Genomic DNA, 57,671 nt, shown 5'->3' with positions numbered 1-57,671 from the left:
GATTGAAAGTTAATCGGACAGCAGAGGGGCAGTATAACCTCTTTTCCTCCTCTGCTGCCCCTGGCTTGACGCTGCCGGCAAAGGCGGTAGAGTTAGACTTTTATTATGGGTGGGCGAGGCTTATGGCGATTAATGCAGAAGAGGTACCCGGCTTAGTCGAGCGCATGCCCGCTTTTCCTCAGGGGGTGACCAAGGTGCTGGACCTGGCTTCTCGACCCGAGTGTGCCCCCAAAGCCTTGGTTCAGGTCATTGAGCATGACCCGGTAATGACCATGAAGGTGCTGAAACTGGTCAATTCAGCCTATTTTGGTCTATCACGCCCCATCAACTCCATCAAACATGGCGTTGTTTACGTGGGGATCAACACCATCAAAAATCTGGCCCTCTCTATTGCTGCCATTGGCATGTTACCCAAGAGCAATAAGGCAGGCTTCGACATGAATCAGTTTTTGACCCATTCACTGGGTGTGGCTTCGGTGGCCAAGTTGCTGGCAACACACTTGGGTGTGGCGGATAAAGATGCCACAGATTTCTTTGTTGCTGGATTACTACACGATTTTGGTAAAGTGGTGCTGGCTCAGTTCAAACCAGAGGAGTTCCGCCTCTGTCTGGATCATGCCGCTGAGCAAGAACGCAGCTTACATGAGGTAGAGAGGGAGACCCAAGGGATCAGTCACGATGAGATTGGTGGACGCTTGGCTGAGGCCTGGAAATTACCCCCCGCTTTGGCACATGCTATTCATCACCACCATCACCCAGAACTTGGGGCTGAAGAAGCCAACGACGGTATGTGCGAAGCAGTGTTTGCCGCCAACCAGATCGTGCGATCCCTTGGCTTTGGTGATGCAGGCAATCATCTGATTGCGGATTTTCCACCCTCGGTATCTGAACGGTTTGGCAGTGATTTATCTGGCCTGATGTCTGCTCTGGGAGATCTCAGTGGAGAAATGGAAAAGGCCCGTTTGTTCACACAACTTTAATTGATGGTTTATGGTGTTTACATGATGCTTGGTTTTGAATGGGTGCAAGGCCCCTGTTTTTCATCACTGGAAAAGGATATACCGCGTGCGTTTTAAATTTTGGGGTGTAAGGGGTTCCATCCCATCACCCGGACCCAAGACCGTTCATTATGGGGGCAATACCACCTGTATTGAGGTGCGTGGAGACGATAATGAACTGCTGATTCTGGATAGCGGAACGGGCATTTTCCCTCTGGGTCAGGTGCTGATTCCCGAGTTCCCCCTCAAGGCCCATATCTTTATCACCCATACCCACTGGGATCACATTCAGGGCTTGCCCCTGTTTTTACCCATTTTCGTAGCGGGTAACGAAGTCACTATCCACGGCGCTGCCGACCCCATCACCCAGCGGGGCATTGGTGAGGTGCTGTCCCGACAAATGGAATATGCTTATTTTCCGGTGCGTGAGGCCGAACTCAACGCCCGCATGGCCTACCTGGATATGCAAGAGGGTCAGGATGTGCTGGTCGGCGGGGTCAATGTGCGTTGCATGCTGTTAAACCACCCGGTGCTGAACTTCGGCTATCGCATGGAATGCGGCGGCAAGGTATTTATCTTTACCGGTGACCACGAATGGCCATACAACATTTATAATCCGGATGACGCGGAGTATGCCGATTACCAACAGATGGTAGATGAGCAACGGAGCCGCGTGCTGGATTTTTTCCGCGGTGCCGATGTTCTGGTGATTGATACTGCCTATACCGATGCCGAGTATCCCAAACGCAAAGGCTGGGGTCACGGCACCTTTGCCTCCAGTATCGAGGCAGCACGCGAAGCTGGAGTGAAACGGGTATTTCTCACCCATCACGAACCTACTCGTAGCGATACCGATCTGGACGCGGTATTCAACGAAGCCAAGAAGACCCATGGCGTGGGCAGGGATGGAGACCCCCAGTTCGAATTGGCACAAGAGGGGTTAATGCTAGAGATCTGAGCGGTTTTCTTCATCTCCGGTGCCGGAGTCGAAGCAAGAACGGACTGGTCTGCTAGAGAAATACACTTGTGTTGTTTCGAGATGACTCACGCTATGGTAGCTCTCGACTCCGACCCCTTCAGGTGAAGGAAATATCTCAACCCCTCCCCCCGAGCAAAAGTCCCGCGATCAAACGTTCAACCGGAGCATAGTCATCGGTAATCACTGGTAACTCATCAAGCGGTTTTCCCAACGCCATCAAATTTTCCGTAACGCGATACCAGGTTCGCTCAAAGCCGAATCGTGCCCGGACGATCTCAGCCGGTCGCTCACTATTGGTTGCACTCAACACGAAGGTTACCCGTTCGGCTTCGGGAACACCCTCCATCCATAGGTCTACATGGGTGAACACCTCTCTCAGGGTTTTGGTGATGGCACGGACAAGACGAGGGTCGGGAAACGCATCAACGATATTCATCATATAGATGCCGTCGGGTTTTAGTCGCTGACGCACGATCTTGGCAAACTCAAACGTCACCATATGCTCGGGGATAGCAACATCGTGAAAGACATCACCGACTATGACATCAAACTTGCTGGATTCAGCAGTAAGTGCACGACGTCCATCTTCATGCAGGATGCGCATTGCCTCCGGCTCCAGGTATAGCTTCTCCACCGCAGTCAGAGTCACCATCGGATCGAGCTCTGCTACAGTTATGGAAGATCCCGGACTCAGCGCCTGTACAGCACGGGGGTGAGTATAGCTACCACCGCCAAGGAAGAACCAATCGAGTCCATCCTCATAACCTTGATTGAAGTGTTGATAGACAATCTCATCAATGGCATGGACATAGGGGGCGATGATGACTCTCGGATCGCTTTCATGATTGATGCCGTGAAGCAGGTGATCAAGCACCACCCCGCGGGCCTGACCAAATGGAGCATCACTACTGCGATCGACCACGCGGATACAGAAATACTGGCTCTCCCGACCACATGCCCTGCCCTGGGATCTATATCGAGAGCACGGGTTGTAAGCAGTGGTGTCACAACACCAATAGCCACAGCGGGTGGCGCAAACAGGGCGAAGGCAAAAACAAAACTTGATCCGAGCAGACCTACCTGTTGCGAGTTCAGTAAACTGCCTAGGATATCCATGAATGGCAGAGCGAGCATGGCATAGATACCCGCCATCGCCATGGCGACACCTGCCACCCGACCGTCGGCACCCCGGTCAGCCCAAACCCCACCAAGCCAGTTACCGAGCGACAAACCTGCGAGGATAACCCCAATGATTGATGTCCAGGTGTAGAGTGACACTCCGATATGCGGTGCCAACAACCGGCCGGCCAGTATCTCAAGCACCAGAAGTGCGGCAGAGGATAGAAACACGGTCAGGGAAAAACCTAAAAGTCTCAGACGATTGGAAACAGTTACTGCAGGTTGATCACTCATAAAATTCTCTCAATCAGGGGTGGCATCCGAAAAACACCTTCAGATACAGGAAGAAATTTGAAAACTCAGTTATAGAATCATCACAGCAAGGATTAATAACCGCAGCAGAGCTAACCATCAAAACAGTGCGAGTCATAACTAAAGCTTGCTATGTTTTTATTGTTCGACTGAAAAAAACAATTATAAATCCTGTATCAAAGTATATCGCTTTCAGTCGAAAATTGACTGCTTACAACTTCTGTTTTTATCAGATAATCTCATAAGAAAATGATGGTTGTTGAGATAACCCATTACAATCAAACAGTATAGAGATATGGCACATACTTACCTCATTAGGCATTTAACCGTATAGGAGAGTGAAAAGCGGCAGGAGTATCGCAGCAAGGTGCTAGCGACACTGGAACCCAGACAGGGCCTATGGTTTTCCGGGGCAGATTGTCAGCTGTTTATTCGCTACCCATCAGCATAGCGTTAAGGCTGTAATCCTTTTACCTGATATGCAGGCTCTAACCGATTGCTAGACCTCTCCTCAGTATCAATTCCTCTTCGCCAGGTGGCAGCGGATGTAGAGTTGCTGATCTATGAAAGGTAAATACAAATCATCGGACACTCGTCAGAATATTCTCATAAAGATTTTGTAGGGTGAAATATCACTACGCTATCTATGAGTATAGAATCCAGTTGCTTTGAAGTTGGGGCTGGACTCATACCGGTCTATACATTTTTGATGTAAATTTGGGAGATACCCCCGGCATAGAACTCGTAGATCAATTCGTGGTAAATCAAAACAGCGATAGCAATCGTTCGACAGGTGTTTGGAATGACAGATCTGTCATCCTGGGGGATAGCGTCCACTATCTACATAATCAGGTTCTCTACTCATCGGGTCTCCCTGCGAGAGAGTAACAGATTCTATTAACCCGGCTCCTTAAATAATCAGTGACTCTATTACAACCAAACGCAGCTGTTAACGATATACATACAGTTAAATTCTTTGCAAATCCGGATAGTCTAGAATAGGTAGATGGACGATACATTTCTGCATTCTGGTGTTTCAATAATATATCCGTATTATCTATGCAGGTGGTTTTAGTATCAGCATTCATCTGTTTAAATAGTATGCATTGTGCACTTACTGAAATAATGCTGCTGAATCTGCGATTTATTAATTTTAACATGTCCCGATTATATGAACGGACTTGAAATATCGCACGACTAACATCAGTTTCTTGATGACGTCGCACAGACTCAATGATCAGCAAAATACCTGTAGCTAGAGTTCTGTGTTCTTGAGCTACAAATAGTGATGTATATTGTATGACATCTTCTGCTACCCTATGAGTGATCAACCAGCCAACAACTTCATCATAGAAGCGTAATCCGAGACTGTTTGACCACTCTATGGACGACTCTTGCTGAAATGGTGCCAGCTCTTTTGGGAACCACTCTTTGGAATTTTGTCTTTTCAGTATCTGCTCTTTATCAATTGGCAGTAACTTGTTCCAGGAAAATATAGAGTAACCCTTTCGAGCCTTCACCTGTGCAAACCATGCGAGCTCGATAAAACTGTTTCTTGTTACTTTATAATATCGCAATGTTTCATTAGCAGACCAACCACCTCTAGTCAGTATATTTTCCACTACAAGATATGAAGGCAAATCAGTGCGAATAGAGTGGCTAAGGACTTGTGTACCCTTCGCAAACAGGAACTGTTCCAATCGTAAAAGCAAAGCAGTGCCTATGCCCTTATTTCGATACTGAGGCAGAACATTCCAGCAGATTATTCTTGCATTAACAACTCAGGTGGAAATCTATGTATAGACATAGGAGGTAGAGAGGAACACATCCCTAAGCAGAATGAGTACATCTAAGATTTGGAAACTATGATTTGGAGTTGAACTGAGAAACAAATTTATTTATATACAACGGCATAGGCCTGTTTACTGCTATAGACATTTTACACTATCGGCAAACGAGGGTACCCAATGTCATGATACTTTGATTCGCACAACCCTCATAACATCCATATCTATTCCAGCGACACTCTCCTTATCGGAGTAGTAAGTCAGGTTGACTCGTTGACCTGCTAGACTTTTATACAGTTTCTTCCTTTTATATTTGAAAGGCACGTCAGTGCCCTCAATCAACAAAGTATTGAGCATCCACTCCCCACTCTCACGTTGAACATGCGAAACAACTTTCTTCATTTCTGAGTGGGTTAAATCCCGATGCGCTTTAAGTAGATTATCCACAGGTGACTTCATAATAATTCCAGCCTATTCTCAGGGTGCAATTATAGAGTAAATCAACAACATGATGAACCAAAACAGAGTAATATTGAAAATGATACTACTACCTATAGGGATGCCCCACTAGGTCTCTGACAAAGCCTTCTGAACCAGATCCCGCACCACACTGGCTTCGAAGGGTTTATCGCAGATTGCAGAGACACCCGCCTGCTGAACCGCAGCCAAGCGACTTTCATTCTCTTCGCTGGTTACCATCAATACCGGGATAGAGGCCTGGTTGCTGGCAGTTCGGATGTGGTCAACCAACTCCTTGCCATCCATGTTCGGCATATTGTAATCCGTTACCACCAGATCCAAGTAGTTATTAGCGATTATCTCTACCGCCTCCTGACCATCTCTCGCCTCAGTGATTTGCTCAATTCCCAGAGCATTGAGTATCCGGCTGATGTGCTTACGTGCCATACTGCTGTCATCCACTACAAGAACCTTGAGATCCTCAGGACAGAAGTTATCCAAATCAAGTTGTGTGGGATCAATAAATTCCACTACTGAGTTCATCGCAATACGAAGTTCGGCCAACTGGAACGGTTTCGGCAAAATAGCTACTGCACCCGCCTGCCGAATCGGGTCTAGATAACGAAAACGGGTCTCACTTGATATGAGCATGAAAGCCATTTCTACCAGCTCGGAATCATTACGCATGGCGTGCACCAGATCGGTGCCTGTCATATCAGAAAGATAGAGTGTGCTGATGGCAAGGTCTGGGTGTTCAATTCGCATAGCCTGCAGCGCTTCCTCCCCAGTGTTTACCGTTATTATATGCTCTATACCCAGTTCAGAGAGTTGTCGCCGTATAACCCGTTGCTGGGTGATTGATGGCTCGACGAGCAGTACCAATAGTTCTTCCAGATGCACTTTGCCACCTATTATTTTTTTGGCTATCTAGTCTGTAGTCGGTCACTGACCAAGGAACTTTAATCCTAACTTCATAATCCACACCCCTGGGTGGGTGTGGCATACAGAAACCTGAACATAACAGCACAAACATCTTATCAAAACCTCAATCTGCTACTGTGCGCTTAACCAGCTCAACCCGACGGTTTTTTGCTCGACCAGTCTCAGCTGCATGACTGCTGACCGGTGCAACCGGCCCAACACCTATTGCTGTGAGTCGATTTTGATTAATACCAGCAGCAACCAGTGCTTTGACAACACTATTGGCACGTTTCAAGGAGAGATTCTGGTTGTAACTCAGGCTACCGACATCATCGGTGTGACCGACTACATATAGTTGCAGAGAAGAATCAGATTCAAGTGCTTTAACTATCTCCGCCAAGGTCTCCTTTGACTCAGGTCGTAAAGTTGCTTTGTCATGGTCAAATTGGATGCCATATAAGGCAATATGCCCGGACTCCTGAAATTGTTGCTGCATAGCAGAAGCATCCACAAACTCCAATGTCGCTTCGAAGTTGCCGGCCTCCAGTATTTCAACCAGTATCACAGTACGTTTTCTATATTTCTTATTTGCATTGTTCTCAGCGAGAACAGCAGTAAACACACCAACATGATATCGTGAATTTTCCGTCACCACTTCACTGTAACGATAGGCTGGAGAATTATAATTATGTGAGAACGCCAACAAGTAAAACGGTTGTTTAACCCCCTCAGTTGGAATCATACTATCCCGCGACCATAGCGTTGTCGAAAGTATATGCTTGTTGCACTTCTTTTTTTTACAACTATATATTTCTTTGGCTTTTCCCAAATCAGATAGGGCAGTATTATAATTTTTCTGCACCATCAACGGTGTATCTCCAGCCTTTGCCAAATAGAGGATACGGGTTCGTTTTCCTTCCGGATTCTCTACTGCTATTTTTTTCTTACCTTCAGCTTTCAGAAAGTTTGCGGAGTCGTATTCGCTGTAACTGAAACCAAGTATCTCAGCACCAGCCACACGTGGTAATTCAGGATGATCCCGCCCTCCCGACATATCAGCTGCAAACAGATTTGTGGCAGATATAACAAATGACAATAAAATGAATATAGAGTAGTTCATGATTGAGCCTCCTTTTCCGAGCGAGTATAGATCAGCCCCATCGAATAATCGCGGCGATGGTATTAATACCCCCGTAAAACTATTAACCCGGCGACTAAGTATGTTGTCTTCAGGGTTTCAAGCCTGCCCTTGATCAAGGCGCGGCTCGCGCCCCGCAGGAAGTGCCCTTGGAGTGCAGGCAATGGTTGTTCCCTTGTCAAGAGCCGCAACACCGAGCAAGGGCAGGCTTGAAACCCTAACAATATGATTTTTAAAAGAGAGGCCGAAGTGTGCCTGCCTGCACATATCGACTGATCCATTTATGAACTGTTGGTCGACTGACGCCGTAATATCTCGCTAGCTCTGACTTGCTGAAATCACCACTCAGCCAATCGCCTATTAACATCATTTTTTTATCCATTGGGGTCTCGCGTTTCCAGCGCATAGGTCTTTCCTCCTTACCTATGCATTATCTACCTGTAAACGATCTACCCAGTCTAATCTGTAAACGATGTTACCGGTTTGTACCGCCCCCCCTCTCCCCTCGCGGGAGAGGGGTCGGGGGAGAGGGGGAGAATGAACACCCTATTTTCTCCAACAATCAGCAAGATAAATATGAACGATCAATGCGGTTTTATCTTTCAACCAGATGAAACGCTTCGCGTACACCCTCTCCCCAACCCCTCTCCCGTAAAGGGAGAGGGGCTTTCAGAGTTGTTCTGAGGAGATTAAAAGTTAATGGGACTGCAGTGAGTGAAAATGTTTAATATTGACGCCACTCTTATGATGGTCCATTATCAAAAGTTATGACTCTGCAAAGACACAGAATCAGCGTACTGCTCTTAGCGCTACTACTGCTGCAGGCCCCCATAGTGATGGCCTGGTCTCATGGTTGTGGTACAACTAATGATCAAGTGATGAACCAGATGAGCGAGCAGATACATACACATTGTCATGAAGTTGAATCTGCAATTGAGTTGGCTGACTGCGAAAACATGAACTGTGTCTTCTGTGGATTTACCGTGCAGTTCGATCTTCCTGCAGTCACACTTACTGTCTCCCACGTCCTTTATATTGCTGAGCCGAGCTTCCCTGCGCCTCCACGGTCAGAACAGCCAGTTGAGCTACGCCCCCCTATAGTCTCCTACTTCGTATAAGCCCTACTCGTTTTTTTTCGGTCTTTACCTGACCGAATCTTTCTATATGGGAGACGTTCCATGTTGTCTCTGTTTCCATGGAGATGTAACCGCATGCTGGATTTGCAGTTACTGATGGTTGCGCTATTCGCAGTTACTCATCTCTATGCAGATGAAAATGCTCAGCATGCTGCATTTACAGATCTACTGACTCGATTGCAGCACCACCCAGCCCTGTTTGTTTCTTCATCAGAACAACAGCAATGGCTGGCCAGTGCCGATGCTGCATTGTCTCTGCCAAACCCTAATTTCACATTTGGATTCAATAATTTACCTGTTAATGAGCCGACCAGCTTTGATCGCTATTTACCCAGTAGCCGTAGCCTGGAGTTCAAACAGTCAATTCCCAGTCTTAAAGGCAGAGAGGCGCTTCGCAGCACTCATCTCGCTCGTAGCACTCTGGCTCAAATAGAGCGTCAGATGGTGATGGCAGAGCTTCGTAAACGGCTGATCACGGCGCTTGCACAACAACGCAGGATCAGCCACTCAAAAGCAGCCCTGGATCAGCAGCTGTCACTATTGTCCGAGCTTGAGCGGTGGCTGAAAGGAGAGATGGCGGGTGGTGGGGCGGTCTACAGCCGCTTCGATGAACTGGATGTTCAGAAGAGCAAGATCGAAGAGAAAAAACTGACTCTGATCGGTGAGGCTGGACGATGGGGATCAGAACTTCGATCACTGGTGGATAGAGTGCCATCGACAGTAACCCTACCGCAGATCCAGCCAGGCAGGTGGTCAGGTAATCCAGATGATCTGATCAAAGTCAGGATTGCGATAGCCAAGCTGGCTGTCGCTCAGTCACAGGTAGAGGAGCGTCGTTCTGCATTCAACCCCGACTACGCCTTCAGTGCTGCCTGGCAACAAAGAGAATCGGGAGAGAGCTTCGACGGAGATGACTGGTTCACCCTGAAGTTCACTGCCAGCCTACCACTTTGGTCATCGACCAATCAGACACCAAAACTGAAAGCAGCAGAAGCCAGAGTCACCATGGTATTGGCCCAACAGGATCGACAGTTACGCCTTGCCAGGAGTGACTACGAAACTGCACTAGCAGACTACAACACTGCAGTGGAACTGAGACACGCTATGCGGGAGAGGCAGAGTCGACTGCAAGCGTTGGAGGCTGCAAACCGACGTCGCTATGAAGCGGGAGATATCGACCTGGAATCGGTGATACGTCCGGCAATGCAGCTTGCAGAACTCGATCTGGATCTAGCCGGCGCAGAGACCAAACAGACCATAGCTGCCGCACGGATCAATGCCTTGCTTGTGGAGGAGATGTTATGAAATCAAGTCTATCGGTCAAGCAGATCGCTACGATTTTTCTATTGCTGTTTTTTACTCTGGCTCAGTCGCAGGAGAAGTCACAGCAATATACCTGCCCTATGCATCCACACTATATCGCTGAAGAGATGGGTAGCTGTCCAATCTGCGGTATGGATCTTGTGCAGCTGCAGAGTGGCCCGGTTCTGGATGAGGGTGGGGATCAGCCCAACGGACGGGCTGTGGTCACCATTTCACCGGAGACGATCCAGAATATGGGGGTACGCTATAGCCACGCAGAGATGACCAGGTTTGGTAGCCGCATAAGAGCCTATGGGGTGGTGGCGGAGAATGAACGTCTACGCAGTGAGGTCTCCAGCCGGGTACCCGGTTGGGTTGAGACCCTCGGCGTTACAGCAGTGGGTGATAAGGTAAAGCGAGGCGATCTTCTATATCGTCTTTTCAGTCCAGATCTGGTTACTGCACAACAAGACTATCTCAGTGCTCTGGAGAGAAACAGTGAGCAACGCATAACTTCCGCTGCTATCCGACTGGAGGCACTTGGTGTCTCCCAGAGCTTTATACAAAGGCTGCGCAAGCAACGAAAGTTGGTGGAACGGGTTCCTTTTTACGCTTCAACCGGTGGCACCCTGAGTGATCTCAATGTCAGAGAGGGAGCCTATGTACGGCCCGGAGACACACTCGCAGTTGTGCAGGACTACTCAACGGTCTGGATTAATGCTGCGATAGCGGAGAAAGACCTGGCAAAAGTGACATTCGATACACCGGTAGAGGTGATTCTTCCCAATCTTCCAGGCAGGGTGATCGAGAGTCGTATTGACTATATCCACCCTACAGTAGACTCCAATAGCCGTACCGGCACAGTCAGGTTGGCGATGTCCAACGAAGATGGTCAACTTCGGCCTGGTGCTTATGCCGATGTGCTGTTCGAGGTTGGCATGGATCAGCGGCTAGCCATAGCCGATAGTGCTCTGCTGATCGGAGAGGATGGATCCTATCTGGTGGTGTCTCTTGGGGAGGGCAGGTTTCAGCCGCGCAGAGTCAGTACAGGATTGAGCAACGGGGGCTTCACAGAGCTGGTGGAGGGGGTCGACAGCAGTGACCTGATCGTGGTTTCCGGTCAGTTTCTCATCGACTCCGAGAGCGCCTTGCGTGAATCCTTCCAGAAGCTTCAACGCCTGAAACTCACTTTGGATGGATTACCTTTGAGCCAGAATCAGTTGGCAATGGTGGACCATCTTATCGATGCGGCCCTCTATCTCCACGAGGCGCAGGTGGATGGTTACGATGTAACTGCAGATCAACTGCAACCAGCACGGGAGATTCGTGACCTGCTATGGGCCGAATTTGGTGATACCCGACTGGGACCGATCCTGGATGGTGCATCCAGAGCAATTGAAGAGGCACAGCAATCTCGCTCTGAGAGCGCTCTACTTGAAGCACTGAATAGACTGGTCAGCGAACTACAACCCTGGGTGGTAAGCGGGCGAAAAGAGCACTATCAGAAGCTGGGGGTTCAACTCTATCGCAATGAATCGGATGATCGACTCTGGTTGCAGATGGCTGGGCAGCCGTTAAATCCCTATGGTCAGTCTGCGGGAGAACTACTGCAGTGATGCCGCGCAACCTATTACAGGCTATTCCTCATGCATGACCACAAAGATATCGCAGGAAAGGATCCATCACGATCCTTCGTCGCCCACGTGATCGGCTGGTCGGTACAAAATCAACTGATCGTTCTTATTTTTACCGCTGCCCTGGCTGTTGCAGGCCTACTGGCACTGGAACGAACCCCGCTGGATGCAATACCCGACCTGTCAGACACCCAGGTGATTATCCGTACAGATTTTGCCGGTCAAGCACCGCAAATCGTCGAGGATCTGGTGACCTACCCACTCTCCGCCACACTGCTGGGGTTACCGAAAACTGAAGCGGTACGGGGCTTTTCCATGTTTGGCACCAGTTTTGTGTATGTCATTTTTAAGGATGGCGTAGATGACTACTGGGCCAGAAGCCGGGTTGCTGAAGCCTTGGCGACGGTACAGAAAGATCTACCACAAAGCGCCACGCCACGACTTGGCCCTGATGCTACAGGGGTGGGGTGGGTCTACCAATATGCATTGCTCGATCGTAGTGGCAAACACGATCTGGCTGACCTCAGGGCAATGCAGGATTGGTTTCTACGCTTCGAACTTGCCACCGTACCGGGGGTTTCAGAGGTGGCTTCAGTTGGGGGATTTGTGCGGGAGTACCAAGTGCTGATCGACCCGAATCGCTTGCGTGCCTTTGATATTCCTCTGATACGGGTACGGGAGGCAGTAAAAGCAGCCAGTATGGAAGTGGGTGGCCGGGTGCTGGAACGGGCCGAGACCGAACTGATGATTCGATCCCGTGGCTACATTACCTCTTTGCAGGATCTACAGCAGGTTGTAGTGCAGGCAAGAAACGGCACTCCGGTTCTGCTGACCGATGTGGCGCGGGTGATCGAGGGGCCGGAGTTACGCCGCGGCGTCGTCGAGCTGAATGGTGAAGGTGAAGTAGTCGGCGGTATCGTGGTGATGCGTTCTGGTGAGAACGCTTTGAATGTCATCGAGGCCGTGGAGAAGAGACTCGAGACCCTGCAACAAGGCCTGCCCGAAGGGGTGGAGATCCGCACTGTCTATGATCGGGCTCCCCTGATCCGGGGAGCGGTGAATTATCTCAACCACAAGCTCTTGGAAGAGGGCCTTGTGGTAGCCCTGGTCTGCCTCATTTTCCTGCTTCATGTACGCTCCGCATTTGTCGCCATCGTCACCCTGCCTCTGGGTGTTCTGGGTGCTTTTACAATCATGGCAGCGCAGGGAATCACAGCCAACATTATGTCCCTGGGAGGCATTGCCATCGCAATCGGTGCAATGGTGGACGCCTCCATAGTAATGGTCGAGAACGCCCATCGTAAACTGAGCGACATGCCTGATTCAGTAGGGAGCAAGGCCCGGAATGCAGCACTGCTTCAGTCTGCAAAAGAGGTAGGTCCCGGACTCTTTTTCAGTCTGTTGATCATTACTGTCTCTTTCCTGCCTGTGTTTGCGCTTACCGGTGAGAGTTATCGACTCTTCTCACCCTTGGCCTATACAAAAACCTACGCCATGGCCTTCGCCTCCATTCTCTCGGTAACCCTTGTGCCTATCCTGATGCTTTGGTTGATTCGGGGTAGAATACACCGGGAAGAGGTAAATCCGCTCAACCGTTTTTTCGTCGCATTCTATAAGCCTATTCTGCGCTTCTCCATGAAGCAGCGCTGGATCACCCTGCTGATGGCAGCTATTGGTATCGGTAGTCTCTGGTATCCATACACTAAGCTGGGTACCGAGTTCATGCCTGCTCTATACGAGGGTGAGTTGCTCTATATGCCCACTACCCTCCCCGGCGTCTCCATCAGCAAGGCAAAAGAGATTCTGGCTCAGACCAACCGACTGATCCTCACAATACCTGAAGTGGATCAGGTGTTTGGCAAAGTTGGTCGCGCAGATACTGCAACCGACCCTGCGCCAATCTCAATGATCGAAAGCTGGATACGACTTAAACCCAGAGAGCAGTGGCGACAAGGTATGAACATTGACGACCTGACAGATACGCTGGATGAACGGGTGAAGTTCCCTGGGCTGGTCAATAGTTGGGGTTATCCCATCAAGATACGTATGGACATGATCTCAACCGGTATACGTACACCAGTGGGGATAAAAATTTCAGGCCCTAATCTGGATGAAATCGGTCGAATCGCCCTCGATGTGGAGGGGGTAGTGAAGGAGGTAGAGGGTACCCGCAGCGCCTTTGCCGACCGGGTGACTGGTGGCAAATATCTGGAGATCATCCCCAATCGGAATGAACTCGCCAGGCGCAATATCGACCTTGGCGTATTTCAATCGATCATACAGACCGCACTGGGCGGGATGAAGGTTGCAGAGAGTGTTCAGGGACGTGAGCGTTATAACATCATGCTTCGATATGACCGACCCTTCCGGGAATCGATGCACCAACTTACCGATATTCTGGTGCCAACACCAGGCGGCATGCATATCCCCCTGGGTGAAGTGGCAACAGTTGAATACGCACCCGGACCACCAATGATTAAATCAGAAGATGCACGGCTGACCGGTTGGGTATTTGTCGATATCGACGGCCGGGACATTGGTGGGTATGTGGACGAAGCGCGCCTGCGTGTTGCTGATCAAGTAGCACTTCCACCCGGTTATGCTACTACCTGGTCCGGCCAATATGAGCAGATACTGGAGGCTCGGACGCGACTTAAAATCGCCATTCCTGCTGCTGCAGCAATTATCCTGGTACTGCTGATGATTCACTTCGGACGTAGTGATCGCACGGTAATGGTGATGACTGCACTGCCCTTCGGATTGGTTGGTGGTCTCTGGGCTGTCTATTTTGCCGGTTACAACCTCTCTGTTGCAGTTGCAGTGGGCTTTATCGCATTAGGTGGTATTGCTGTTGAGACTGCAGTTGTGATGTTGATCTATATCGATCAGCAGGTAAGGAACCTGCCACCGGTCGATCACAAAACCCTATTTTCAGCCATCATGGCTGGGGCAGTACTGCGTGTACGTCCAAAACTGATGACTGTTTCGGTAATCATTGCAGGCCTTCTTCCAATCTTCTTTACTGAAGGCCCCGGATCAGATGTCATGCGGCGCATTGCCCTGCCTATGGTGGGCGGAATGTTAAGTACAACAGTAATGACCCTGATTGTGATTCCAGTCATCTATCTGATCTGGGAGTCTCGCCACCTACCAGCTACAGCCCCCACTTCCAAAGCGGATGCTATTGCATCGAAACAAACCTAAGAGGTATTAATATGAAAAAGCCAATTGGACTCTATTTTTTCCTGATCACAACAACTCTGATCAACACAACTCTAATTGCAGCCAACCATGAGGGTCATGCTGCGCATGACCATTCAATGATGAGCAGCGATGCCAGTCAGGTCATGGGTATGGGTGTCATTCATCAGGTTAATGTTGAGAAAAAAACAGTAAATCTTACCCATCAACCAATACCGTCTCTCAACTGGCCAGCAATGACCATGGATCTAGCGGTGACCAAGCGTGTCGATCTATCTGCATTCAAGGCAGGGGATCAAGTGCACTTCACATTGAAAAAAGGTCGGGACAAACAGTTCAGGATCTCTACAATGAAAGTCGCTGAGTAGTTTCAGTATAACTTAATCAGTGGTCTATAACGGCCACTTAAGCTCACCGAATCCGTATGGACAAGGATGTAGATAATGATAGTTATTAAATCACTGCTACCCCATTACTTTAACTATTACGGTTGTAACTGATTAAATGCTGTTGGTTTCTATTGTTGATTGAGAATAGAGACATGAAAAAGCAGAGGGTGACGGCTAGAAAAAACTTAGAAGTCATCAGTATCTTAAATAGGTAGAGAGAGAAACTCCCCTCTCCCGTAAAGGGAGAGGGGCTTTCAGAGTCGTTCTGAGAAGATTGAAAGCACCTTTCCGAGCTCCTCATAAGAGCTCTCTATAGTCACACCTTTGCGCTCAAACTCTTCCTTATAGTCTGCACTTCTTGATATCCGATGCCCACTCAATAGAACATTTGGATTACATCACTCAGTGTTTTCATAGCTGTCTTGACGTAAAGAAGAAATTAGGTATTTTTATTCTTTAAGCCTTTCAACCAGATTCCACTCAATAGCCAACCATACGCCCAGGTGCCGATTAAAATAAGCACAAATACTATTATTATATCCCGCGGTGAACCGTTGAGTGAAAACTCTGGAACATAACCAAAAAGAAACGGCCCCAAGTAGAGAAACTTTGCGAATTTGAATGAAGCAAAAGCGGTTCGCCACATATTGGCTTTGGCAATTGTAGCACCAGCAAAAGCAGCTATACAGACTGGAGGTGTGATATTTGAATCCTGTGAAAGCCAATAGACGATCATGTGGGCTGCGATCTCGTTCACACCAAGATGTGTCAACGCCGGCACTGCAACAACCGCGGTTATCAGATAGGCCGCCGTTACTGGCACCCCCATACCAAGCACCAAAGAGGCCAGCGCAATTAACAGGATAGTCAGAAAGAGTCGCCCATCAGCCAACTCAATCACGATATCGGCAAAGGTCAATACCAGCCCGCTGTATGTGAGCACACCAATAATGATTCCAATTACACCCACAGTAGCACCGATTTTCAAACTGTTCTCGGCACCCTTGCGCGAGGCTTCAATAAAGCCTTTTACATCGATCCGCGTTTCCTTACGGAACCAGCTGACGATGATGCAGGTACCAATGCCAACAATGGCCGAATACCCTGGTGAGTAACCCCTCAACATCAATATAGTAATCAACACCAGCGGCAGAATATAGAACCACTCCCGCTTGAGGATCTCTGTCGCCCTAACCTCAGACCGTTGACCAACAATATGATATCGCTTGGCTTCATAGTGCACCATTACAAACACACTGAAGAAGTACATCACAGCGGGAAACAGTGCAACCAGCATGATATGGGAATAGGCCACTCCGGTCAGCTCTGCCATAATAAAGCCACCTGCCCCCATGATCGGTGGCATAAACATGCCACCGATGGAGGCTGCCGGTTCTATCCCTCCCGCCACGTGGGGCCTGAAACCCGCCTTCTTCATCATCGGAATAGTAAACGAGCCCGTCGATACCGTGTTGGCGATGGCGCTGCCTGATATAGACCCGAACAGACCACTGGCAATTACAGCAACCTTTGCCGGACCACCAATCTTGTGGCCCACTGCTGCCAGGGGAAAGTCGATGAAGAAACGTTGCGCCCCACTACGCTCTAGAAAGGCGCCAAACAGAACAAACAACAAGATATAGGTGGCAAGGACATTCGCCATGATACCGAAGACACCATCACTCTTGTAGAAAATGCTGGTGCATAGGTCAGGGAAAGTATCGCCAGCATGTGAGATAAGTTCCGGTGCGTAATCACCATACACACCGTAGAGCAACATAACACAACCGATGATGACAAAAACAACACCAACCACCCGGCGGGCTAATTCAATCCCTAGCAAAACCCCAACCATGGCAAATACTTTATCTATTTCGGTCTCAGCACCAGCCCGATAGTTGATATCCTGAAAGTTCAGCATCCAGTAACCGATTGAGGCGACTGACGCAAGAATCAGAACGTAATCCATTACACGTCCGAAGGTGTTTTTTGAGCGGTAGATCAAGAATACCAATACATAGGTTATGATGATGTAGATGCCGCGGTGATACTGGGTTGCAGCCGGCTCCACCACTGCGGAATATGAATAGAAGAGAACCAACACCAGTGCCAACAGATCGAAAAGCCACTTCTCTATTCTGTGTAATTTCTCGTAGAGCATGTTTCGAGTCCAGCTGGCGGAGGCTACGGGAGAATAACAATCTATCCTCCCGCACCGTTGACGCTATAGCACGCCCTTCTCTTTCCAGAACTTGACCGCACCAGGATGCATTGGTGTAACTATTCCCTTCGGGCCATCCTCGATTTTCATCTCTTTGAATGTCTTCTTCTGGGATCGCATATGAGCCAGTCCCTGCTCGGTGTAGATCATAGATAGTAGATCGTAGACTACTTCGTCAGATAGATTGGCATTGGCAACCCATAGAGCGGAATCTTGAAATGAAGGTGTATCATAATCGACACCTCGATAGGTTTCCGAGGGGATTGTCAGTGTTGAAAAGTAGGGATATTTTTCATAAAAGCCGCTTGTCAGCGCATCCTGCCCTACATTTACCAGATCTATGTCATTGGTTTGGGCTGCCATGATTACAGCACCACTCGGGAAGGCGGTAAAAAGCCAGAAGGCATCAAGCTGATTATTGCCGAATGCTGCAGCTGCATCGTTATAACCAAGAGCATTCTGCTCAATCTTGTCCCAAACCCCCATATGAGTAAAGAATAGTTCGCAGTTTGCATATGCACCCGAACCAGCATTACCAACACCCACCTTCCTGCCAACAAGATCACTGACGCTTTTTATGCCGGAGCCCTTGCGGATTACCAATTGTGCAGGTGCACCATACAGATAGGCGACTGCCAGTACGTTCTCATACTTTTTGGTATCTTTTTTAAGCTGACCATTCCGACCCAGATAGACATGACCTGAATAGACAACACCAAAGTCTGCCTTACCCCTGTCGACTTTACGCAGATTCTCTATAGAGCCGGCTGAAGATTGCGCTTTGACCTTGAACGCCTTGTTTTTCTTCACCGGCCCGTAGACCTGAATTGCATTGGCAACCACCTGGAAGGTGCCACCAGCTGGTCCACCACTGAAGACAATTCTCTTTGCTGCGAACGATGATATTGGAAAAAACAGGGCCACGCTGAGCACAGCCGCTGTACTGATAAGAAATGATCTCCGGTGCATTCTCATTACTATCTCTCCTATAACTGCTATGACCGATAGTTTTTATACGCTCCGATAAGTGAATCTCCTGTTTTTCTCAACGAGCACTGCTCGATTTCGGAATTGAATTTTTCCTGGCATTAAATAACGAAATACCGGGGCCTTATCCTTAGATTTAGATCAGTAATGATTGAAATAGAAGAACTTTTAGATCTGAGAGGCGTTTTTCAATGATGTATGTCAAGCAAATGTATTGATTGTTTAAACTCAATCACCACATATGGTACAGATTCTATATTTAGCACATGGTCCACTAGCCCCTCACCAGCCATTCGAGTAGCATAGTCCATGCTGTCGGGAAAACGGTCCACTATACAAAAGCACTGAACCACGATTCCAGCTGAACCCGGCAGGCTAACAAAGTGAAGCTATAATTTCGTCTTTCCTCTAGAATTGCCACATGAAATTTACGACTATTTATTACATTATTCTGGCCATTGCGCTCTTTTTTCCCATGCTTACCTATGCCGAAGAGAAGCCACTTTGGGAGGCTGGGATAGGCGTAGGCGCAATGAGCTTCCCTGCCTACCGTGGTTCAGACAAGGTACACAACTTCCTGCTTCCTGTACCCTACTTTGTCTATCATGGTGACTTTTTTAAAGCTGACCGCCATGGCATTCGAGGCAGTCTGTTTGAATCAGAGGTAGTGGACTTGACCCTTAGTTTCTCGGCCTCTCCCCCTACCAACAGTGATGATATAGATGCACGGGAGGGTATGCCGGACCTCAAGACAACTTTCGAGTTCGGTCCTCAGGTCGACATCAAGCTCTGGCAGAATGAGGCTAGCACACGCAGTCTCAAACTACGTTTGCCTGCCCGCGCTGCACTCACTGTCGAACGCTCTCCAGAATCGGTTGGTTGGGTATTCTCCCCGAAATTGAACCTCGACATCACAGACCTACCCGCCATGCCAGGCTGGAATTTTGGTGTGATCGCAGGCCCTATCTATGGATCTGAAAGACAGCACGATTACTTTTATGGTGTTGCACCTGAGTATGCCACAAGCAGTCGACCTGCCTATGAGGTAGATGGCGGCTACAGCGGAAGCCAGTTTCTGATGTCACTATCCAAACGATATGACAGATTTTGGGTTGGTGCTTTCCTACGTTACGACACTCTGAGCAATGCCGTCTTCGAGGATAGCCCGCTGATAACTGATGACAGCTTTTTAGCTGCTGGTATTGCAATCAGCTGGATTATTAGTGAATCCAAAACAAGGGTTAATGTTATTGATTAGTCTATAACCACCCATGATTCTGCTTTTGAGGTATTAAGAGAAGTTTCTATTTCGCAAGTTAACTCGATCAAATACCACAAGATATACCGAGTTGAAAAGAATCCCGGTCAGATCAATATTTGTAATACAAATGACCATGATCGGTGAATGCCATGAATCCAACTATTCCGCTAGCGCTCGTAGCAGCAATTGCATCCTGGACATTTCTGGGAATGACATTTTCAAATCTACTATCAGGATACTTTGAAACGCGTACATGCCTATCCGAGTGCGTTAGGAACTACTACTTCGCTGCACTAGCACTTGGTCTTGTAGGTTTAAGTTTATCAACTCTTGCTATTATACGGTCAGATTTCTCAGTTTTTCTAATACTTATTTTGTTGCTTAGCGCAATACCCTTTGCTATTACTAGCTCTATCTTTATTATTGGTAATTTAGAAGTTATTTTACACTAAGTATAGTCTTTTTATTTTGTAGGACAGAGAGGACACACCACCTAAGGATAAAAGGGAATTCAATAACTTAGGAGAAATATTGATAGTGCAAACTCACACAAAACCTACTCCAGCAGGATTGAACTTCATACTATTTTTAATAATACTGCTTATCACAGTATCAGCAAAAGCAGACAAACATAGTGAGCAGGATTATCCGTGGAATGAGTACAAGAGGGAGAATGGGTTAGTCGGATATGAACGAAATGTTTTCAACTCAAAGTATATAGAATCACGTGCTGAAGTAGTTATTGAAAGCCCAGTGGAAGTGATATATCAAGTATTGAAGGATGTTGATTCATATCCAAAATGGATGCATGAATGTAAACAAGCCACTCTATTGAACGAGCAAGGCTCATCCATGGTTTTATACCTTGCTCAAGGCGCACCCTTTAACAGTAGTGATCGTGATGTAGTATTAGAAGCTACAACAAAAGAAAATTTGAGTAACAGAGAATATACCATTAAATTTCAAAAAGTTGCCTCTAACTCACTCCATCACCCGCTGGATATTAAGAGAGATAATCGTCTATGGATGAATAAATTCAGAGGTAGCTGGAATCTACGTATGGTTGATCGCGATAATACAAAAGTAACCTTTACTCTCTTTTCAGACCCTGGGGGCTTTGCTCCCGGTTTCATCACAAATAGTGTGACAAGAAAAGCCTCTTTTCTATCCCTGAAAGGTATGATAGCCATGGTTCGAGAGGACAAGTACTCTATTGAGGCAACGAGAAGTGAAATGAAGAAGAGGATTGAGGCTGCTTTAGAACAAGAGAACCTTCTATTTTATAATTCAGATTAAATAACTCAGCTAGAAGAGTAATCACTAAATGAATCATTCAGATAACCCTATCCGCCTATAATATTCATTTATAATAGATCTAATCTATTTTTAGACACAAATATCCCGAGCAGCTCGGGATATTTGTTTATCTTAACATTAGTCGTAACACTCATAGTTACGATATTTTCCGAAAGTACGATGTGAATGGTAACAGTGCTTGCGACGCATTTTCTTTCTCATTTTATCTCTCAATGTATCCATACGTCCCTCATCGTAGCCATCATTATAACCATGGCGATCACCTTTTTTGCTTCCTTTACGATAACCATTTTCATAACCTACTTTGTATCCACGAATATAATCTCGTTCTGAAAATGATTGATCTTTGTGCATACTTCGATAGGTGTTCGATCCATCTCTATACCCTTCACGATAACTACGTTTGTATGCTTTGACATAGCCGTCCTCCAAGCCATCACCATATCCAGCTTGATATCCTTGATCATAGGCATTGCTCTTTGCAGAAGCTGAACCGGCAAATAAAAGAAGAACAAATAATACTAAGGTGATAGGGGCAGAATGTTTCATCATAGACTCCGTTTTTCTAGGTTGTATGGCAATAATACTTACACCTAGATGAACGAAACCTGAACCAGAAATGAAGAATATAATTCTCTCATCGTTGAGATTAATAATAAGTAGTAGTAGAGCCCTTATATTTAACCTTATTCAATATGCTTTACACCACCACTCAGAGACACTTGAGGGAAAGGTATTTCCCACCCGTTTTTACTGCAAGCATCAACGCACCAACGCTGAATTGCACGTCTCAGGCGATTGTATAGATCTCCCAACTCTCCACTGAAATCTGCGATTACCACCAGATCAAGTGAGGAGCTGTTAGCGGCCGCAAACTCTACACGCAGGTTTAACAGATGCTCACCATATCCCTCCTCTTCTACACATTTTTGTATATGTTTTTCAAGAGCTTGGGGTATTACTGACGTACTCTGTTGTTGTAAATTGTAACTTATCCCTATAATCTCTTTGAGGCGGAAATTTTTTGACAAATTTCTTGGCGAACCTGACAGAAAATCAGACATTTGATAAGTAACTTGTGCCCCACCCCGTTCAATAAGGCGAACCATTTCGTGGGAAATTCCTGATACCTTACCTCGAACGCCACTACTGAGTAGAACCCAATCATTTTTTCTGCATGGAAACCAAGGTTCATCTGGGTGACCAGGCCTCGACTTCAACCCAACCAGATTATCGATAGGTACGCGCTGCCTGATGCCTGCTGTCGGGTTTATCAATGTCGAATAGACATTGATCTGTTCAACCAGCCAAGGTATGCCCTCCATCTCTATTCGCTCACCCTCTCGAACTGAACCTATATTGAGAAAAAGCTGAACCTGATACCAATATCTCGGAACAGCTTGTCTGAGTGTCCAAGCCAAACCTAATAACAGAAGTATACTTAAACTGAATAATACCCAGTCTTCAACCAGGTAGAAGACAATCATCGGACCAAGGATAACCAGCAGGATAGTCACAAACCGATGCACGAGTTCCAGCATTCGAATTCTAAAGCTACGGTGTTTTTTTCTAAAACCTGGGATATAACGCTGCATGGTATTATAGCTGATACGAGACAGTAACATGATAGCAATTACCGTTAGCAACGCCTCTGTCAAATAGAGACCACGTTTTTGAAAAAAAGATTTAAGGTAACTTTGGGATGCCTCAGTAATCGAGGCCTCTGAAGCCAGCAATTTATCAAGTTGGAATTGTGCCGACTGCAATTCACTTTTCATAAAAGCCTGTTTTTTCTTCCACCTCTCTGCTATTTGTTCAAGTGCAGATTTCAGATTCTTTGATTCGCTTTGTTGTTGCAATTCATTAATATTGTGAAGCGCTGTGTCTACGACTTCCAGCCTCTCAGAATAGTATCCAATTTTCTCTTTCAGATCTGATTTCTGACGAATACGTACTGTCATCTCCTTCATTTCATCAAGCGCTGGTTTCAGTAGTGCAAAAAGCTCCTCCTGTATGTTGAATTTGATATCTTCCTGTTCTCGAAGAGTACTTAGATCAACACCAGCTGCGATATTTTCAAGATTTGCGCCTGTTGTCTTGAGGTCATTTTCTAGTTTTTCCAACTCTTTGAGCAATCGTTTCTTATCTGCATCAGAATTCGATGAGGCATTGGCCTCCTTACTGAGACTTGTAATATCACTCTTGAGATTAGCCTGTAGTTTTACAAGATCCCTAAGTGTCGTAAGAGTAGCCTTCTCTCCACTATCTTCTGTAAGCGGCTCTACAGCACTATCTTCAGCAAATGACTGTGTAGTGAGTAGCATCACGGCAGTCAGCAGATAAGGCAGATGGAATTGTCGTTTCAGTAAGATTATATTTTTCATAGTTAATTCTATTCTAATTGGACATAAATAGTATATGTGTAATACAAAGCGACTTTCCACTGACACATACCCCACCCTGGATGAAGTTATTGCTACACTACCAAAACCAACCACTATAACACTCAATATAGCTAAAACCGACATTCTAGAGTGGCACTTTGCACTATATACAAGTCACTGTATAACAGGCATTTATTAGATCGATTACTTCGTATTTGAGACTGATGATGCTACTATTTCGAACGAACAACTATAGATGCATTTAGCACACGTGAGCAGATGTAGGATTTCACGACACCAGAGCCACTATTAAGCGTTTTGACAAGTCACCATATTTACTTTTTTAGTTGACTCTCTATGGCCATAGTGTCGTCATATTAAATTACGACTCTTTAATATAAACAGATATATGAAAATAGATCTAAAATTCCACATAGTTGACATTGACTGGTAGCCTTGCTCGGCTCTTCTTTGTCTATAAGTTACATTAAGGCATATCAATGAACTGGAAAAATGCTTATCGCTCTTTCTACTACCAGGGCGCTCCTGAACCTGAAGACCTCAACCTTGAATACCATAAAACTGCGCTACTAACGATCGACATACAAAACACATATATTCAACCCTCAAAAGATCCGATTGAATATAAGCGATGGGCACCATTTCAAAAGCGCATGCGTGAGATTGTCATCCCTACTACCCAGGATATACAGAAACGTTTTCGTCAGCATGATATTGACGTAATACATGCACGAATTGCCTGCCAGCTTCCAGACGGCCGTGACCGCTCACTCAGTCAGAAGAAACCTGGCTGGAACTACCTACTGCTACCTAAGGATAGTAATGACTCGCAGATTGTTCCTGAACTAAAACCGATCAAAGATGAAATTGTTGTTACTAAAACCACTGACAGTGCACTAACAGGTACTAATCTTAGACTTATTCTTCAGAATATGGGCATAGAAAATGTTGTTCTATGTGGCATATTTACTGACCAATGCGTCTCTTCAACTGTAAGAAGCCTCGCTGACGAGAGCTTTAATGTTATCGTTGTGGAAGATTGCTGCGCTGCAGGGACTGATGAACTTCATTACAGAGAGCTTGAAATAATTAACATGATATATTGTCATGTAGTGTCAAGTTCAGAATTATTCGAGATCATGAAATTGTAACTATACAATTTCTAATCCGTGTTGCGATTAATCCTTCGAGCCACTTTTAATTTTCCTAGTTCTAATACTAATACATAAATCGAGCTGCTTAGATGTTACAATAGAGTGTCAACGATTTATTCCGCCTTTTTGACTACCAGACCACCAACCCATGACAAATAGATTTTCCACCTTGAGCCTAAACTCTTCTTTATTAAGTAATCTAGAGTCTCTCGGTTATCACCAAATGACCCCCATTCAGGCTGCCAGCTTGCCCCATATTCTTGCCGGTAAGGATCTCATTGCCCGTGCCAAGACAGGTAGTGGAAAAACAGTCGCTTTTGGGCTTGGTTTACTCAATGCGCTTAATCAAAGTACCTACAATGCACAAGGAATTGTTCTCTGCCCAACACGCGAACTAGCCGACCAGGTTGCAAAGGAGTTAAGACGCCTCGCTCGAACGAATGCAAATACAAAAATAATCACACTTTGCGGCGGGAAACCCTTCGGGCCACAGATCAGCTCTCTACAACATGGAGCGCAAATTATTGTCGGTACCCCAGGGCGAATTCTTAAACACCTATCCAAAGGCACACTATCCCTTGGAAGTATTCGATGTGTCGTACTCGATGAAGCGGACAGAATGCTCGACATGGGCTTCAATGATGACATTACAGAGGTCATCAAACATACTCGTTCACAACGACAAACACTATTATTTTCTGCAACTTACCCGGAATCAATAGCGGATATAAGTTCGTCGTTTCAAGTTGATCCTGTTGAGGTCACTATTGATACTCATCATACAGATCTTAAGATTACACAACTCTTCTATGAGGTAGGAAAAGGAAAACGTAATCAAACACTTAGTTCACTGCTAGCACATCACAAACCCGCTTCTACCGTTGTTTTTTGTCAGACTAGGCTCCAATGCCAGGAGGTATCTGAAATATTACAACAGAGCGGGATTCAAGCACTTGCCTTACATGGCGATCTTGATCAAAAAGATCGTGACATGGTTCTTGTAAGGTTCGCTAACGGTAGTGTGCCTGTCCTGGTTGCAACCGATGTCGCTGCCCGAGGACTTGATATCAAGGAACTTGGCGCAGTAATTAACTATGAATTACCACGTGATCCTGAAATCTACGTCCATAGAATCGGCCGAACCGGGCGAGCAGGCAGCAAGGGACTTGCGCTTAGCCTGTTTATCTCTTCTGAAGCAAGTAGGGTTAATGCTATCGAAAACTATTTAGAGAGTGATATTAGACTGGAACAGTCCCCAGCTCTTGAACTACCAGAGGGCTTCAGCTTAAATGCAAAGAATATTACGCTTTGTATTGATGGCGGTCGAAAAGAAAAGTTACGCCCTGGCGATATTCTTGGCGCACTTACAGCAGATAAGACCATCCCGTCAAACAAGGTAGGAAAGATAGATATCTTCGACCATATTGCTTATGTAGCGATTGACCGAAGTATCCGAAAGATTGCCCTTCGAACACTTTCAAAAGACAAAATCAAGGGTAGACGCTTCAAGGTACGTATGATTAGCTAATCCTAAAGTATCACTCTAGAATCAATCTCCAGGTGCTTCCTTTACTTTATACACCGAAACAAAATATGACAATATTTAGGGTAATACCACTCAGTTGGTAGTATAAATACGTACTAAACTGCAAGAATATGGTAGTAAATATACCTATTCTAACAACTGAACTTTACATGATGACGTAGTCTTTAATTCTAAAAACATGAGTCAAACAAGTAATTTTCACATTTCCATTTTAAATACCATTCCTGATCATATTGCCGTGCTTGATCAGAGTGGCGTGATCGTCTATGTAAATTAAAGCTGGATTGATTTTGGAATAAATAATGGCATACCCAGTCAGAAAGAGTGGATTGGTGTTAAATATATTGAGAGTTGTAGTATCGATGGTGGTAATAACATTATCTCTCTGGCTGATATTATTCAAGAAATAATCGATAATAAAAGATCTGAATTTTATTTAGAGTATCCGTGTCACTCTACTACTGAACTATGGATGATATTCGAAAGTTAGAAATACCAAACCCTAATTCACCGATCAGTAATACTATTAGCTTATCTATTGGACTAGTTACTACATACCCCGATCTTGACTCAGATATAGAAGAGTTAATTCATACAAGTGACAAGCTTCTTTATAAAGCCAAAGAAGGTGGCAGGAATTACATTGAGTTCTCATCTATTTAGAGAACCTCTGATAGGGATTCCTGTACGAAGCGGCAGTATTGCACCCAACAAGTTGGGATATTCGTTGCCTGGTAATGATAGCTATCCACAGTTATTATTCTCAGGCAGTGACTCTGACCTTAACCACCCATATGCACAATTCCTGGGATCAAATCCTGTTTCACGATCTATTATATCGAGAAATTCCGAGAAACGAACGGCCTGCCCTCTTTTTGTCATGTAGAGTGTTCGCAGTGATTGATCTAATAACTCTGTCCCGATTACACCTTCCAGATCTTTAAGAAAAAACGCACCTTTCATATATGGAGCTACACCAAATAGCTCATCTTCAAGTATGTCGAGTTTACCGCACCCGTCAGGCCAAGCTATTTTATTATCACTGCTATTTTGAAGGTTCTGCAGTTGTGTGTAGTATTTACTCCAGACAGTATCTGCTTCAGCTTCGCCTACTATCTCTTCAATAGCTCTGGCTGTAAGGTACGAAGCTATACCTTCCGATAAAACCAATTCTTCCCAACACGATATTCTAACGCTATTACCAAACCATCCATGTATCGCTTCATGCACATGAACAGATAGATTCGCGAGGGTTGTATTACTGATATGCCAATATGGGTGATGTTCCATACCTCCGTAACCCCCATCTTTCCAGGCCACAGATACACTGGCCATATGATCACCGAATGCATACGCGCCAACATTCTGCTCAAACCAGTTAATAATCTCTTTAAGATCGAGTGTTCCTTGAACTGCTTCTGAATACTCTTCTGATCGATAGTAGACACCTACTTCAGTGCCATGCTCAGTTATTCCAAGATTCAAGTAACTGTAGTCATCAATAGAAAAACCAAGCATATATGAAGGAGCTTCAGTATTTATTTCGATAGGATAGACTGCCTGTAAACCATCAGGTACTCCACTTATCTTCAATTTATATTTACTGCCACTGGAAGGATTTGTATGACACGGAAAAACATTCCCGCAATAATAAGGCCAGGTAAATGAGTGACCAGCACTACTCACACCATTAAATTTTTCGTGGTATTGAAAAGTATAACTTACAGAAACAACTACGTCTTGGCTTGTTTTAGGTAGTCTAATATCTAAGCGGTCAACACTAATATGGTAATCAGGCTCGCTTCCATTTACTAACACCTCTTCAATCAGAAGATCCCCCACATCCAATGAGATTCCCTGACTCACATATGAACCTGCTACTGTAAGTTGCGCCTCTCCTCGCCGCTGCTGTATATCAAGAGCGATATCATTGAAATGTATATTTCTATACCGGTCAGAGTAATTATCTTTTGATGACGAATCAGAATTACTATTGCATCCAGTTAGTAATACAAATATAAAAAACAGACATCCTATACTAGATTCCGAATAGTAGAGACGGCCTGAAATCATATAAATTCCACTTGATTTAATTAATGATTTATTACCCTTAATAGCACATTCTACAGATTTAAAATATCTATAATGATATTTTAACTATAAATTCCTACCCAATCCTAAACAGGACGTTACAAAAACTCTACTCTACATAGAATATACAGTCTAATTTTATAAAATATAAACTATAAAATATCAGCCAATAACTTCACTTAAACTGTAACTGTCATACCCTTCATTCATATCTTCTGCTATTTTTTTCTCAACACGACTTAAGAGCTCATATCTTTTTTTATACATAGACCTTTTTTTAGCGACAATACTTTCAATTGCTCTTCTCTTTGGGTGAACAGGAATTTCATAAAATCCTTTTTTACAACATTCACCACCTCTTTCAGACCATACCTCATCATAATTTAACTTCAAAAAATCTTCTTTGTCTTTAAGGCTGTAAAAGTAGTGCATCTGTTGACGATATATCTCAGATATTGCATAAATCTTATTGATTCCTGTCGCTCTGCAAATCATTTGAAATAATTCAACCGTAAGATCGCGTGGCCTTATACCGAACATTTTTTTTGTGATGTCATGATATAGTGGGTTAATATCAACCATCCTTCGACCTTGAATTGCACCGACTATAGAAACCAGATTGGATAGCTCATCTTCCATTAATGAAAAAGCAATTGAAAATATTCTTTCATCATATATATTGATACTGAGCGTAATCATCCCCTCCCTCAAAAAGATACCGTTACGGTCTACTACCAGATCCATTCCATCATAAAATTCGCTCAGTGAAGCAATAGTCTTACTACTATATCTTTCAATAATAAATATATCATTTACCAATAACTGCGTTCTGAAATGATTATATAAAGCGTTTAGACGTTTTTTAAGACCCCACTCTGAGTGCTGATATGGCCAAAATACACTTGGAAGCGCTTCTTGATGGTTAATAAATAAATATTCAAGCTGAACCAGATCATCTTTGGACAGACGTGCGATTTCTTTAGCGTTGAGTAACACCATTATATAATATGCGACTCGGCCTTTAATGTAGTCATACTTTATCGGACTCAACTGTGACTTTCTATTTTCCGGGTCAACAGTCATAGCATTAGATATTTTAATAATTAAATTTAACTTATCCAACAACGATATAGCTCCATTTATTTAAGTCCATGCACAAGAAAAAACACTTACTATTTAATTAGGTTAATATTTAAATTACTACCTAATTATTTCTGTCAATCCACATGCGACTTAGATAATCATTTTAAATTAAATCCAAATTACTAAATTATCAGCTACATTACTGTATATCCGAACACATAATATAACTCTAATATTTCTAGAATTTATCGTCGCCACCCCGATAAAACACCTTTCCTCAACAATCAGCCTTAACCCATCCCGCCCTTGATGGGAGAAGGGCTGGGGAGAGGGTGAGTGTCATACATTTGGAGAAATTAAATCTTATATGACACTCTGATGATTTGTATTTTTAGCCCTCTTATTTTCTGCTGTATAGTCCTTTTTATTACTCGTAACTCTTTGGCAAAGGAAAGCAGTTAACACGATAATGATCGAAATTAATGGGGAACGTTGAGAATTTATATTAAATAATAGTAAAGAAGAAGGATTCACGAAAGAAAATGAAATTAACGAAAATAAATCACCTTAGAACTAATATCTTTAAACTATTCCAAAAGAATATTTTTAAATGCCCCTCTCTTGATAGAAGGGGGCACTCTGGAGCTAAACAAGCTTAAAAACGATAGCCAACTTTTCCGAATATACGTGCGTTCTTTAGATCGTCTTTGGTATCGTCAAGATCTTTTGTCCATTGATAACGAGCTTCCGCGCCCAGAAAGATTTGATCACTCATTTTATAGTGAAGACTAATGCCACCCTGTAAAGCCAGCGTACCTTCATTTACATTCCGTCCATCGGCATCTACATAGCCAATACCTGGGCCAAAGCCAATAGAAAATTTGTTGTCGACCTTATATAAGTAGTGAGGATTCATCTCAAAGCTTGTAATTTCCAGACCACCATCATCATAGTGGGAAAAGCTGAATTGTTGACGAATCGTTCCTAGAGGAGGATCGAGTAATAGACAGTTCATCGACAACTCTAATCCAAACACCAAATCGGTGTCCAAACCATGAGTTTGCGGATCCATGATGCCACCAGTGACCGAGAGCGTTAGGTCAGGATTAAAACCATCACTCATTACTGGTAAAAAATTCCAGTCACTATCTGCCCAAGCCTGTGGGGTTGTAGAGATAAATCCAGCGACCGCTATCAATCCTATGATAGATTTTTTCATAATTTCTTCCCGAAATAGTTACTTAATAATCAAACCCGACGATAATATATGAATACGTGCAGATATTTTGTGAATTATTCGTCAATAATTAATTGTCTATATCAAATAGAGGTCTATGGGTAGTGATCACAGCCCCACAAGAGAGGCCGCTACTGTGATCATACACAAGCCAGTAGCGGCGTATTTCTTACTAATAAACTGATTTATCAGCAGTTTAGAGACACCTTATTACAATGCTATCTCTCTATTGCATCACGCACACGCTCCAAGCGTTGCCTCACATCTACGGCCAGGTCACCAATCATAGGTTGTTCAACCAATTTCAATACAGCTACAGGATCCATAAAAGCCACCACCACTGATCCATCCTCCTCCTCCCGGATGACCACATTACAGGGCAAAAGCAAGCCGATATCGGGCTCAGCATCTATCGCTTGATTTGCTAAAGGTGGACTACAGGCCCCCAGAATCTTGTACGGCCTCTTTTCAACACCAAGCTTTGCTTTTAAAGTAGCCTTGACATCAATTTCTGTCAGAACGCCAAAACCTTCAACTTTCAGTGCCTCTACAACACGTTGCTCAATGGCTTCAATGTCACCATCGAGACGTGATTTAAAACTATACATCGGGCAATCTCCTAACTGTTCTTATAGTCACCGACACATATCGGTATTTGTGCCCTATTCTGACACAATATCTATAGGCTTGAGTATCCTGATTATTGACTTAGTCGCCGGGTTAATAGGTAAAATCAGACCAACAGATGCCTCTCAAGTAGAGTAATCATCTCAAGCTTATTGAGCATGACACCAAAAAACTCAATAAAAATGGCTAACTGTCGATAAACTCACTATAAATATCATTATTTACATGGAAATACTTCTATGTTTGGCGTCCACACGTCAGCAGGAGGCTTTAAAACAGGGAGGGCTACTTTAAACAGACCTTTATATATAGTCAGAGGTTTTGGCAGCTCTGAGAGAAAAGGACAATGAAACCGCAATCGAAAAATATTCTACCCTGGATCCCTCTGGTACTACTTTTCACTCTACTGCTGCTGAGTGATCCCCTATTGGCCAATAAATTCGAGACTATTGGAGGAGGCGTGCAGGGATCAAGCAAGGTAAAAATTGAGTATCTTCAAATTATTGCTTATGTAGCCAGCGTTATATTTTTCGTTTCCGGCATTCTAACTATTGCACTGCACAATAAAAATGCCCTGACCCTCAACTACACAATGTGGAAGTCTTCGGCAACAATCTTCTTTATTTTGGGACTATGCTCAGCAGCTGCAGGTTACTATATGGCATGAGATAGAAATCAGGAGGCACCAGACGCAGATGGTACGACGTAGAAAAATACTGAGAAAAAGTGCAAAACGCTCCCTGCCATGACAAACAGATGCCAAACTGCATGGTGGTAGGCCAAACGCCTCCATATGTAGAAGATCACACCTAAGGAGTAACAAAGACCTCCGGCGAGCAACAGCGCTACCCCTCCAGTTTCAACTGAATCAATCAACGGCTTGATCGCGATAACTACCAGCCAGCCCAATCCCAAATAGAGTGTAAGAGAGAGCCACTTTAGCCGGTTGTAGCGAAATATCTCCAGCAGAACACCGACAAGGGCGATTCCCCACACCAGACCGAATAGCGTCCAGCCCCAACTACCACGCAAATTTACGAGCGTGAAGGGAGTATAGGTGCCCGCAATGAGCAGGAAAATGGCAGCATGATCAAAACGCTGTAGCAGGCTTTTGGCCTTTGGATAGGGAATACCGTGATATAGGGTGGAGGCGGTGTATAACAAGATCAGCGTAGCACCGTAAATGCTGCAACTGGTGATATGCCAGACATCTCCATACAGTGAAGCAAATGTCACCAGCAACGCCAACCCTGCAACACTCAACAGAATGCCTATACCATGGGTTACAGCATGAGCTATCTCCTCGCCCAGTGTGTACCGATTTCCTGCAAATTCGGTCTGCATAGCAGGTCTCCTAGAAACTACGCGTATATCTGGCACTCAAATCATACCCCAGCATTCATGCAGAGTTATAGAACACAAATCCCATGCATGTTAAATATTAAGTATATGTATTATATGGATTTAATGAGGATTTTCCGTATAAAGCAGGAATATCATTTAATAACTTTTTAAATCACCGGACACTGAGAATATCATAGAAAACTACTGATCACTATTTAGTAAAACCAAGCTTAATCTTCTGTTTGAATTGGAAAATCCCCTGCATATTTCTCAATCCACTCAAGCGCAGCCTCTTCCCCGGAAAGCATCCGCCCTTCCCTTGTTTTTATTGTCTGCTTGTAGTGTTCGATATAACAGAGCTGCTCAATCATGCGTACTGCATAAGCCGTCTGCTCTTCCACAAACTTTACACCAACCAGAAAACAATTATCTTCCTGTCGACACCAGACAACCACACCTGTCGCATGAAATTGCGGAGGCGTAATAGGGATTGCAATGTGGATTTCTGTACCGGCCTCTATTTCATCATCGGCAAGAAAGCAAAGACCCCCTTCGCTATAATTGGTCAACATTTTTCTGTGAGCCGATGCCCGGCCACCCAACTGAAAATCGATGGGGACGTCGGTAGGATGTCTGATGTATAGACGCATTGATTTATCGGTTACTCAGTAATCTCAGAGCACTTATATCGCTAGAGGTATCAGAACTTACAGGATTAATTTGACTAATATCTTAACATCATAGCATCTATTAACCCGGCGACTAAGTATGTCGTCTTCAGGGTTTCAAGCCTGCCCTTGATCAAGGCGCGGCTCGCGCCCCGCAGGAAGCGCCCTTGGGGTGCAGGCAATGGTTGCTCCCTTGCCAAGAGCCGCAACACCGAGCAAGAGCAGGCTTGCCCCCCTAACAATATGATTTTTAAAAGAGAGGCCGAAGTGTGCCTGCCTGCAGACTGCATTATCAAAACTTGCTGTAGGAGAGCTACAGCGGCGTTTTGATGCCTTGCCGCAGGCAGGCACACTCCGGCTGAAGACAACATACTTAGTCGCCGGGTTAATAAAAGCAGTTGGTGAATCTGCTTATCTGCATAATAGATAGCATTAGTTACTTTCGAAATCTCAGAATAGTTAAATATTAAAAGACGTTCAGCTTGCTTGTTCCAGGCTATAGCCACAAAATCTGATCTATGAAAATTCCAAATTATATAGAAATGTTAACCCGTCTTGTGGGCGCAGCCTCTGTAAGTAGTGTAAATCCCACCTGGGATATGGGTAATGGCGAGGTTATTGAGCTACTGAACAACTGGTTCAGCTCCTTAGGTTTTGACACTGAGATACAACAGATACCAGGTCGTCCAGGAAAGATGAATCTAATTGCCTCCTACGGCCAAGGTAGTGACGGCCTAGTACTCTCAGGACACACAGACACAGTGCCATTTGATGAAGAGAAATGGAGTTCAGATCCTTTGAAACTACAACAAAAGGAGAACCGTCTATACGGTATCGGCACCACTGACATGAAGGGCTTTTTCGCAGTTGTTATCGAAGCGATTCGAGAATTACCTCTAGATCAACTTAAACACCCTCTTGTGATCATCGCAACGGCAGATGAGGAGAGCGACATGTGTGGTGCAAAATCCCTCACAGAACTGCATCGCCAATTAGGCCGCCATGCCATGATCGGTGAACCGACCAGCCTGAAACCAATTCGGATGCATAAGGGAGTTTCAATGGAGTCGGTCAAACTTACCGGTAAATCGGGACACTCCAGTAATCCATCCCTTGGCATCAATGCCCTGGACGGCATGCACCTGGTGATCGGAGAAATACTCAATTGGCGCTCAGACTTACAAAATCGGTATCAGAATCCAGCTTTTGAGATCGATGTACCAACACTTAATTTGGGCCACATCCATGGTGGAGACAACCCCAACCGTATCTGTGGAAAATGTGAACTGCAGTTTGATCTAAGACCATTGCCGGGAATGAGTTTAAAGTCTCTAAGAGACGAACTGCATGAAAGAGTTGCTCGCGCGCTCTCTAAGACCGACCTGAGTTGGGAGAGTGTCCCGGTATTTGACGGTATTCCTGCAATGGAGACAGCAAGAGATGCCAAGATAGTCAGGGCAGTAGAAAAATTTACCGGAGTTGAGGCCGGTGCAGTGGCATTTGGTACAGAAGGCCCCTATTTGAATAGCATGGGCATGCAAACAGTAATATGCGGTCCAGGTAGTATCGATCAAGCTCACCAACCAGATGAGTATATACCCCTAGAGCATATTCAACCTGCGATTAACCTGATACAGTCCGTGGTTAAGGAGTTTTGTTATTAGTGCCTAGAAAGTGGCTTATCCCATGATGAAAAAACACGATCAAAAGCTACCGGACAATTTTGTTGAATGGTTTCGTGGTTCATCACCATATATTCACGCACATCGCGGACGTACTTTTGTCATCACCTTTGGCGGTGAAGCTGTGGCTGACAGCCACTTCGCCAATCTGATTCATGATATTGCGCTGCTACATGGACTTGGAATAAGAGTGGTGCTGGTTCACGGCGCTCGTCCTCAAATAGAGGAACGACTAAAAACAAGAAACGTAGAGACCCAGTTCGTAAAGGGGTTACGGATTACAGATGATGCCGCACTGACATGCGTTAAAGAGGCTGCGGGTGCTGCTCGGGTAGAGATTGAAGCGTTACTCTCCATGGGGCTTGCTAACTCCCCTATGGCTGGAGTACGCATTAGAGCCGCCTCTGGAAATTTTGTTACCGCAAAACCAATCGGCGTCAAAGAGGGAATAGATTATTGCCATACAGGCGTAGTCCGCAGAGTAGATGCTGGGGCCATTGAGCAACGTCTTGAATCGGGTGCAATCGCCATAGTGCCTCCTCTTGGATACTCTCCAACTGGTGAAGTTTTTAATCTCAGTGCTGCAGATGTTGCTGCATCAGTGGCCACCACACTTGGCGCGGACAAATTAATCTGCCTTATTGAGGCTAAAGGTGTAACCGATTCACGTAAGCGGCTGATTACCAGCCTCACACCACGGGAAGTAGACACCTTACTGGAAAAACGCAAACGTCTGCCTGATGAGCTCAAACAAAACCTCAACGCTGCAGTATCTGCTACTCGAAGCGGCGTTAAACGCTGCCATTTAATCAATCGGCAAATGGATGGCGGCCTTCTCAAAGAGCTGTTTACAAGAGATGGTATTGGCACACTTATCTCTGCTGAACCTTACGAAGAGACACGTACCGCATGTATTGATGATGTCGGCGGCCTTCTCAACTTGATCGAACCTCTGGAACAGAATGGCGTACTGGTAAGAAGATCAAGGGAGCTGATCGAGACTGAAATTGAGAGCTTCACCCTTGTGGAAAGAGACGGCATGGTAGTCGCCTGCGCCGCCTTCTATCCCTATCCTGAGGAATCAATGGCGGAACTTGCCTGTGTCGTGGTTCATCCCGAATATCGGGGCGATGACCGGGGTGATCGGCTGCTGAGTCACATGGAAAATGTAGCAAGAGAGCTTGGTATAGAGAGACTCTTCATTCTTACTACCCAGTCTGCACAATGGTTCAAAGAACGGGGATTCACCCTGGCGGATCTAAGAGATATCCCAATGCTGAAGAGAGATCTCTATAACTACCGCAGAAACTCCAAGGTCTTTATCAAACAACTCTGAGCAAACTACATGCTCATACTATGTTGCCTGGCCAATAATAGGGTCAGCTCCGGGGTATAACAGCACACTTCCAATATCCTTACTATTTTACTCTGTTTTTCATCTGGCCTGTCTGCTATTAATGTAACCAGGAGTAACAAAATAGTGAGGAATGGAACATGAACTGTTTACACTTGGATGCTCAACAAATAGCTGGGTACTCCCTATTGGCACTAGGGTTTATTGTGTTAGCGATCAGTCATATCAGTGTATTGTCAGGTAATCCTCTGCTGATACCTGAATTTTTAAGGCTTTACTAAAAGCTCTTTCTTAAGCAAAGCATATGATTCAATCTAAAATAAATATTTTTAGACAGTAGACTGTCTCTGCTGGATACCAATTTGAGCAGACGATGCAACTTCACAGTACCAGCCCCTCAACGATTACTATTAGATCACCGGGATATTAGATGTGTGATCTATGGTGTGGCCCTGCCGCACCATAGGAGCTGATATTAACCGGCTCATCAAGCGGCCCTGTTTCTATTGGGCATGGTACGCCAGGGCCACACCCTACGATTTCGCTTGATTTTATTCCGGACCGCAGGCAGGCACACTTCGGCTGAAGACAACATACTTAGTCCCCGGGTTAATAAGCTGATTGAAATTAAAATAATCATTATCTGCTGTTAACAATTCAATACTATTACTTCTTATCACTACCTAGCTTTTTGAACAAAGTATGATTATTATAAAATTCGCAGGAAAATTTTATCGGAGATTCTCTAAGGGAGGATTCATATGGGACGTTTACTATGGACGGCCGATCTAGAGACAGGAATTAAAGTCATTGATGGTCAACACGAACGCATCGTCGACTATATCAACAAACTCCACGACGCCAGAATCAACAAAGACAAGGCAGCAATCTCGGATATTATTGATGCAACCGTTGACTACACTCTCTCTCATTTCAGTTTTGAAGAAGCGCTCATAGAAGATGCTGGATATGAATTTGTCCGCCCCCATAAAAAAGTCCATGAACTATTCATACGGCGAGTTTCTGAATTTCAGGAACGTTTCAAGAAAGGTGAGGATATTTCTGAAGAGCTGCATGACCTTCTGGCACGTTGGCTTTTCAACCATATACGTAATGATGATGCGGCCTACGTTAAGGCGGTTAAAAACAATATAATCTCAATGACCAGCGATGATAAAAAGAATGGCTGGCTAGCAAAGTCATTTAAGAAATTTTTTAAATGAAGTGAACTAGATAACTCACCAAAATCCGGATGCAGGCTTATCCAATAAAATTTCTGCCCACAGAGAGCTAAAGGTACTATTTGCTACCGTCAGGTTTAGTTCTAACATGTAACATTTCAGGAGACCTGATCCAGAACCTTATCCCCACAAAGCAGGTAGCGATCTTTGCCCTGCTTTTTTGCCCCATCTCTTCGAATATTCACCACTTCCAGCATTCTTGACCACTCTTCGATATTATCAGCTACACGTTCACTTACACTGATACTTGCAGTTACCGGACTGCCATCTGGCAGGGTACCCAAACCATTAGTGTAGATTCGTTTCACTGTAATCTCTGCACCCTTGCAATCGGTGCCAGGCAGTATCAGCAAAAATACCTTTTCACCCCATCTTACCAACATATCATTATGCCGAAGGTCATCTTGCAAAATGTCAGCGGCCTCTTGCACTACATGGTCGTAAGTTGCGTAATCGAATTCAGTAATTATGTTTTCTGTGTTATCAAGATCGATTAAAACAACACTTATATTTTCGTTCAATATATGCGCTTGCTGGAAGGATTTTGCTAGACTTTGCATGCCCGATTTTCTTGTCTGAGCCCCTGTAACAGGATCATGATCTACGCGGGTAATCAAAGTAATCATGTATTGCAGCTGTAGAGTCGATGCAAATATTACCACGCTAACAATAATACAGAGCAACCACAGCATTGGAAGCAGTTGATCCATCGGGATAGCTGAATAGTAACTCCAACCAGTTACTGTCAACATCACCAGTAAAAAGGCTACTGACATGCCCTCTAAAAGCGTCATGGGAAACAAACCAATCAAGCCGATAGCAACATAAGGCAACAAGGTGTAGAGCTGCATAACCAGCGGATCCAGCCCATCTACCGATGCCATTGTTAAAAAATGTGCTGATATAAAAAAGGTAAGTGGCAGGTTGATCAACATCCCACCCAATAAAAATATGCTTTTCCTGAGGTCCTGATCTTCAGTCTGGTGACGTGACAGATAGAAAAAGTGACCTGTAGAAACCAATCGTACAGCAAGAATGGGAAGCAGTGTCTCCATTGGAAGTAGTAAATAATCAACTACAATCCACAGCGGCATCAGAAGCGTAAAAAGTGAAGCTACAAATCTAACTCGATCACCAAGTAAAATCGCTCGGTGCTTGCGCATGTAGTCCGGGTGATCTTCAGCAGAGAGCAGGTCATCCAATTCCTGCATTGAATATATGCGCGAATTGACTCCAAGATGCTTAATATAAGATTGGATTAGAGACATTTATTATAACCATCCAAGGTACTCAGATCAGTATAGTATACACTACTGTACCTCGTCATAGATTCTGTAGTTTTATGGTTTATTTTTTGTGCCAGCCAAGAAATAGTAGTTTTCTCTACCTATCAATAGTTATCTTTGATAATTATAAGTAAGATTTTTTTCAACTCATAGCAGATAGTTCAATACTTCTGACTTACGAGCCATGCATGGTGATACGACGTCACGGCACTGTATGAATACCTCGCCCCACCTATACTCCCAGGACGACGCCCTGAATCACTTTCAATATGCACCACTTGAACAGTGCCACCACGGTTTTCAAGTTCCATTTCCACGAATAAACCCACCGGATCTGGTGGTATGTGCAACACAACCCTGTTGCTCAAAGGATATGGCCCGGCAATTACACCATTCTGCAGAACTAAGGCAACGCCATCACTATCATAAGCAGCTACAGTTCCCATTATTTCGTAATCGTCCTTACCATCAGATTGCAGTTCGATAAGGGAGGCCACAATCTGGTTACCGTCAAAAAACCCGCTGATTTTCAACTCCTGCCCCTCTGCCAATCCTTCATAGCTGGCGCCGTTTTTGTAGACAGTTTTGTCGGTATCTGCCCGAACCGTCATACCCAGGATATTAAATGTAGCACTATGCCTGCCTATCCTAAGACTCCCACCACTGACCGGTCCCTCCAGATCACCGTCATACAGAACATGATCCACATCTGTTGTACTACGATCACCAATAACCCGCCCGCTGGCATGCTCAAAGGTCTCCTCCCCTTGAGAACCACTATCAAGTTTTTGATCTCCAATATGTTGCTGTCGCACCCGATCAGAATTATATTCGACGCCTCCCGCAGTTGCACTTGCCAACCAATTCCCACCCTCATGAGAGGTCAGTGAGGGGCCATAACTCATCTCATCCCCAAATGAACTCACAAATACGGCAAGTACAATACTCAGGCATGAGGTTTTTAGTGTTTGCTTCATCTCTTCACCTATCTGTGAGGTTCCAGATGGTTACTGCTAAGAATTCCGGGATATTCTGGAGTATTTGGGAAATTATGCCCATTTTTTGTAATTATAGCTTCCCTCAGCAATTCTTCAAGCTCAAAATCTCTCAAATAATTAACTACTAAGCTATTGATAACACAGTAAATACAAAGAATCGAGATTAAATCACTGACGGAAGGAGGATTCCTGAATAGTCGATCCATGACAGAAGCGATTAAGCTTAACCAGGGCCTGTTAACAGGCTTAGTGCAGTGTCCTATATTGTTTGACGTTTTTAGAGACCCACAAATGACTCAAGTCAAGGCACAGCCCTTGTCAATGGTTGCCCCATTAACAAGGGCCACACTAGATCTCTATACTCTCTGGCGGTGCAACTTTTAATACCTCTTCGATCGTTGTAAGCCCTTTCATTACCTTTTGTGCACCACTCAGCCGCAGTGGACGCATACCTTCACTTATGGCCTGTCGGCGCAACTGATTAGTATCACAATCAGCGGTTATCAGCCGTTTTATTGCCAGGGAAACAACCATCATCTCGTATATACCCACTCGACCGTAGAACCCTGTCTGGCGACACTCCAAACATCCCACCGGCTGACAAACTGTCTTGGGACTGGTCTTGGCACGCAGAGGTGTAATCATGGTATCCCACAACTCTTCATTGAGGGGTACCCGCTCTTTACAGTGTGGGCACAGGGTTCGAGTAAGCCGCTGCCCCAATACACCGAGCAGCGTTGCTTTGAGCAGGTAGGGCGGAACACCTATCTCCAACAATCGAGTTATTGCAGAGGGTGCGTCATTGGTATGCAGGGTCGAAAAAACCAGGTGACCGGTAAGCGAGGCCTGTACCGCCATATCTGCTGTTTCTCTATCTCGAATCTCGCCGATCATGATGATATCCGGATCCTGCCGCAACAGAGTTCTCACTCCACTGGCAAAATCCAGATTGATGTTATGCTGTACCTGCATCTGGTTGAAGCTTGGTTCCACCAATTCAATGGGATCTTCAACGGTACAAACATTCACTTCCGGTTTAGCCAACTCCTTGAGCGTGGTATAGAGTGTCGTGGTCTTACCGGAACCTGTCGGGCCGGTAACCAATATAATTCCGTTAGGACGACTTATCATATCGCCCCATTGACTTGTCTCAGCCTGAGAAAAGCCTAATGCGCGATAATCTTTGACCAGCACTTCCGGATCAAAAATTCTCATTACCAGTTTTTCACCAAAGGCAGTAGGCATGGTGGAGAGCCGTAACTCAACCTCTGCTCCCATATTGCCTCGGGTCTTTAAGCGACCGTCCTGCGGACGACGTTTTTCAGAAACATCCATACGACCCAGAATCTTTATTCTTGAGGTCACCGCAGTTCCAACTGAGGGAGGAATCTGGTAGACCATCTGCATGACGCCATCAATGCGAAAGCGAATATTGGTTTGAATACGGGTAGGCTCAATATGGATATCACTGGCACGTTGACTGTAGGCATACTGCAGCAACCAATCGACGATATTCACCACATGCTGATCGTCAACATCAAGCTTACCGCTACGCCCCAACTCCATCAGCTGCTCAAGATTCTGAACACCAGAGGGGCCTGCTTCCTGACTGTCGTCATGTGCTGCCCGCACCGACCGGGAAAGGCTATAAAATTCGACCAGATACCGTTCGATTTCTATTGGGTCAGCAATCACTCTGGTGATTGCTTTATTAAGAATAGGTGTGAGTTCCACCTCCCATTCATTGAAAAAAGGCTCTGCTGTTGCGATCACAACTTCATCCGGCTTGACTTCAAGTGCAATGATGTTGAAACGTTTAGCATAGGCGTACGACATTACTGAAGTGATTGCGGGCACATTGATTTTCAGCGGATCGATATGAACCAGAGGCAGGTTAACCCTTTTTGCCAGCCAGGCTGTCAGCAGATCAAGATCCAAAATCGCTTGGGGATTTCGCTGATCCGGCCACTTGTGCTCAGCGATCATCACCAGTGGGTGGGAGGTTCTTTTCGTCCCTTGATTGACAGCCTGTACCGTTTTTGCCAGTTGCTTCTGGATTAATCCATCTTCCACTAGCCAGTCGAGCAGATCACTCAAATCCAACTGCTTGTCATTCATTGCTTGTACAATCATTTTTCCCTACCCATTACTGCCCACATAATCCCTCTACCTTGGTGAGTGATGAGACACCGTTCGATTTTCATATGCCCCTCTAAAACGACATAGTTGAAACTCACACAGTTAATAGTTACCCATATATTAACGGCCAATTTTAGTTTCTTTAAATTATAGGGTAACGTCTAACCCTCTATACAGATCTCCCTCAAAGCCAGTTATACTGAACGCTATGCACGATCTTGACACCGGCAAATTGACCCTCACGATTGAAGATAATCATTATGTCGCAGCGGTTATCTACACCAATGGCGAGCTGGTGAAGGATGACGTAAAACAGATTACCGACTATCTGGCCAGATTCAACGAACCTATCCCGGTATTGATTGAACGTAAAGGCCACTACTCAATATCTGTACTGGTGCAGATCGTCCTGATGCAACAGACAAAAAGCCGCTTGAAGGCAGTGGCATTTGTAGAGCGGAACCATAGGGATGCTCTGATGACCCGCATCGCTTCCAGTACCTATTTCAAGGAGATAGAAGTCAAATCATTCTACGACAAAGATGAAGCTGTAGAGTGGCTGAAACAAAATTACGCAACTTCACCACTTATTGCCGAAGAGTAACCTTGGTTTCATTCACAGGGGCAATGCGGTTTTATCTTCAATACGGCGCAGTACAAAGCTTGAATGAACTCCTGTAACCCCTTCAATTCTCGTGATCTTATTTAAAAGTAGCGCCTGATAGTCATCCATGTCCTTAACAACGACTTTCACCTGATAATCGGCGTCCTGACCCGTTATCAGCAAGCACTCCAGCACCTCAGGCATGGTATGAATCTGCTTCTCAAAGTTATCAAACCTCTCTGGAGTATGACGATCCATCGAAATATGTACCAGAGCCATGAGATTCAATCCGAGCTTTTTTCTGTCCAGATGAGCACGATATCCGGCTATGACACCGGACTCTTCAAGGGCACGCACTCTTCGCAGACAGGGGGACGGCGATAGACCGATGCGTTCCGCCAACTCTTGATTGCTGATACGCCCATCAATTTGCAGCACCTGCAGAATATGTTTGTCATATCTATCTAATGTCACATAAATATCCACTTAATCACTTTAATGGATATATTCTACTAATTTTTTATAATTAATAGCAATATTTTACTAATTATTTAAATTATTAGGATATATTTCGCAAGCATCTGCCAAGCACTTTGTATTACTCTTTCAACATAGGCCACAAGCCTGAAGCTAGCGACCAAACCATAAGCATCCCGACACTCAGCCGTCGTTAAATATTAAAAAAATGTCTGAGGCTACTTATGGTCTGGTCAGTTAACCACGAAACCACAAGTTTCTGTGGCCCATCCACCCCACAAGGGCAGGATGGAGAGCCAGCACAACCAATGACAGCTTATGCCAACATTGAAAGACCAGGAGCAAACAGTGAAGCGTTTTGATCACCGAAAATACCAAGCCAATCCTGCTCACCCTATGCCGGGGCGGCAGTGGCCGGACAACACCATCGAGAATGCCCCAATCTGGGCCAGTGTCGACCTGAGAGATGGTAATCAGGCCCTCCTGGAACCCATGAATGTAGCGCAAAAACGTCGCCTCTGGACACTCCTGGTCAACTTGGGTTTGAAAGAGATTGAAGTCGGCTTTCCTTCTGCCAGTCAACCCGACTATGACTTTGTAAGATCACTGATCGAAGATGACATGATCCCCTCAGATGTCACTGTACAAGTTCTGGTGCAAGCTCGGGAGGAGCTGATCAGCAAAACCTTCCAGGCCTTGAAGGGGGTTCGGCGAGCAATTGTGCATGTCTATAATTCCACCTCAACTATACAGCGAGAACGGGTATTCAAGAGTGATATGGAAGGGGTCAAGTCCATTGCAGTTCGAGGCGCTGAGCTAGTGCGCAATGAAGCCGCTCGCTATCCTGATACTGAGTGGGTTTTTCAATACTCACCTGAGAGTTTCTCCAATACAGAGTGGGATTACGCCGTGGATGTCTGCGAGGCGGTCATCGATGTCTGGCAACCCACGCCAACCGCCCCTTGCATTATCAACCTGCCAGCAACCGTAGAGAGCTCCACACCCAATCTATTCGCAGACCAGGTGGAGTACTTTTGCCAACATATCTCCAAGCGAGACTCGGTTATTATCTCTCTGCATACCCACAATGATCGTGGCAGCGCAGTAGCCGCTGCAGAACTCGCCTTACTAGCAGGTGCCGACAGGGTAGAGGGCACCCTGCTGGGTAATGGTGAAAGAACCGGCAATATGGACATCATTACACTGGCAATGAATCTCTACAGCCAAGGCGTCGACCCTTCTCTTGATCTATCCAACCCTGATGAGATCATCCAGATCTATCGTGATTGCACCGGGCTGCCGGTTCACCCACGCCACCCCTGGGTAGGAGAGCTGGTCTATACCGCTTTTTCCGGCTCACATCAGGACGCAATTCGTAAATGCCTGCACCTTCAACAGGAGCGGGAACCCTGGCAGGTAGCTTATCTACCAATCGATCCACGGGATATCGGTCGTGACTACCAGGCCGTGATCAGAGTTAACAGTCAATCCGGGAAAGGCGGCGTTGCCTATGTCCTGGAGCGGGACTATGGATTGGTGTTACCGCGATGGCTCCAGGTGGAACTCGCCAACATAGTGCAAAGTGAATCGGAGCAGCATCTGGGAGAAGTCAGCAGCGAGACTATTCACACCTTGTTTCAGCAACATTTCGTGACAGGCCAGGGACCATACCAACTCACCAGCTATCGAATCGATCATCGATCGGGAGAAGAGAAGATTGAAGCTGAAGTGATGCATGGTACAAAGACGATGACCATCAAAGGTCATGGCAAGGGGGCGATATCAGCTTTTATCGACGCCCTCTCCAACGCTGAAGGTCTGCCTATACAGGTGATCGATTATGTGGAACATGCCATTGGCGAAGGCGCTGATGCAGAAGCGGCGGCCTATATTTTGATGAACTACATGGGACAACGCACTGCTGGTGCAGCCATTAGCCGCGATACGGTGAACGCCTCACTGAATGCTGTATTGTCTGCACTTAACTTTGCAATAACAGAAAAGCAAGCCGCATAGATACAGACATCGGTGACCCGAGCCAGACAACCAAAGGGTCACCGATATCTCTTATCTCTATTGACGTATTCCTTCAATTGAGAGTTCAAGCTGAACTGTTGTAGAAGCAGGCCCAAGATTGAATGTAATCCCATAGTCGGCCAGGGCAATCTCGGTAGTACCGTACAACCCACGACGATATCCCCCCCAGGGATCTTTACCATGGCCAATATGCTCCACGTCAATCTCCACAGACTTGGTTACACCGCGCAAGGTCAAATCCCCTTTGAGGGTGGCCTTACCTTCTCCCTGCTCCATGAAAGCGGTGGATACAAATTTAGCCGTTGGATACTTCTCTACAAAAAGGAAATCCTCTCCTCTCAGGTGCTTGTCACGTTCCGCATGATTACTATCCACACTCGCTGGATTGATATCTACAGACACATCTGCTGCAGAGGGGTTTTTCTCGTCATAGTTGAAGCGACCGCTGAAATCATTAAAGCGACCAAACAGCCAACTGTAGCCCAAATGTTTTATCTTGAACTGGATAAATGCATGGGTTCCCTTTTTGTCTATCACATACTCTTCAGCCTGTAATGGCAGAGCCACTGCAGATAAAAGTAAAAGCAAAACTAAATATCTTTTTAACATCATCACTCACTCCTAAGGTAGTACTATCCAGACTATTGGAATCTTGACACACAGAGCTCCAAGAATGGCCTGAATAGTAAGTTGGGGTTTTTCCCCATTGAAAGAAAACTTGAAAAATATACTTATGCTGCAGCCCGCCCTCGCACTAACTGCTGTGTAATGGTGGCAACCCGAGCACCATAGGCTTCGGCTGTAGCGAGATCCCCAGTGGATGGTGCATCTCCAGGATCAACTTGAAAGCTGGCAGCCATCGGCCCGATATAAGAACCAAGCCGATTGAGTACTTCAGGCCCCGGGCCCTGGATATGATTCATCGATTCAGGGTCACTGGCAGCAGGATGCATACCTAAACTCACAAAGATCATGCCCTGCTGCATTGCATTGATCATCAACCCAACCAGGGTATTCATTTTGTCGCCTGAAAAAGAACTCGAGTTGGTAAAAGCACCTGCAACCTTGTCTTTCCAGCTTTGGGTAAACCATTTGGCCGCCGCAGTTTCAAGAAACTTTTTCATCTCGGCTGACATGCTGCCCATATAGGTCGGGCTACCAAAAATTATTGCATCAGCAGTGTCGAGCCGGTCCAGATCTGCACCTGCTTCCTCAGCCGTCAATAGAACTACTTCAACGTCGTCTATACTCGCCGCACCTCTCTCTACAGCTTCGGCCTGTAACTTGGTATGTCCAAAACCGCTGTGATAAATGATCGCCACAGTTGTCATTGGTATCTCTCCTCATCGTTAATAGGTTCTGTTTTTGATAAATTCACACGCCGCCCCGCCACACCCAACATGCGTAGCAAAGTCTGGTCATGATCGAAAAAGTGGTGTTTAAATGCCGCCAGCGCATGCAATAGCGAAAGCACCACCACGCTCCAAGCCAGATAGAGATGGACTTTTCCAGCAATATCCTCTTGATGTTCCAAACCGCTGATAGTGGCGGGTATGACAAACCAGTCGAAAACCTCTAGTGGCTTGCCATCAGCAGTTGAAATCAGATAACCACTAACCATCAGCACAAAAAGAATCAGATAAAGCAAAAGATGCACCCACAATGCTGAGACCCGTTCATAAGGTTTATGGGTTGGCAGATGATCCGGTCTGGAATTAGCAAAACGCCACAACACCCTGAACAGCAGCGCTAAAAACAACATCACCCCGATACCTTTATGCCACCAGGGCCCTAACTGGTACCAGCTATCGTAATAATCCAGACTGCGCATCCATAATCCCAAACCGAAAAGCGCATAGACTGTTAAGGCAACAAGCCAGTGCATAGCGATCGCTACCGCACCGTATTGAGCCTTATCGTTCAACATTCTCATCAGAAGCGTCCCTCTTGATAGTCCTTGAAAGCCTGCTTTAACTCATCCTCACTGCTCATCACAAAAGGTCCACCCCTGACAATGGGTTCATCCAGAGGTTGTCCCGCCACCAATATCAGGCGACTTGGTTCATCTGCGGTTATCTCAATCGATTCGCCCTTACCCAACACGGCAAGGGTTCTACCCTTGAGCGGGCTATTGCCTATATCAATACTGCCCTGCAGCAGATAGATAAAGGCATTGAAGTGCCCTTCAAGCGGCTCAATGAACTTCGCACCTGCATCCAGTGAGATATCGAAAAAGAGCGCCTGTGTCATTAACTCAGTCACCGCACCACGGGTGTGCTGTGAGGTCTCTCCAGCCACCACGATTATTTTTACTCCGTCACTTCGTTGCTCTTGAGGGATCAACTCCTGCTCAAACTCTTGGTAGCGGGGCTCAGTCATTTTATGTTTTGCCGGCAGATTGACCCAAAGCTGAAAGCCGGCCAGCAATCCGTCCTGCTGCTGTGGCATCTCTGAGTGGATAACACCTCTACCGGCAGTCATCCACTGCACGCCACCGGCCTGGAGAATTCCAGTGTGACCCGCGTTATCCCGGTGCTCAAGCTTACCTGCCAATAGATAGGAAACTGTCTCGAAACCTCTATGTGGATGGGGTGGGAAGCCACCAATATAGTCATCCGGGTTGTCTGATCGAAAATCATCCAGTAACAGAAAGGGATCAAGTTGTGGTAATTGCCCCCCACCTATGAGACGTGTGAGCCGAACCCCTGCACCATCTGCAGTCTCTTGACCGGTCAGTGTTTGCTGAACGGAACGAACCTTGTTGACTACTTCTGACATATGAGCCTCCTTAACAGATACCTATAATTCTGCTTGGTTATGTACCATTGTAGATTGTTATTTTTTGATATAAAGGTATATATATGAGAAACACTGTTGCTCATACTGCAACAATCGAATGGCAGACTGGATCTGTGACTATTTCAAAGTGAGCTGCAGAGGCTTAGTAAGGGTAGAAAAAACATGAATCGACTGGAGTGTCTTGAAAGTTTTGTTGCTGTTGTTGAATCCGGGCAATTCAGTATTGCTGCAGAGCGACTTGGCATAGGTAAGTCCGTCATCAGCCGGCGTGTGTCAGAACTTGAAGAGCACCTTGGTGCGCTCCTGCTACAACGCACAACAAGAAAGCTCTCGCTTACAGATGCAGGTCGCGAATTCTATCCAAGAGCAGTTCAGGTACTTGAAGATCTTAATGAAGCGGAACAGTCAGTCTCCCGTTCACAACAGGAACTCAGCGGACGCCTCCGCCTCGCCGCTCCACTGTCATTCGGTCTTCTACACCTCTCCCCTGCCCTGGCCATATTCAACAAAGAGCATCCACGGGTAATCCTGGACATTGATCTCAATGACAGTGAGGTGGATCTGGTAAAGGAAGGAATCGACCTGGCCCTACGCATCGGTCCACTTGAAAACTCCACCATGGTTGCCCGCCCTTTGGCACCAATACATTTCGTAGTCTGCGCAAGCCCTGAGTACCTGAAGAAAAAGGGAAGACCCAAAACCCCTCATGAACTGGCAGAACATCGAGGGCTTTGCTATCGCAATATTCCTGAACCACAAAAGTGGCATTTCCTTGATGAGTCGGGACGAACCCAGTCTATCCGTATACCGCTCCACATGCAGGCGAACAATGGGCAGATTCTGTTGGAAGCAGCTATTGCTGGCCAAGGCGTCACTCTTTCTCCTACATTTATCGCATATCAAGCTGTACTCGATGGCAGATTAACCCCGATACTCACCGATTACTCCATACCCCCGGTTAATGCTTATGCAATATATCCGAACCGTCGCTTCATTCCACAACGAGTCAGGGTACTGGCAGAGTTTTTACGTAAACAGTTTGGTGATCGGCCATATTGGGATGAAGGTTTGATCACCACTTCCGACTAACATCAGCTCAGGTTACGCATGGCAATTTATGGTGGGGCATGGCCCCATCCTACCTGACTGTATAGGTGGGGTCATTCCCCTGACCGTATAGGCGTAGGGTGGGGCCATGCCCCACCAATTAAGCTAAACGATCACTCATCAGTTAGTGGTGTGGCACGATCCCATACTGACAATCAAGGCTAGTATCTAACCCAAATTTACGAAAGACTGTAGTACAGAAAAACTGTTATTTCATGCGGGATACCAGATCATTCACAGACACGCTATCCATGCAGCTCAACAGATCTGAAAGTAACACTTTTTCATGCTCATCCACTCTGGTCTGCAAGCAGGATTTCAGCTCAATCTTATAGGCCTCTAAAAGCTCAACCACCTGATCCTGAGTAAAGCTTTTTGGTAGAGGCTGTTTAACCTCTTCGGAATTATCCAGAGTCATAACCTCTGCAGATCGACGGATCATACAACTCTTCCCACTCTCCTCTTCTGATGCAGTCATGGGCCCGGTCTTGCTATACCGCTTACCCTGATAGATGAAACTTTGACCAATCTTAAGATGGGGAAAGCGCATTAGAACCTCTTATCTATTACCCGGAGCTTAGAGTGATTTATGATTAAACCAGCAACTACAGAATTATTTCAGAAAATGAAAAGGAATTCCCTACCAGCTACAGCATAAGACGCTGCAATACTGTCGCAAGAAATCCTTGCGGTGGAAATGACTCTGTATCAACCACAAGCGTATGTAGCCGCTCCTTCTCAGTCAGTGGCTCAAGACTCCTTTGCTGCAATGATAAAACATCGAGATCAGCCTCAGAAGCATCCACCCCCAACTGCTTTCTTGATAGTATCCGTTTTTCCAAAACTTCCTGCCTAACCTCACATTCGAGTATCAACACAGGTACTTGCAGACTTTCTGCCATCTGAATAAAGATCTCTCTCTGCCACTGCTTAAGACACGCAGCATCGATGGTCACTGAGAACCCTGACTGTAAAAGGCGACGCGCCATTGCGCATAAATGAGCATAGGTGATCTGTGTTGCCTGGCCAGAGTACCGACCATGATTTCCATCCGCATTGCTCTTTTCAGCATCAGGAAAAAGACGCTTTCGTTCGACATCTGAGCGAAGACGAATTGCCATCAACTGTTCTGAGAGTTGCTCACTTACTGTACTTTTTCCTGATCCGGAGAGTCCATAGGTTATAACTAATGAGGCTGGTGGATGTCGGATCAACGACTCAGCCAAAGAGAGGTAACTGAGATACTCTTCTACATATTTTGGTTGTTGCTGATGGGGCAGATCCGATTGGGTAATGCGTATTGCAGAAACCTTGGCTCTCACCATAGCGCGATAGAGCAGATAAAACCTCAGTAGAGGCAATCCGGCATAGTCCCCGCTCTCTTCCAGATAACGATTCAATAGTTGATCGGCAGATGAGCTCAGCCCACGATGCTGAAGATCCATCAACAAAAAGGCGATATCACTGAGGATATCTATCCAGCGTAGAGCTGGATTGAATTCAATACCATCAAATGGCGTTATCCTGTTTTCAAAAAAGGTAATATTGGTCAGATGGAGATCACCGTGACATTCCCGAACTTTTCCCTCCTGATAACGCTCTTGCATTAATCCATCCAACTCATTGGCTTGATGTTCCGTCCATGTTTGTAAATTATTGAGACGCTCACTCTCTAAAAGCGGATGTTTTAGCTCACGGATAATTTGAAAATTTTCCATCACGGGAAGCATCACCCACGCCGCTGTTCCTTGAGAAGGATCTAAAGAGACGGCGGCATTTTTATGAAATTCAGCGATCAGTTTTGCCAGCTCATCAATCGTCTCTCGCCCTAACGGCCGCCGATCAAACAGGTCCTGTTGTTTGAAACGGCTCATCTTTACCGCATATTCCAAAGGCTGACCAGCACCCCCAATCTCTGGCTGATCAATAGTTCCACCGATAACCACAACCCCTTTGTAGAGATCGGGAGCCAAACGCCTGTTGAGTCTCAACTCTTCAAGACAAAACTGATGTCTTTTCTCTAATGTGGAAAAATCGAGAAACCCCAGATTCAAAGGCTTTTTGATCTTGTAGACAAAGTCGCCAACCAGTAACAGATGAGATATGTGAGTCTCAATATGCTCTGTTTGATCCACGCTGTGACCAAAGCACTCAGGATAGTCTAGCAGGTGATGTACAAGCTGATTCTGAACATCATGATCTGAACTTTTGCCGGCCATGATTTAGGCAACCCTTGACTAAATATTAGGTAGTGCTAATATTGCACCCACTTTTTGATCGTATGCAGCTGGTTACGATCGTCCACACCGTTTTCGGAGATTCGCAGACAACGGTATTAGACAGATCATTACTGACAGTTTAGAGGCAATTTCATGAATATTGACCGCATTGTTCTAGCCTTCGCAGGCTTTGCAATTCTGTTGAGCGTGACGCTCGCACATTACCATCACCCCTACTGGCTCTACTTCACTGCCTTCGTCGGGCTAAACCTGTTACAATCAGCGTTCACAGGCTTCTGCCCACTGGCTATGATTTTAAAGAAGATTGGCAGTAAAAGTGGTTCCGCTTTCTGAGTAAACGAACCCAACAGAATCATTCGTCTGAATGGTTGGCAAGGCGCATGGATGCGCCGGTTTAAACCCTCTCCTCAATATCACTTTCATCAACTTCTATTGGCTCTGCCTGCAGGTCATGAGCTGTAGCAGCAGTGATGCGTACTTTTATAAAATCCCCCGCTTCCAACTCCCATCCACCCGGTATAAACACCTGACCGTCAATCTCCGGTGCATCTGCACTGCTCCGGGCAATGACCTGCTTTTGATTCACCTCATCAACCAGTACCACCATCTCTTTGCCGACTTTCGACTGCAGGCGCTGCCTGCTGATCTCTGCCTGCACCTGCATGAAGCGCGCCTGCCGCTCTTCTCTTACTTCTACAGGAAGTGCGCCGGGTAGCTGATTTGCTGCTGCTCCTTCGACTGGTGAATAGGCAAAACAACCCACACGATCGAGCTGGGCCTCCTGTAAAAAAGCCAACAAATCCTCAAATTCAGATTCACTCTCTCCAGGAAAACCGACAATGAACGTACTGCGTAGCGTCAGTTCGGGGCAGCTCCTCCGCCAGCGGGCGATTCTGGCCAACACTTTCTCCGTCGCCGCTGGTCGCTTCATATCCTTCAGCACTCGGATATTGCCATGCTGCAGCGGCATATCAAGATAGGGCAGGATATCTCCCTCAGCCATCAGAGGTAACAAATCATCCACATGAGGATAGGGGTAGACATAGTGCAACCGCACCCAGGCCTGCAACTCACCCAGGGCTGTGGCCAGATCCTTCAGTCTGGAGCTGACCGGTCGTCCCTGCCAGAAATCGGGACGATACTTCAAGTCTACGCCGTAGGCACTGGTATCTTGAGAAACCACCAACAGCTCACGTACCCCTGACTCAACCAATCGCTCAGCCTCCAGCATCACCTCGCCAAAAGGCCGACTCACCAGCGGACCACGCAAATCAGGGATAATGCAGAAACTGCAACTGTGGTTACACCCTTCTGAGATCTTCAGATAGGCATAGTGTCTGGGTGTTAACTTAATCCCCTGGGGAGGAACCAGGCTGGTGAATGGGTCGTGTGGCGCAGGCAGATGCTGGTGCACCGCCTCCATTACCTCCTCATAAGCGTGAGGGCCGGTTACCGCCAGAACATTTGGATGGGCTGCTCTTATACGGCCCTCATCTTTTCCCAGGCAACCCGTGACAATGACTTTGCCATTTTCCTGAAGTGCTTCACCAATGGCTTCCAGGGACTCTTCCACTGCGGAGTCGATGAATCCACAGGTATTTACAACAACCAGATCCGCCTCATCGTAATTGCCGATCAGTTGGTAGCCCTCAGCACGTAATCGACTGAGTATTCTTTCGGAATCCACCAGGTTTTTTGGGCACCCCAAAGAGACGAAACCTATATTCTTACCACTGTTTGGCATATCTGATCTCTTCCTGGATTACTAATAGTTGAGCCGAAACAGCTCACGCCGATAACGGGCTACCTGCTGATCTTCAGAGTCCATTCGATCCAATACAGCACTCATCGATTTTCGGGCAACGCCATTCCGATAAGTAGCATGTTGCTGAACCATTTTCAGGAGCAGATCCAGAGCACTCTGAATATCATCATCCAGAAGATGTACCGCAGCCAGTTGGTAGAGCAGTTCAGGATTCTCCGGCTCCTGCTGCTGACGCTGTACCAATTCATTTGGTTCTTCTACATCCTGCGCAGTGACTATGAGATCAGCATGCGCTAACAGGTGGCGTATCTCTACTGCTTCCTGAGCTGTTTCTGGCAGACTGGTCAGCAGCTCTTTGGCCTCATGATAGCGTTCCTGACGCATCAGAATATTGGCCATCAATGCGGGTAGAGCAAGATTTTGTGGATTTTCCACAACCCCCCGGGCTAGGATCTGTAGCGCCTGGTCAGGATCTCCTGATTGCCAGGCGGCAATCCCCTGACGACTCACCTCATCAAGCTTTTTATGCACATAGGTTTCAACGATATTCGGGTAGTCTGCCTCAGGCTGTATGCCGTGATATTCCCCAACCAGATTGCCGTGGCGAAACAGCTTGAAGGATGGCAGGCTTTTTACCCCGAAACGTTCTGCCAGCTGTTTTTGTTCATCCGTATTAACCGTGACTAAAAGAAATCGGCCATCGTAGGTTTTGACCAGATCGCTGAGGATCTCCTGCTGTCTGAGTGAGGGCCCTACCCAAGGGGCCCAAAAATCCACCACAACCAGACCTCTTTTGGAGTTTTCCAACACAAGTCGGTCAAAATTCTCCGTGGTACCTTCGAGGATATGGGCTGATTGCGTCATGAATTAAGCAAACTCATCAGGGAGTTACTGGCATGATCACGTCCCATCTCAACAATAATTGTCTCTGACAACTCCAGATCACCAGTTGCCAAGTGTGGCATCAACTGCTCTGCAATCTGTTGAACTATCAACATACCTGCCCGGTTAGGATCACTCTCTGGCAAGTCTACAATGCTCTTCTGCAATGTCTGTAAATAGTCACTGAAGGTGTTGGTCTGTCCTTCAGACCCGAGCGCCTGAAATTCAGAGGTAAAATCGACATGTAGCTCTCGGCCTGGTTGCTCAGGATCATCCAGCACACCAATTTTCAAAGGACCCTCGATCTGCATTTTTCTCTCCACAGGGGTAGTAACCAATTGCTACATAGTAATCTGTTCGCAATCCGGTTCAAACCAAACACACTAAAATAGAGGGGATAAAGTCGTTACTTTGCAGCCAAAATCGAGCTACACAGAGGGGATATGGAGACTACACGCAATACCATTGTGCTCTCCCAACGTTGGTAGGAAGCTATTCTGAATGGCAGAGCCTCAAATGGTGAAAAGAGATCCAGTCACGCAGTCGAATAGAGTGAAACTCAAGCAGGAGCAGAGCTGTACTGCTGCGCGCTAGCTCAACCCCCGGACATAGAACGTACCGGCTCATGAGTGTGTGGTTCAGAAGCTGGTTTAAGGCGCTCAGCCGCCCGAGATATGGATGTCTCGCCTGTTGATTTCGCATGATGCTTTAAAAGTATCATTGCGTCTAGCATGGACACCTCCTCGACATCATAGAGGGGCAAGACATTATTTTTAAATATTTCTTTATTATTCATAATGATAAATACCTTTGTTAATCCTCCTGATTAAGTTAATGTTAGCCCTTTAAAAAAATATTGCAAATCCGCTATGATGCGAACAGTTTTTGCTTCAATTGTAAGTAGCTCAGAATGACAGAATTAAAAAAAGAGATCGTATTGATCGGTATCGGTGAGATTGGCGGCGTTTTAGCCAAGGGCTTTCTACGTCTGGGCTACACTCTCCATCCCATCACCAGGGAGATGGAGATCGAACAACGGGCAGCTCAACTTCCAAAGCCGACGCTTGTGGTAGTCGCGGTAGGTGAGAAGGATCTACCCTCAGTGCTGGAGAAACTTCCCACTCCCTGGAAACAACGCACATGCCTTTTGCAAAATGAACTGCTCCCTGAGGAGTGGGCCGGGATTGCGGATCCCACCGTGATCTCGATCTGGTTCGAGAAAAAGCCGGGAATGGATCCCAAAGTGATCATCCCCTCTCCTGTTTTCGGCCCCCACGCAGATTTGCTCTCAAAGGCACTTGCAGCGGTGAATATTCCAACAACCCAGTTAGAGAACAAGGATCAACTGCTATTCCAGCTGGTAGTTAAAAATCTCTATATACTCACAACCAATATTGCAGGGTTAAAAACCGGTGGAACGGTCAGTGAGTTGTGGCAAAGTCACAAACCATTCGCAGAATCAGTAGCCAGGGAGGTAATATTGCTACAAGAGGCCATGACCAGCAGATCATTCGACAGCGAGGCACTCATACAAGCAATGCTCGACGCTTTTGATGGGGACCCTGAGCATAAGTGCATGGGCAGGAGTGCTCCGGTACGCCTACAGAGAGCCCTAAAACATGCAGATAGACTCAAATTGGAACTCCCTCAACTGCGACAACTCGAACAGATGCAGCCGGCAAATTAGTTTATGACAGCAACCAACCCCGAGATCGCCCTGGGCTGTGGTGTAAAAATGCACTTTTCCCTGACCCTGAGTGATGGCACAGAAGTGCTATCCACGTACCAGGACTCCCCGCTGGAGTTCGTAATGGGGGACGGCACAATGGAGCCCTTATTGGAATACGCCCTGATTGGCCTCCATAGCGGAGATGAACAGTCTCTAGAGGTCTCCGGAGATGAAGTATATGGCGCAAAAGACGAAGCAAATATCCACTGGATTGAGCGCAGTGCGTTTCCTGCAGACCTACCCCTTGAGGAGTCGCAAATTATCGCTTTCACCACAGAGCAGGGCGAAGAGACACCCGGAATAATCCAACAGATCGATGGAGAGCGGGTTCTGGTAGACTTTAACCATCCACTCAGTGGCAGGAGTTTCCAGTATAAAGTCTCTATTCTCAGTGTAGAATCAGCTGAATAATATCATGCAACAAATTTTACTCGCCAACCCCCGTGGCTTCTGTGCCGGCGTAGATCGGGCCATAGAGATCGTAGAGAGGGCACTGGATCAACTGGGTGCGCCCATCTATGTGCGACACGAAGTTGTACACAACCGCTTCGTGGTAGAGAGCCTGCGAGAGCGGGGAGCGATCTTTGTCGATGAACTCGACCATGTTCCAGACGAACAGACGGTCATCTTCAGCGCCCATGGCGTTTCCCAGCAAGTCAGAGAGGAAGCGAAAAAAAGAAAACTGAGAGTCTTCGATGCGACCTGCCCGCTGGTAACCAAGGTGCATCTGGAGGTAGCCCGCCGCTGTCGTGATGGCTATGAAGTCATCTTGATCGGCCACCGAGGTCACCCGGAAGTAGAGGGAACCATGGGGCAATGCACGCACAATGATGACCATTCTCATATTCACTTAGTGGTAAATGCCCAGGACGTGAAGCAGCTGGAGATCGAAAATACCGACAAAATCGCATTTGTCACCCAAACCACACTCTCCATGGATGACACCCAGCAGATCATTCACGCCCTGCAACAGCGTTTCCCCAACATTACCGGGCCAAAAAAGAATGATATCTGCTACGCCACCCAGAACCGGCAGGATGCGGTAAAAGAGCTGGCAAAGAGCTGCGACCTGGTGTTGGTGGTCGGCTCACCCAACAGCTCCAACTCAAATCGCCTCAGAGAGATCGCCGAAAAACATGGCCCACCCGCCTATCTGATAGACGGTGCTCATGATATCGATCAAGCCTGGCTCAAGGACAAAAAGACCGTCGGTGTCACCGCCGGCGCTTCAGCTCCCGAGATTTTGGTCGAAAGTGTCATAGAGCAATTAAAAAAATGGGGTGCTGAAACTGTCATTGAGACCCAGGGGAAGCCTGAAGAGGTGGTTTTTGCTTTACCGAAATCGCTAATCTGTGGGTCTGGGAATTAAGAACCACCTTGGGCCGTTCAACCCTAAACGAAACAGAATCACTATCACCTTTCATCGACAATGATGTGTAATATGCCAATAAGGATGTCACTCACATCCAAAAACAACTAAAACTCCTAATGTTTGTGTTGACTAGTCATCAGAGTGAAGCTCAACACAGTTTTTTAGGATATATGGATAGTCTTCCCCGATAAGCGGTATGCCCACTTAATGAAGACTGCTCTAAGCTATGGACTATAAGTGTGAGGTTGCTATATGTATCGAAAAAATGGTTTCACATTAATTGAGCTGATGATGACTATTGCCATAGGGACAATCTTGATGACTATTGCCGTCCCAAGTTTCTTAGACTTGACCCGACGAAACGCTGTTACAACTACGTGCAACGAGTTACTTAGCTCACTATTACTCGCCAGAAGCGAGGCTGTTAGACAAGAGCTAAGCACCACCGTCACATTAGAAACTGATGGCTGGGAAGTGGATACAGGCGCATTTAACCAGATCAGCAATACCGTGGCCAACAGCATGATCACCCTTACAGGTAATCTATCAACCCCCGATGTTGTGACCTACAACTCAATGGGACGTGCAGCACTGGACGTTGGTGATTCTATCGACGTAAGTTTCGATGGACAAGTTATAAGCC

At 46.0% G+C, this 57,671-nt stretch carries 54 protein-coding genes and 1 pseudogene (1 of these 55 only partly in view); 25 read left to right on the top strand and 30 right to left on the bottom strand.

Going from position 1 to position 57,671, the window contains the following annotated elements:
* Nucleotides 1–122: 122 nt before the first annotated feature.
* Both AC4IFB_RS18125 and AC4IFB_RS18120 read left to right on the top strand, forming a co-directional pair.
* Nucleotides 123–980 (top strand): HDOD domain-containing protein, encoded by an 858-nt coding sequence (locus tag AC4IFB_RS18125; protein ID WP_490780936.1) that lies wholly within the window; start codon nucleotides 123–125, stop codon nucleotides 978–980.
* Nucleotides 981–1,065: 85 nt separating this feature from the next.
* Nucleotides 1,066–1,956, top strand: coding sequence for an MBL fold metallo-hydrolase (locus AC4IFB_RS18120; protein ID WP_490780935.1), 891 nt, complete (start codon nucleotides 1,066–1,068; stop codon nucleotides 1,954–1,956).
* 136 nt (nucleotides 1,957–2,092) lie between these two features.
* Here the strand turns inward: AC4IFB_RS18120 and AC4IFB_RS18115 are convergent, their stop codons facing one another.
* From AC4IFB_RS18115 to AC4IFB_RS18085, 7 genes and pseudogenes are all read right to left on the bottom strand, one after another.
* Nucleotides 2,093–2,899 (bottom strand): fused MFS/spermidine synthase, encoded by an 807-nt coding sequence (locus AC4IFB_RS18115; protein ID WP_490780934.1) that lies wholly within the window; start codon nucleotides 2,897–2,899, stop codon nucleotides 2,093–2,095.
* A 108-nt stretch (nucleotides 2,900–3,007) separates the two neighbouring features.
* Nucleotides 3,008–3,390, bottom strand: a pseudogene (locus AC4IFB_RS18110) (fused MFS/spermidine synthase); the annotation flags it as partial.
* Nucleotides 3,391–4,265: 875 nt separating this feature from the next.
* The gene (locus AC4IFB_RS18105; RefSeq protein ID WP_490780950.1) at nucleotides 4,266–5,171 is read right to left on the bottom strand and encodes a GNAT family N-acetyltransferase; all 906 of its coding nucleotides are present in this window, start codon (nucleotides 5,169–5,171) and stop codon (nucleotides 4,266–4,268) included.
* Nucleotides 5,172–5,378: 207 nt separating this feature from the next.
* Entirely contained in the window at nucleotides 5,379–5,654 is a 276-nt protein-coding gene (locus AC4IFB_RS18100; protein WP_490780933.1) for a hypothetical protein, read from the bottom strand.
* Between the two features lie 108 nt (nucleotides 5,655–5,762).
* Nucleotides 5,763–6,554 carry a response regulator gene (locus AC4IFB_RS18095; RefSeq protein ID WP_490778033.1) on the bottom strand — a complete coding sequence of 264 codons (792 nt, stop codon included), beginning with the start codon at nucleotides 6,552–6,554 and terminating at the stop codon, nucleotides 5,763–5,765.
* Between the two features lie 145 nt (nucleotides 6,555–6,699).
* Nucleotides 6,700–7,695, bottom strand: a complete 996-nt coding sequence (locus AC4IFB_RS18090) for an OmpA family protein (protein WP_490780932.1) — start codon at nucleotides 7,693–7,695, stop codon at nucleotides 6,700–6,702.
* A 250-nt stretch (nucleotides 7,696–7,945) separates the two neighbouring features.
* The gene (locus AC4IFB_RS18085) at nucleotides 7,946–8,119 is read right to left on the bottom strand and encodes a helix-turn-helix domain-containing protein (protein ID WP_490780931.1); all 174 of its coding nucleotides are present in this window, start codon (nucleotides 8,117–8,119) and stop codon (nucleotides 7,946–7,948) included.
* A 131-nt stretch (nucleotides 8,120–8,250) separates the two neighbouring features.
* On the opposite strand from AC4IFB_RS18085, the gene AC4IFB_RS18080 reads away from it, so the two are divergent.
* The 6 genes from AC4IFB_RS18080 (at nucleotide 8,251) to AC4IFB_RS18055 (ending at nucleotide 15,354) form a co-directional block, all read left to right on the top strand.
* Nucleotides 8,251–8,397, top strand: a complete 147-nt coding sequence (locus AC4IFB_RS18080) for a hypothetical protein (protein WP_490780930.1) — start codon at nucleotides 8,251–8,253, stop codon at nucleotides 8,395–8,397.
* Between the two features lie 83 nt (nucleotides 8,398–8,480).
* Nucleotides 8,481–8,831: a hypothetical protein gene (locus tag AC4IFB_RS18075; protein ID WP_490774870.1), complete on the top strand. Its 351-nt coding sequence runs from the start codon at nucleotides 8,481–8,483 to the stop codon at nucleotides 8,829–8,831.
* 93 nt (nucleotides 8,832–8,924) lie between these two features.
* On the top strand, nucleotides 8,925–10,154 hold the full coding sequence (locus AC4IFB_RS18070) for a TolC family protein (RefSeq protein ID WP_490774869.1): 1,230 nt from the start codon (nucleotides 8,925–8,927) through the stop codon (nucleotides 10,152–10,154).
* The gene (locus tag AC4IFB_RS18065; RefSeq protein ID WP_490780929.1) at nucleotides 10,151–11,767 is read left to right on the top strand and encodes an efflux RND transporter periplasmic adaptor subunit; all 1,617 of its coding nucleotides are present in this window, start codon (nucleotides 10,151–10,153) and stop codon (nucleotides 11,765–11,767) included. The genes AC4IFB_RS18070 and AC4IFB_RS18065 overlap by 4 nt, the downstream gene beginning before the upstream one ends.
* A 30-nt stretch (nucleotides 11,768–11,797) precedes the next feature.
* A complete protein-coding gene (locus AC4IFB_RS18060) occupies nucleotides 11,798–14,989 on the top strand; it encodes an efflux RND transporter permease subunit (protein ID WP_490780928.1) in 3,192 nt (1,063 codons plus the stop codon).
* 11 nt (nucleotides 14,990–15,000) lie between these two features.
* On the top strand, nucleotides 15,001–15,354 hold the full coding sequence (locus AC4IFB_RS18055; RefSeq protein WP_490774866.1) for a copper-binding protein: 354 nt from the start codon (nucleotides 15,001–15,003) through the stop codon (nucleotides 15,352–15,354).
* 460 nt (nucleotides 15,355–15,814) lie between these two features.
* Here AC4IFB_RS18055 and AC4IFB_RS18050 read toward each other — a convergent pair whose 3' ends face one another.
* Both AC4IFB_RS18050 and AC4IFB_RS18045 read right to left on the bottom strand, forming a co-directional pair.
* A complete protein-coding gene (locus AC4IFB_RS18050; RefSeq protein ID WP_490780927.1) occupies nucleotides 15,815–17,536 on the bottom strand; it encodes a TRAP transporter permease in 1,722 nt (573 codons plus the stop codon).
* Between the two features lie 63 nt (nucleotides 17,537–17,599).
* The gene (locus AC4IFB_RS18045) at nucleotides 17,600–18,571 is read right to left on the bottom strand and encodes a TAXI family TRAP transporter solute-binding subunit (protein WP_490774864.1); all 972 of its coding nucleotides are present in this window, start codon (nucleotides 18,569–18,571) and stop codon (nucleotides 17,600–17,602) included.
* A gap of 433 nt (nucleotides 18,572–19,004) precedes the next feature.
* On the opposite strand from AC4IFB_RS18045, the gene AC4IFB_RS18040 reads away from it, so the two are divergent.
* Both AC4IFB_RS18040 and AC4IFB_RS18035 read left to right on the top strand, forming a co-directional pair.
* Nucleotides 19,005–19,841: a MipA/OmpV family protein gene (locus AC4IFB_RS18040; RefSeq protein ID WP_490780926.1), complete on the top strand. Its 837-nt coding sequence runs from the start codon at nucleotides 19,005–19,007 to the stop codon at nucleotides 19,839–19,841.
* A gap of 540 nt (nucleotides 19,842–20,381) precedes the next feature.
* Nucleotides 20,382–21,140 (top strand): START domain-containing protein, encoded by a 759-nt coding sequence (locus tag AC4IFB_RS18035; protein WP_490780925.1) that lies wholly within the window; start codon nucleotides 20,382–20,384, stop codon nucleotides 21,138–21,140.
* Nucleotides 21,141–21,278: 138 nt separating this feature from the next.
* On the opposite strand, the gene AC4IFB_RS18030 is transcribed toward AC4IFB_RS18035, so the two are convergent.
* Nucleotides 21,279–21,710, bottom strand: a complete 432-nt coding sequence (locus tag AC4IFB_RS18030) for a hypothetical protein (RefSeq protein ID WP_490774861.1) — start codon at nucleotides 21,708–21,710, stop codon at nucleotides 21,279–21,281.
* Between the two features lie 137 nt (nucleotides 21,711–21,847).
* Nucleotides 21,848–23,545 (bottom strand): hypothetical protein, encoded by a 1,698-nt coding sequence (locus AC4IFB_RS18025; RefSeq protein WP_490780924.1) that lies wholly within the window; start codon nucleotides 23,543–23,545, stop codon nucleotides 21,848–21,850.
* A 500-nt stretch (nucleotides 23,546–24,045) separates the two neighbouring features.
* Between AC4IFB_RS18025 and AC4IFB_RS18020 the strand changes: the two genes are divergently transcribed.
* The 3 genes from AC4IFB_RS18020 to AC4IFB_RS18010 all read left to right on the top strand — a co-directional run bounded on the left by AC4IFB_RS18020 (nucleotide 24,046) and on the right by AC4IFB_RS18010 (nucleotide 26,929).
* Complete coding sequence (locus tag AC4IFB_RS18020; protein ID WP_490774859.1) at nucleotides 24,046–24,717, top strand: cysteine hydrolase family protein; 672 nt, start codon at nucleotides 24,046–24,048, stop codon at nucleotides 24,715–24,717.
* Nucleotides 24,718–24,868: 151 nt separating this feature from the next.
* Nucleotides 24,869–26,248 carry an ATP-dependent RNA helicase DbpA gene (gene dbpA / locus AC4IFB_RS18015; protein WP_490774858.1) on the top strand — a complete coding sequence of 460 codons (1,380 nt, stop codon included), beginning with the start codon at nucleotides 24,869–24,871 and terminating at the stop codon, nucleotides 26,246–26,248.
* Between the two features lie 486 nt (nucleotides 26,249–26,734).
* Nucleotides 26,735–26,929, top strand: coding sequence for a diguanylate cyclase domain-containing protein (locus tag AC4IFB_RS18010; protein WP_490780923.1), 195 nt, complete (start codon nucleotides 26,735–26,737; stop codon nucleotides 26,927–26,929).
* Between the two features lie 81 nt (nucleotides 26,930–27,010).
* On the opposite strand, the gene AC4IFB_RS18005 is transcribed toward AC4IFB_RS18010, so the two are convergent.
* The 4 genes from AC4IFB_RS18005 to AC4IFB_RS17990 all read right to left on the bottom strand — a co-directional run bounded on the left by AC4IFB_RS18005 (nucleotide 27,011) and on the right by AC4IFB_RS17990 (nucleotide 31,285).
* The gene (locus AC4IFB_RS18005) at nucleotides 27,011–28,339 is read right to left on the bottom strand and encodes a M1 family metallopeptidase (protein WP_490780922.1); all 1,329 of its coding nucleotides are present in this window, start codon (nucleotides 28,337–28,339) and stop codon (nucleotides 27,011–27,013) included.
* 180 nt (nucleotides 28,340–28,519) lie between these two features.
* Complete coding sequence (locus tag AC4IFB_RS18000) at nucleotides 28,520–29,479, bottom strand: DUF535 family protein (protein ID WP_490780921.1); 960 nt, start codon at nucleotides 29,477–29,479, stop codon at nucleotides 28,520–28,522.
* Nucleotides 29,480–30,095: 616 nt separating this feature from the next.
* On the bottom strand, nucleotides 30,096–30,659 hold the full coding sequence (locus tag AC4IFB_RS17995) for an outer membrane beta-barrel protein (protein ID WP_490774855.1): 564 nt from the start codon (nucleotides 30,657–30,659) through the stop codon (nucleotides 30,096–30,098).
* A 236-nt stretch (nucleotides 30,660–30,895) separates the two neighbouring features.
* Nucleotides 30,896–31,285, bottom strand: coding sequence for a DUF302 domain-containing protein (locus AC4IFB_RS17990; protein WP_490774854.1), 390 nt, complete (start codon nucleotides 31,283–31,285; stop codon nucleotides 30,896–30,898).
* A gap of 365 nt (nucleotides 31,286–31,650) precedes the next feature.
* Here AC4IFB_RS17990 and AC4IFB_RS17985 point away from each other — a divergent pair, with 365 nt between their 5' ends.
* On the top strand, nucleotides 31,651–31,971 hold the full coding sequence (locus tag AC4IFB_RS17985; RefSeq protein WP_490780920.1) for a hypothetical protein: 321 nt from the start codon (nucleotides 31,651–31,653) through the stop codon (nucleotides 31,969–31,971).
* Between the two features lie 8 nt (nucleotides 31,972–31,979).
* Here the strand turns inward: AC4IFB_RS17985 and trhA are convergent, their stop codons facing one another.
* Both trhA and AC4IFB_RS17975 read right to left on the bottom strand, forming a co-directional pair.
* Nucleotides 31,980–32,648 (bottom strand): PAQR family membrane homeostasis protein TrhA, encoded by a 669-nt coding sequence (trhA, locus tag AC4IFB_RS17980; protein WP_490774852.1) that lies wholly within the window; start codon nucleotides 32,646–32,648, stop codon nucleotides 31,980–31,982.
* Nucleotides 32,649–32,878: 230 nt separating this feature from the next.
* On the bottom strand, nucleotides 32,879–33,298 hold the full coding sequence (locus AC4IFB_RS17975; RefSeq protein WP_490780919.1) for a PilZ domain-containing protein: 420 nt from the start codon (nucleotides 33,296–33,298) through the stop codon (nucleotides 32,879–32,881).
* A 536-nt stretch (nucleotides 33,299–33,834) separates the two neighbouring features.
* On the opposite strand from AC4IFB_RS17975, the gene argE reads away from it, so the two are divergent.
* From argE to AC4IFB_RS17960, 3 genes are all read left to right on the top strand, one after another.
* Nucleotides 33,835–34,980, top strand: coding sequence for an acetylornithine deacetylase (gene argE / locus AC4IFB_RS17970; protein WP_490774850.1), 1,146 nt, complete (start codon nucleotides 33,835–33,837; stop codon nucleotides 34,978–34,980).
* Nucleotides 34,981–35,002: 22 nt separating this feature from the next.
* The gene (argA, locus tag AC4IFB_RS17965) at nucleotides 35,003–36,334 is read left to right on the top strand and encodes an amino-acid N-acetyltransferase (RefSeq protein ID WP_490774849.1); all 1,332 of its coding nucleotides are present in this window, start codon (nucleotides 35,003–35,005) and stop codon (nucleotides 36,332–36,334) included.
* Nucleotides 36,335–37,113: 779 nt separating this feature from the next.
* Nucleotides 37,114–37,575 carry a bacteriohemerythrin gene (locus AC4IFB_RS17960; RefSeq protein WP_490774848.1) on the top strand — a complete coding sequence of 154 codons (462 nt, stop codon included), beginning with the start codon at nucleotides 37,114–37,116 and terminating at the stop codon, nucleotides 37,573–37,575.
* Nucleotides 37,576–37,691: 116 nt separating this feature from the next.
* Here the strand turns inward: AC4IFB_RS17960 and AC4IFB_RS17955 are convergent, their stop codons facing one another.
* The 3 genes from AC4IFB_RS17955 to tfpB form a co-directional block, all read right to left on the bottom strand.
* Entirely contained in the window at nucleotides 37,692–38,804 is a 1,113-nt protein-coding gene (locus tag AC4IFB_RS17955; RefSeq protein WP_490774847.1) for a GGDEF domain-containing protein, read from the bottom strand.
* Nucleotides 38,805–39,040: 236 nt separating this feature from the next.
* Nucleotides 39,041–39,856, bottom strand: a complete 816-nt coding sequence (locus tag AC4IFB_RS17950; RefSeq protein WP_490780918.1) for a DUF5666 domain-containing protein — start codon at nucleotides 39,854–39,856, stop codon at nucleotides 39,041–39,043.
* A gap of 369 nt (nucleotides 39,857–40,225) precedes the next feature.
* Nucleotides 40,226–42,010 (bottom strand): type IV pilus assembly ATPase TfpB, encoded by a 1,785-nt coding sequence (gene tfpB / locus AC4IFB_RS17945; protein WP_490774845.1) that lies wholly within the window; start codon nucleotides 42,008–42,010, stop codon nucleotides 40,226–40,228.
* A 214-nt stretch (nucleotides 42,011–42,224) separates the two neighbouring features.
* On the opposite strand from tfpB, the gene AC4IFB_RS17940 reads away from it, so the two are divergent.
* Nucleotides 42,225–42,620 (top strand): DUF7793 family protein, encoded by a 396-nt coding sequence (locus AC4IFB_RS17940; RefSeq protein ID WP_490780917.1) that lies wholly within the window; start codon nucleotides 42,225–42,227, stop codon nucleotides 42,618–42,620.
* A 12-nt stretch (nucleotides 42,621–42,632) separates the two neighbouring features.
* Here AC4IFB_RS17940 and AC4IFB_RS17935 read toward each other — a convergent pair whose 3' ends face one another.
* A complete protein-coding gene (locus AC4IFB_RS17935; protein ID WP_490774843.1) occupies nucleotides 42,633–43,094 on the bottom strand; it encodes an Lrp/AsnC family transcriptional regulator in 462 nt (153 codons plus the stop codon).
* A 351-nt stretch (nucleotides 43,095–43,445) separates the two neighbouring features.
* Between AC4IFB_RS17935 and leuA the strand changes: the two genes are divergently transcribed.
* Nucleotides 43,446–45,113 carry a 2-isopropylmalate synthase gene (gene leuA, locus AC4IFB_RS17930; protein WP_490780916.1) on the top strand — a complete coding sequence of 556 codons (1,668 nt, stop codon included), beginning with the start codon at nucleotides 43,446–43,448 and terminating at the stop codon, nucleotides 45,111–45,113.
* Nucleotides 45,114–45,170: 57 nt separating this feature from the next.
* Here the strand turns inward: leuA and AC4IFB_RS17925 are convergent, their stop codons facing one another.
* From AC4IFB_RS17925 to AC4IFB_RS17910, 4 genes are all read right to left on the bottom strand, one after another.
* Complete coding sequence (locus tag AC4IFB_RS17925) at nucleotides 45,171–45,746, bottom strand: YceI family protein (protein WP_490774841.1); 576 nt, start codon at nucleotides 45,744–45,746, stop codon at nucleotides 45,171–45,173.
* Between the two features lie 119 nt (nucleotides 45,747–45,865).
* A complete protein-coding gene (locus AC4IFB_RS17920; RefSeq protein ID WP_490774840.1) occupies nucleotides 45,866–46,465 on the bottom strand; it encodes a flavodoxin family protein in 600 nt (199 codons plus the stop codon).
* Nucleotides 46,462–47,067 carry a cytochrome b gene (locus AC4IFB_RS17915; protein ID WP_490774839.1) on the bottom strand — a complete coding sequence of 202 codons (606 nt, stop codon included), beginning with the start codon at nucleotides 47,065–47,067 and terminating at the stop codon, nucleotides 46,462–46,464. Before AC4IFB_RS17915 ends, AC4IFB_RS17920 begins: the two co-directional genes overlap by 4 nt.
* Nucleotides 47,067–47,912 (bottom strand): pirin family protein, encoded by an 846-nt coding sequence (locus tag AC4IFB_RS17910; RefSeq protein WP_490780915.1) that lies wholly within the window; start codon nucleotides 47,910–47,912, stop codon nucleotides 47,067–47,069. The genes AC4IFB_RS17915 and AC4IFB_RS17910 overlap by 1 nt, the downstream gene beginning before the upstream one ends.
* Nucleotides 47,913–48,095: 183 nt before the next feature.
* Between AC4IFB_RS17910 and AC4IFB_RS17905 the strand changes: the two genes are divergently transcribed.
* Entirely contained in the window at nucleotides 48,096–49,022 is a 927-nt protein-coding gene (locus AC4IFB_RS17905; RefSeq protein ID WP_490774837.1) for a LysR family transcriptional regulator, read from the top strand.
* Nucleotides 49,023–49,248: 226 nt separating this feature from the next.
* Here the strand turns inward: AC4IFB_RS17905 and AC4IFB_RS17900 are convergent, their stop codons facing one another.
* Together AC4IFB_RS17900 and AC4IFB_RS17895 are read right to left on the bottom strand one after the other, a co-directional pair.
* A complete protein-coding gene (locus tag AC4IFB_RS17900) occupies nucleotides 49,249–49,590 on the bottom strand; it encodes a hypothetical protein (protein ID WP_490778040.1) in 342 nt (113 codons plus the stop codon).
* A gap of 97 nt (nucleotides 49,591–49,687) precedes the next feature.
* Nucleotides 49,688–51,259 (bottom strand): bifunctional aminoglycoside phosphotransferase/ATP-binding protein, encoded by a 1,572-nt coding sequence (locus AC4IFB_RS17895; RefSeq protein ID WP_490780914.1) that lies wholly within the window; start codon nucleotides 51,257–51,259, stop codon nucleotides 49,688–49,690.
* 153 nt (nucleotides 51,260–51,412) lie between these two features.
* On the opposite strand from AC4IFB_RS17895, the gene AC4IFB_RS17890 reads away from it, so the two are divergent.
* Nucleotides 51,413–51,613 (top strand): YgaP family membrane protein, encoded by a 201-nt coding sequence (locus tag AC4IFB_RS17890; protein ID WP_490778042.1) that lies wholly within the window; start codon nucleotides 51,413–51,415, stop codon nucleotides 51,611–51,613.
* Nucleotides 51,614–51,674: 61 nt separating this feature from the next.
* Here AC4IFB_RS17890 and rimO read toward each other — a convergent pair whose 3' ends face one another.
* Genes rimO through AC4IFB_RS17875 form a run of 3 tightly spaced genes read right to left on the bottom strand, consistent with a single transcriptional unit; the run spans nucleotide 51,675 to nucleotide 54,238 of the window.
* Complete coding sequence (gene rimO, locus AC4IFB_RS17885; protein ID WP_490780913.1) at nucleotides 51,675–53,024, bottom strand: 30S ribosomal protein S12 methylthiotransferase RimO; 1,350 nt, start codon at nucleotides 53,022–53,024, stop codon at nucleotides 51,675–51,677.
* Nucleotides 53,025–53,045: 21 nt separating this feature from the next.
* Nucleotides 53,046–53,909: a tetratricopeptide repeat protein gene (locus AC4IFB_RS17880; RefSeq protein WP_490780912.1), complete on the bottom strand. Its 864-nt coding sequence runs from the start codon at nucleotides 53,907–53,909 to the stop codon at nucleotides 53,046–53,048.
* Nucleotides 53,906–54,238, bottom strand: a complete 333-nt coding sequence (locus tag AC4IFB_RS17875; RefSeq protein WP_490778045.1) for a transcriptional regulator — start codon at nucleotides 54,236–54,238, stop codon at nucleotides 53,906–53,908. The genes AC4IFB_RS17880 and AC4IFB_RS17875 overlap by 4 nt, the downstream gene beginning before the upstream one ends.
* Before the next feature lie 599 nt (nucleotides 54,239–54,837).
* Here AC4IFB_RS17875 and AC4IFB_RS17870 point away from each other — a divergent pair.
* From AC4IFB_RS17870 to AC4IFB_RS17855, 4 genes are all read left to right on the top strand, one after another.
* Nucleotides 54,838–55,614 carry a hypothetical protein gene (locus AC4IFB_RS17870; protein ID WP_490780911.1) on the top strand — a complete coding sequence of 259 codons (777 nt, stop codon included), beginning with the start codon at nucleotides 54,838–54,840 and terminating at the stop codon, nucleotides 55,612–55,614.
* Between the two features lie 3 nt (nucleotides 55,615–55,617).
* Entirely contained in the window at nucleotides 55,618–56,067 is a 450-nt protein-coding gene (locus AC4IFB_RS17865; RefSeq protein ID WP_490780910.1) for an FKBP-type peptidyl-prolyl cis-trans isomerase, read from the top strand.
* Nucleotides 56,068–56,071: 4 nt separating this feature from the next.
* Nucleotides 56,072–57,025: a 4-hydroxy-3-methylbut-2-enyl diphosphate reductase gene (gene ispH, locus AC4IFB_RS17860; RefSeq protein WP_490780909.1), complete on the top strand. Its 954-nt coding sequence runs from the start codon at nucleotides 56,072–56,074 to the stop codon at nucleotides 57,023–57,025.
* 255 nt (nucleotides 57,026–57,280) lie between these two features.
* Nucleotides 57,281–57,671, top strand: partial view of a pilus assembly FimT family protein gene (locus AC4IFB_RS17855; RefSeq protein WP_490780908.1) — the 5' portion only. It continues 65 nt past the right edge of the window; only the first 391 of its 456 coding nucleotides appear in the window; its start codon is at nucleotides 57,281–57,283; the stop codon falls past the right edge of the window.

Source organism: Candidatus Thiodiazotropha sp. AKIB8 (assembly GCF_058244675.1).
This window is presented reverse-complemented; position numbering and strand designations above follow the sequence as displayed.

What these genes read in the sequence shown, in the direction of transcription:
- AC4IFB_RS18070 (WP_490774869.1), top strand. Translation starts at nt 8,925, where the DNA reads ATGCTGGATTTGCAGTTACTGATGGTTGCGCTATTCGCAGTTACTCAT.
- argA (WP_490774849.1), top strand. Translation starts at nt 35,003, where the DNA reads ATGATGAAAAAACACGATCAAAAGCTACCGGACAATTTTGTTGAATGG.
- AC4IFB_RS17960 (WP_490774848.1), top strand. Translation starts at nt 37,114, where the DNA reads ATGGGACGTTTACTATGGACGGCCGATCTAGAGACAGGAATTAAAGTC.
- AC4IFB_RS18075 (WP_490774870.1), top strand. Translation starts at nt 8,481, where the DNA reads ATGACTCTGCAAAGACACAGAATCAGCGTACTGCTCTTAGCGCTACTA.
- AC4IFB_RS18025 (WP_490780924.1), bottom strand. Translation starts at nt 23,545, where the DNA reads ATGAAAAATATAATCTTACTGAAACGACAATTCCATCTGCCTTATCTG.
- AC4IFB_RS17865 (WP_490780910.1), top strand. Translation starts at nt 55,618, where the DNA reads ATGACAGCAACCAACCCCGAGATCGCCCTGGGCTGTGGTGTAAAAATG.
- AC4IFB_RS18090 (WP_490780932.1), bottom strand. Translation starts at nt 7,695, where the DNA reads ATGAACTACTCTATATTCATTTTATTGTCATTTGTTATATCTGCCACA.
- AC4IFB_RS17870 (WP_490780911.1), top strand. Translation starts at nt 54,838, where the DNA reads ATGACAGAATTAAAAAAAGAGATCGTATTGATCGGTATCGGTGAGATT.
- AC4IFB_RS18050 (WP_490780927.1), bottom strand. Translation starts at nt 17,536, where the DNA reads ATGCTCTACGAGAAATTACACAGAATAGAGAAGTGGCTTTTCGATCTG.
- AC4IFB_RS17985 (WP_490780920.1), top strand. Translation starts at nt 31,651, where the DNA reads ATGAAACCGCAATCGAAAAATATTCTACCCTGGATCCCTCTGGTACTA.
- AC4IFB_RS17995 (WP_490774855.1), bottom strand. Translation starts at nt 30,659, where the DNA reads ATGAAAAAATCTATCATAGGATTGATAGCGGTCGCTGGATTTATCTCT.
- AC4IFB_RS18080 (WP_490780930.1), top strand. Translation starts at nt 8,251, where the DNA reads ATGAACACCCTATTTTCTCCAACAATCAGCAAGATAAATATGAACGAT.
- AC4IFB_RS17990 (WP_490774854.1), bottom strand. Translation starts at nt 31,285, where the DNA reads ATGTATAGTTTTAAATCACGTCTCGATGGTGACATTGAAGCCATTGAG.
- AC4IFB_RS17905 (WP_490774837.1), top strand. Translation starts at nt 48,096, where the DNA reads ATGAATCGACTGGAGTGTCTTGAAAGTTTTGTTGCTGTTGTTGAATCC.
- AC4IFB_RS17910 (WP_490780915.1), bottom strand. Translation starts at nt 47,912, where the DNA reads ATGTCAGAAGTAGTCAACAAGGTTCGTTCCGTTCAGCAAACACTGACC.
- AC4IFB_RS18125 (WP_490780936.1), top strand. Translation starts at nt 123, where the DNA reads ATGGCGATTAATGCAGAAGAGGTACCCGGCTTAGTCGAGCGCATGCCC.
- ispH (WP_490780909.1), top strand. Translation starts at nt 56,072, where the DNA reads ATGCAACAAATTTTACTCGCCAACCCCCGTGGCTTCTGTGCCGGCGTA.
- trhA (WP_490774852.1), bottom strand. Translation starts at nt 32,648, where the DNA reads ATGCAGACCGAATTTGCAGGAAATCGGTACACACTGGGCGAGGAGATA.
- AC4IFB_RS17895 (WP_490780914.1), bottom strand. Translation starts at nt 51,259, where the DNA reads ATGGCCGGCAAAAGTTCAGATCATGATGTTCAGAATCAGCTTGTACAT.
- AC4IFB_RS18045 (WP_490774864.1), bottom strand. Translation starts at nt 18,571, where the DNA reads ATGAGAATGCACCGGAGATCATTTCTTATCAGTACAGCGGCTGTGCTC.
- AC4IFB_RS17955 (WP_490774847.1), bottom strand. Translation starts at nt 38,804, where the DNA reads ATGCAGGAATTGGATGACCTGCTCTCTGCTGAAGATCACCCGGACTAC.
- AC4IFB_RS17950 (WP_490780918.1), bottom strand. Translation starts at nt 39,856, where the DNA reads ATGAAGCAAACACTAAAAACCTCATGCCTGAGTATTGTACTTGCCGTA.
- AC4IFB_RS17900 (WP_490778040.1), bottom strand. Translation starts at nt 49,590, where the DNA reads ATGCGCTTTCCCCATCTTAAGATTGGTCAAAGTTTCATCTATCAGGGT.
- tfpB (WP_490774845.1), bottom strand. Translation starts at nt 42,010, where the DNA reads ATGATTGTACAAGCAATGAATGACAAGCAGTTGGATTTGAGTGATCTG.
- AC4IFB_RS18060 (WP_490780928.1), top strand. Translation starts at nt 11,798, where the DNA reads ATGCATGACCACAAAGATATCGCAGGAAAGGATCCATCACGATCCTTC.
- AC4IFB_RS18040 (WP_490780926.1), top strand. Translation starts at nt 19,005, where the DNA reads ATGAAATTTACGACTATTTATTACATTATTCTGGCCATTGCGCTCTTT.
- AC4IFB_RS17920 (WP_490774840.1), bottom strand. Translation starts at nt 46,465, where the DNA reads ATGACAACTGTGGCGATCATTTATCACAGCGGTTTTGGACATACCAAG.
- argE (WP_490774850.1), top strand. Translation starts at nt 33,835, where the DNA reads ATGAAAATTCCAAATTATATAGAAATGTTAACCCGTCTTGTGGGCGCA.
- AC4IFB_RS18030 (WP_490774861.1), bottom strand. Translation starts at nt 21,710, where the DNA reads ATGAAACATTCTGCCCCTATCACCTTAGTATTATTTGTTCTTCTTTTA.
- AC4IFB_RS17880 (WP_490780912.1), bottom strand. Translation starts at nt 53,909, where the DNA reads ATGACGCAATCAGCCCATATCCTCGAAGGTACCACGGAGAATTTTGAC.
- AC4IFB_RS18055 (WP_490774866.1), top strand. Translation starts at nt 15,001, where the DNA reads ATGAAAAAGCCAATTGGACTCTATTTTTTCCTGATCACAACAACTCTG.
- AC4IFB_RS17925 (WP_490774841.1), bottom strand. Translation starts at nt 45,746, where the DNA reads ATGATGTTAAAAAGATATTTAGTTTTGCTTTTACTTTTATCTGCAGTG.
- AC4IFB_RS18020 (WP_490774859.1), top strand. Translation starts at nt 24,046, where the DNA reads ATGAACTGGAAAAATGCTTATCGCTCTTTCTACTACCAGGGCGCTCCT.
- AC4IFB_RS18065 (WP_490780929.1), top strand. Translation starts at nt 10,151, where the DNA reads ATGAAATCAAGTCTATCGGTCAAGCAGATCGCTACGATTTTTCTATTG.
- AC4IFB_RS17975 (WP_490780919.1), bottom strand. Translation starts at nt 33,298, where the DNA reads ATGCGTCTATACATCAGACATCCTACCGACGTCCCCATCGATTTTCAG.
- rimO (WP_490780913.1), bottom strand. Translation starts at nt 53,024, where the DNA reads ATGCCAAACAGTGGTAAGAATATAGGTTTCGTCTCTTTGGGGTGCCCA.
- AC4IFB_RS17940 (WP_490780917.1), top strand. Translation starts at nt 42,225, where the DNA reads ATGCACGATCTTGACACCGGCAAATTGACCCTCACGATTGAAGATAAT.
- AC4IFB_RS17915 (WP_490774839.1), bottom strand. Translation starts at nt 47,067, where the DNA reads ATGAGAATGTTGAACGATAAGGCTCAATACGGTGCGGTAGCGATCGCT.
- AC4IFB_RS17890 (WP_490778042.1), top strand. Translation starts at nt 51,413, where the DNA reads ATGAATATTGACCGCATTGTTCTAGCCTTCGCAGGCTTTGCAATTCTG.
- AC4IFB_RS17875 (WP_490778045.1), bottom strand. Translation starts at nt 54,238, where the DNA reads ATGCAGATCGAGGGTCCTTTGAAAATTGGTGTGCTGGATGATCCTGAG.
- dbpA (WP_490774858.1), top strand. Translation starts at nt 24,869, where the DNA reads ATGACAAATAGATTTTCCACCTTGAGCCTAAACTCTTCTTTATTAAGT.
- AC4IFB_RS18005 (WP_490780922.1), bottom strand. Translation starts at nt 28,339, where the DNA reads ATGATTTCAGGCCGTCTCTACTATTCGGAATCTAGTATAGGATGTCTG.
- AC4IFB_RS18010 (WP_490780923.1), top strand. Translation starts at nt 26,735, where the DNA reads ATGGATGATATTCGAAAGTTAGAAATACCAAACCCTAATTCACCGATC.
- AC4IFB_RS18085 (WP_490780931.1), bottom strand. Translation starts at nt 8,119, where the DNA reads ATGCGCTGGAAACGCGAGACCCCAATGGATAAAAAAATGATGTTAATA.
- AC4IFB_RS18100 (WP_490780933.1), bottom strand. Translation starts at nt 5,654, where the DNA reads ATGAAGTCACCTGTGGATAATCTACTTAAAGCGCATCGGGATTTAACC.